The following is a 57,671-nucleotide window of genomic DNA, read 5'->3' on the forward strand; positions in this document are numbered from 1 at the left end:
GCCGTGCTTAGAAAGTATTGATGATGCTATTGCATTTCTTAAACAGCTGCATAGCCTTGTTACCTACCTAGGCATTTGTGATGGCAATATGCAAGAAGGATCCTTCCGCTGTGATGTAAACATCTCGGTCAAACCATCAAAAGATGCACCACTTGGAAACCGTGTCGAAATCAAGAACATGAATTCCTTTAAGTTTATTCAACGCGCTCTTCAATATGAGATTGAGAGACAAGTTGAACAAATTAATGACGGACAAAAAGTTCACCAAGAAACCCGATTATATAATGAGAAAAAACAGTCTACTGAATCAATGCGCAGCAAGGAAAACGCTAATGATTACCGATATTTCAGCGAACCGGACATCCCAACCATTTGGATTGATGAGCAGTTCATTGCAGATGCAATATCTAGACTTCCTGAAATTCCTGAAGACCGTGTAGCACGATATGAAGCAGCTGGCATGCAACCGACAGATGCCCGTATCATAGCCTATCAAAGACCTATGGCTGATTTTGCAGACCAACTGATTGATTACGGACACGAGATTAAAACGATCGCTAACTGGATTTTAGGGCCTATTTCAGCACTAGCAAACAAAGCTCAAATTGATTTTGCAAGCCTCCCCATTAGCAGCAATGATATACATGATATCTTAACCAAGCTAGTTAACGGCGCTCTTTCTTCCAAAATGGCAAAGGAAGTACTTGAACATATTTGGAACGAGCAGAAATCCGTTGATGAAATTATTGAAAAGTATGGCCTCAAGCAACTGGACTCAGAAGAAGAGATTGCCAAAATAATACAAGATATTTTAGAGAAAAATCCTAACCAGCTTGCTGCCTATCGCTCTGGAAAGGACAAGCTATTTGGTTATTTTGTGGGTCAAGCTATGAAGGCTACTCAAGGGCAAGCTAACCCAGGAAAGCTTAATAAAATCCTTAAAGAAATGCTGTCTGGTTAACGTCAGGTGACATTTCAGTAAGAATACGCTATAATACTCAGGATTATAAATTGAGGCTCAAGTTAATGTCTTCCAATTCCAAGACCCCTAGCTTATTTATCACATTAATGGCATGGCTGACATGTTCATTATTTTATGGATATAGCTCAAGTGTCATTTCAGCGATTACAACAGCATCTTCAGATATGCAAGAAACGCTTAGTATCAGTAAATTTGACTTTGGCATCATCACTTCTACTTTTCTACTCTCTTATGCACTGATGCATATACCGGTTGGTATTATTTTAGATCACTACTCTGTACGCAAGTCAATGTACTATGCTATCGGCGGCTTCACATTGGGTTGCGCAGTCATTAGCGTCAGTCAATCATACCACTTGGTACTCTTTTCACGATTAATGATGGGTATATGTAGCGCATTTGGTGTATTGGGCGCATTCAAAGTTGCTACTGATTTTTTACCCAGAAACTTATTTGCTACTTTAGCAGGTCTAACCGTTTCAGCAGGCATGCTAGGTGCTATCCTTGGAACCAGCTTTATCACAAAATTAAATGGCTTGGGTAGTTATCAGCAAGCATTTTCATATTATACCTATTTTGGAGCTTTATTAACGCTATCAGCATTTATTTTCATTAAAGACTCACCCAAGCGTAAATCCAGCCCATCTTTGAATAATATTTCGCAAGAGATACAATCTGTATTATGCAATAAGATGAGTATGCAAATTATTCTGTATGCAATGATTTTGTATACACCCTACTTAATGTTAAAAGATACTTATGGCATTGAGTTTTTTGAGCAATACTACAACACAACCAAAGAACAAGCATCAGAATATATGAATCTAATTTTAATAGCGAGTGTATTTGCTGCGCCCTCACTAGGCATCATTAGTGATTACCTAGGAAAAAGGCTACCACTGTTAAAAATTACAGGCGTATTACTATTCTTCTTGAGTGCGATTATTTTCACCAAAACAATTCCTGCATACTTGAGTATCAATGTGTTTCTTTTTGGTTTTTGCTCTTGGGGTTTTTTGATTGCTTTTTCCATCTTCAAAGAAACACACTCCGAGCATATTGTTTCAACCGGGCTGGGTGTGATGAACAGCATTAACATGCTGGGAGGAATTATACTCGCACCATTATTTGGAAAAGCATTAGAAACCATACCTAATTTATTTGAAGTCACAGAGATGCAGGCCTGGAAAATAACGTTCTGCATTTTGCCATTATTAATTTTATGCGCCCTCCCAATGCTAAGAAGTATTCCAGAAACACACTGTAAACAGGTACGCACATGAAGTCATTTGCAGATCCTGAAAACAACACCCCTTTATTTTTAGCGTGGCTTGTTACACTAACAGTAGCTAGTTTCTACATGTATGAGTATTTTTTACGTGTACTGCCCTCCGTCATGATCTCATATTTCGTAGGAACATTTGGTGCAACCATCGACCAGATTAGCCAAATAGAGACATCTTACTATTGGACTTATGTGCCACTACAAATATTTGTAGGAACTATATTAGACATCTATGGTGTACGCAGACCGTTATTTATAGCGCTTTCTTCGTGCATCATTGGGAATACACTTTTTTCATTTAATCATGGCCTAGAATGGTTGATACTCGGCAGAGCTCTGATCGGGTTTGGCTCTGCATTTGGGTTTGTTGCTGTTCTTAAAACAGCCAACCTATGGCTCCCTAAAAAGCATTTTCCTATAGCAATAGGTATAGCAACAGCTATGGGGAGTTTTGGCGCAATTATGGGGAAGGCTGCAACGGCTAAAATGATTACTTCATTCGGTGTTACCCCTAGTATGGATATTATTACTACTGTAGGGATAGCACTGACAGCTATTACGTTTATGCTAGTCTATGACCGAGAAACAAAATTTAAAACCCGTCCAAAAAATAAAAAAGTAAAATCATTTTTCAAGACACTCTCGACGGTACTATCCAACTCACAAATATGGATTATCGGTTTTGTTGGTATGCTTTTATATCTCCCCACTCAAATACTCGGTTTATGGGATATTTCATTTTTAACATCTGCATACAAAATACCACCCAGCCAAGCTGCCATGATTGCCACCTCTATTTATTGGGGCTGGATCATAGGATCGCCTTTAGTAGGTTATATTTCTGAGTATATTCAAAACAAAATAAACATTATCATATTTGGATCCATAGGGGCTGCAATATCACTCTATCTTCTCATCTATCACCCTGTGCACAATGTAAATACTCTATCCGTATTGCTCTTCTTATTAGGTTTATTTAGTTCTGTAGAAATCCTTGTTTTTGACTTAGCAGCCAACATCTGCCGAAGAAGCCAAACAGGAACTGCAGTCGCGATTACCAATATGCTTATTATGCTTGGCGGATATCTGCAATACCTCATAGCCTATGTGTTGAAGTCTAGCCAATCCGATATTGGAAGCTATTCAGTTCAAGCTTTCCAATCTGCATTTTCAATCCTTCCTTTAGGCGTTATAACAGCCCTATTATTATCGCTCTTTATCAAGCAGCCTGATAAGCGCGGCAAGATTGATGATTAGCACAATACTGGAGTATAAGCGCAACTCGATCTAAAAGCATAGAATGATTCATACAAGACCTTTGAGCATTTAGCCGATAAACACTGAGAAGCTCATCATAATACTTCCAGAGCAACTTATCATGACTCCCAGATACAATCATTCTATTAATCAACTCCATCAGTGCACTTATCGCATCATGCCCATCCTCTATCTCGGCATGCACACTACAAAAAATATTTTCTGAATGCATAATTGAAACCAACTTACTGATCAACTCCTCTCTTTGCGAGGATAATGACACACCTGCTCTATTTATATATAACTTTTGTACTCTGGATCGGATTGTATTTAACACTCTATTTTCACTTGCTGAAAATAAAATAAAATGCGTTTTACCAGGAGGCTCTTCTAATATTTTCAATAGAGCATTTGCTGCGGATACGTGCATATAGTCTACCCCAGAGATAATCACCCAGTGACAACCACTTACAGCAACTCGTGATAATCGGTCAACAAGAACACGAACCTGATCAATAGCAATTGAGCGATTATCTTCTGATGCAAATACATAAAGGTCTTGATGCCCTTTTGCAAGCAAAGCTGTTCTTATTTTATTAATCAGTTGGTTTTGATCACTATACTGTAACCCACTACATAAAACGCCTGTCGGCAACTCATCTATGTTATCAGTTAAAACACGATCCAATAATGATTGCTCAGAAATACGACTCATAGTATATAAGCATCTAAATGTGCCACTGCTTTTTCAAAAACTAAATCAGAACCGATCTCAGAATTAATAATTAGACTATTTTCTCGTGATTGCACCCTTTCTAAGTAAACCTGCTGCGCTCGCTCAAAAAAGGATAATTCTTCATGCTCTATACGATCCAAGGCCTCAGCTCTTTTCTTCACCCGCTGCATGGCTATATCAGGTTTACACGTTAGCAGAATTACAATGTTAGGCTGATACTGCCCACAGACTAGATTATCGAGCCATGCTATTTTGTCAATATCAATTTGTCGTCCTCCTGACTGATAGGCATAACTTGCATCAACATAGCGATCAACCAATACTACTTCACCAGCTTGTAGCTTGGGCTTAATAAAATCATCCAAATGCAGTGACCTAGAAGCGAACATGAGTAACAGCTCGCTTATAGCACTCATTTGAGAATGGTTGCTTTTCAGGATATTACGAACCAATTCGGCATGAGGCGTCCCGCCTGGCTCCCTTGTTGTTAACAGCTGTACATTACGCTCTGCATAGTGTGCCTTTAGTCGAGCAACGAGTGTAGTCTTTCCAGTACCCTCAATCCCTTCTACAGAAATCAAAATCCCCTTATGCAAGCCCATAGGAGTCCCCAGAATATAAAATCTTTACGAGATCTGCATAATCCATGCCGGGCTCTAGCACATACATACCTGGTAACAGACGTTCAGAAGGACATGAACTTGAAACCATGTAAACAAGCATCAGAAAATATGGGTGATGAATACAGTTATGCGCATACAAATGATTTGCAATACCTGAAATCTCATCATCCTCTATAACATGAACCTTAAACTGATCATTTAACGGCAACATGGTATGAGCAGCTTTTTGGGAAGCTGCTAGTAAGAACAGACAAGACAAGCCTAATACAATCGATATATAAAATAAAAATACGATTGCAGAACGTGAATTCATTAGGCTGGCTCATCATTGATTTCTTTGATTTCATTGACACAGTCAATTATATCTTGTACGGAACGCACTCGCTCCGCCCGTTCATCTGAAATATCAATCCCAAACTCATCTTCAACCGCAATCACAACCTCAACCACATCAATTGAGTCCGCCCCAAGGTCCTCTTGAAACGATGCATCAAGAGATACTTGATTTAAATCTAAACCTAAAATTTTTGCTGTAATTTCACAAACTTTATCTTGCACTTGAGTCATAACTATACCCATTATTAACGTTGCTATTGTAATCAATTCTTATAATGATGCCAAGCAATAATCACCTGCTTTGAAAAACATTCGAGTTAACAACTGGTACTAATTTTAGAATGCTCTAAAATTGCACGCAGCCCACTAGAAATTCCTTCTGATTGCAAACGACCGTGTAACTTATAAACCGGCTTGGAGATCCCTAGAAAAACAGCATAAGGAGCAATAACAGGCTTATTAACCGTATCTTTACCCCATAATGCTGTAACAGACTCCAATAATTTAGTCATTGCATTACCTTCAAAGCCATTACATACAATAATATCAGACTTACCTACTAGGACTTCATGACCTTCAACAAACCCCATGTAGTTTATCAAAGGATCTTTCTCTAGCAGCTCATGAGCCTTTTGTATTACTGGAGGACCTTTATCTGGCTCGGACCCTATATTCAACAACCTAACACTTAAATCGCTATCACCTAGGTAATCTAATGCAGCTTTAGCATTCTCATATAAATCAACTTCTGTACTTTGAATATTGGCACCCAAATCGAGTATCCAAACCTTCTTCCCTTGAGTAACAATATTGGACATAATGCAAGGCCTACGTTTCCCTTGCTTATCCCTCAACCCCATATAGCCTAAGGCCATCAGAGCGGCTGTATTACCTGCAGATACAAATGCATCAACTGTACCTGACTTCAGTAGCGCCATACCCCTTCCTAAGGTTGATCTAGCTCCGGACTTCACCGCTAACATTGCATCAGCATCCATTGCGATCACTTGCTCAGCAATATGAAACACAACATTTTCATCACTGAATAAATGCTTTAAATGCTCTGGACCTGTAACATGAAAAACGACCTGAGGATATTCACCCACCAGGGAGTTAACAGCTTGAACAACAGCATCAGGGGCATGATCTCCCCCCATTAAGTCTATCGCTAGCGTTGACAATGTTAGCTCTCTTGCTGATCTACAGCAGATTGCTCCAACACCGCTTTGCCCTTGTAAAATCCTTTACCCGTAACATGGTGTCTACGCACAAGCTCACCTGTAGTTGGATCAACTACAAGAGGATGTACAGCGATTTGATTATGCGCCCTTCTCGTCTTCGCTCTAGCTTTTGACTTTTTACTTTTTTGTACGGCCATTTAATGCTCCAAATTAATTCAGTAAAGCAATTATAACCAGCATAAAAAAAGCTGTCAAGCTGATACTTATTAATACATGAATATTAATGAATTAAACTAATAGTTTTATTACCTTAACTAGAAACCTTTAGTAACGGAAGTATCTCCTGAATATCACTAACTTGAAGAACATGATCTACCCATGTAGGAAGATCGGCATGACTGACAATAATAATTTTACTACACTCAGCGCGCTGTCCTGCATACAAATCAGGCAATGCATCCCCAACCATCCAGGTGTTCTCAGGCAAAACATGATGTGCAGATTGTGCATTTCTAATCATAACCGGAGAAGGTTTTGCAATATTTTCTTCAGCAACCCATTTCGACTGAATATATTGCTCAATTGGATGTGCTGCTAACTCCATCTCAAGAGAGTGTCTTGATTTATTAGTTACTATTGATACCTGAATATTAAGTGATGCAAGCTTCTTTAACAAAGCCTCTACACCTGGGAATAATGGAGCAATTGGCAATTTATCATAATGCATATGGTAAGTTTTCATGAATGAGTCGAAATCAATATCATGACCAAATACTGCAGGAAAAAACTCTTCTGCATGCATGCCAACAAGGCTTGAGAGTTTATCTTGCGAAGCAGGTTTGTAACCCAAATCAATTCCGGCTGCAATACAAGCTTTTGATATGTTATCCTGTGTATCTATTAATGTGCCGTCCCAGTCAAAACAGACCAATTCTGGTGCGCCCATATTACCATCCTATCTTTGTTAAATAATTCAAACTGAATACGCATATTTTACTACATATAGACCCAGTGCTTAGCCGCTAAAGCTTTTTCAATGATACACAAGCTATCTCATAAAGACAAGACACGGGGGATTAAAGGCAGCAATAAAGCGCACACTGTAAGCTGCGCACCCAATGTCAAGGTTACTTCGGCAAGCTTTCAACCAGCGTTCCTGCTGCTGGCAGCATGCCATTCGCATAGAGCTCACTTCTGATAGCTTGATACGCCACGACACCATGCTTTTGTTCCTGATTCAATTGATCACATTTCAAAAATAAATCCCAAGACCTACCCTCTCCCTCTATGCCTGGGCGTCTAACAACAGGTGCGCTAACTCCGTCCTTTAAATACACACCAACAAGTTTAGGACTCCCTGTACTAAATAGCTTTTTTGCGTCCGCTATATTTTGTGAAAAAGGTCCTTCAAAAGTACTGTCTAAAGGCCTGAGTACATCAGAAAAAACATTGAGTGCTTCCAGGCTAAATTGGGACCAATCTCTAACAGATAGTTTACCAAGCATTCCCCGAAAGTCCTCCATAGCTTTTGACTCTGTTTGCCCATGAACAGACTTGGGTGAGCACGGACACTCACCACACTTACTTTGAACACTGGAACTACCTTGATTTAAAAATTTAGACCACGCATCTAAAGCAACACGCCAATTGCTTACCTCAAGACCTCTCGTCTTAGCAGACTCAGCCACTGCACCACTCATGCGCTGAGCAAGGATTCTCTGATTTACAGCCAACTCTTTTTCATCATCTGCAACTGGCTTAATTGCCTCTAAATTAGCTAACATTTTGGCACCAAATAATTTATTAACTGGTGCGCTAACGATGCTTTTAAAAACTGATGAACTAGAACCAGTTCTTTCCGGAACAATGTTTGTCTTGGACAAAACTTTAGGACTTTCTTTTCTTTTAGCAATTAGGGCATAAAGACCTACACCAACTCCTGCTAGCATAAGTAATGCATATGTAGCCATGATAGTAGATGCAGATACTGATGCAAACCCCACAAACGCGCACACCCCTGTCAAAAGAGCATCAACAATTGAATATGAACGATTAGCCCTACCTTTTAAATAATTATTCCAGTTGAAAGTATTTGAACGAACAACAAGCATCCCGATTACAGTACAAACTAATATCGCTGGTAAAGGAAATGCAAGATGCACAACACTCGTAAGATTATATAGCGCTCTATAAAAACTCCCTAATAACGCTAGTATAACCAGCCATCTTGAAAAAGCCAAAGACTTATATGTCTGATCACCTCTACTATTAGAAAAATAAGTCATCCTAAACACTCCATATCCATATTGAGTCTATAATATAGAATTGACCAATTTAATACAAGTGCTCTCTTGTAAACAAACGTGACATAGATATCATTAATCAGGATCATATACTGACTAAGATCAGTAGCTAAAGTTAAAAAAAACAGCTATATTAAAGTAGTGAATACGGAGTTGATTATGAAAAAGCTATTATGGGTATTATTATTCAGTACAACATTGAATTTTGCTAACAACCACTTGAGCAAGTGGGCTGAGTTTCGAATTGCTGAAATGTTTCACCACCCTCAAGAATCATCGCTTCAAAGCTTCTTTACATCAGATGCTTGGAACTTATATCAAACTAAGTTTTTAGATACAATCATTAGCCCTGTAACTGAAGGGACTCAAGTGACGGTTACCTTACAAAAATTCATCAGCCCTGTCAAAATAACACCCTCCCAAAATGGTCAGTACGTTCAATCAACATTTTTGATTAAATGCAGTGACGATATAGGCAGCTGGGAAACGCCTGTTGAGATGATCCTCAATGTTGTGTCTGACAACGGAAATTATCAAATTGAAAGTTTTGAGGGAATTTCTCAAAGCCCAATCAACGTCAAACATTTTCAACAAGACCGCCAAGCTGCTTGCAATAACTAAACTGAAGTATCATCAGGCAAAAGCTTTTTACGCTTAGCACTAGCATGTCTTTGCTCATCCAAAACATCAATATACAGGCTGGTTGTAGAAATGTTAGCATGGCCGGCATCATCACGAACATGTTCTCCTGGCCTATTTTGCACATCATCTGAGATAGAAGTATGACGCAACCAATGCACTGTAGCACTTTTCAAATGATCCGCATCATCTACCCTGCCTTTAACTCTAAGTGAGTGCTCCGCTAACTCAAAACTTTCAGCAATCACTGAACGAATCTGTCTTTGGCCAAGTCCTCCTATTCCTCTTAGCTTAGGGAATAAGTACACCGTCTCACTGGGCGTTGGGTAACCCACTATACCTAAATGTTTTCTGTAAACCAGCAATGCATCCAGTAAAGCATCAGGAACCGCTATGGAACGTATCTTATTCCCTTTTCCATGCGCTTCATACCACCAGCAATTATTGCGATCTTTATAAAATGAAGACATCATCACTATACGTTTATCTGAGCAGGACACTTCTGAAATACGTACGCCGAGTAAATAAAAGATAGTCAACATAAACAAATGACGCTGATAGCTTGGATTTAACCCTGCCTTTTTTTGAATCACATCAATGACGTGTCTCCACTGACTCGGCGTCAAGCGCCTTTTAATCTGCATAGAAACTTGAGTTCCTACAATTTGTTTTTTTTGCTTTAAGCACTGCACAGGATTAATAGATAGATACACCTCCTGTATTAAGAAAGTAAAGAAGGTAGATAAACAAGCCAGCATGGCTTTAAGGCCAGATGCACTGGGCTGATACTGCCCCAGCTTGGCTACAAACGGTCGCCAATCTTGATTAAAAGCAAGCACAGACTCATCCTCAAAGCGCGGATAGTTTTTATCTGCAATCCAATGTAAAGGAGGCGCCTTAAAAAAAGCAATATATTCCAGACATGTTTCACGATTGACCTCGGTCAATTGCTGCCCTTTTATATACCATAGCCATTGCAAAAATCGCTCTACATCACGACGATAAGCATTATAAGTATCCTTTGAATTAGCATAACTGAGTAAAAACAGCCTCAAATAATAAACATCTTGCTCATAAGGCCCAGAAAGGTTGACTCGTGCCAGTATATGAGCACTAGGAACAATAGACTTAGGTATGTATTTTTGTTTCATTTAACAATCCTTTAAATATAGGCTTGACTTGTATTGTATTTTTGATACAATTTTTGAGACTTAAAAGAAATTACCAACAGAGATTTAATATGGCGCAAAATATTCACCCAAAACGCAATGCTGTCCAAGTAAAATGTAGTGGATGCGGTGCAGAATTTCAAGTTAAAATTGCAAGTGACCAAAATGGCATTGATGTTGAATCATGCAACAACTGTCATGTTGCGTATACTGGAATTATGACCGTGAGTCAGACTGGTAAAGTTGAAGCCTTCAAACAAAAGTATGGCGAGATCAACTGGGACAACTTGGCATAAGCTAACCCACTTAATAGAAAGGCACTCAATAGAGTGCCTTTTTTATTGCGGTAAAGATAAATTATCTAATACCATACGAACCTCGGAAGGTTTGCGACACATCGCTAAGCGCGCACGATCTGACTTAGCTCCATGATAGCCCATAAGAGCGATCACTAGCGGCGCAATTAACCGTCTAAGTTGTAAATCATTTAGGTTCTCATGAATGTATTGAATATAGGTGTGTAACAGTGACTCATAACTTTCATTCAGCCCACCCAGCTCATGAATTAAGCGAGGATTCTGATAAGCAGCACGACCTAACATCACAGCATCTACCTTTTCAAGGCTTCCCTCAATGGTTTCCTTGTCCACTAAACCCCCGTTCAATGAGACATGCAAATGCGGCAGCTCTTGCTTTAAACGATAAGGATACTCATAGCGAAGTGGTGGAATAGACCTATTTTGTCTAGGACTTAATCCCTTTAACCAAGCATCACGCGCATGAACAATCCATGTATGACAACCTGACTCTAATACTTCATCAACAAATGATCTAAAGTAGTCATAAGAGTCTACGCCATCAATACCTACTCTGGTTTTAATCGATACAGGTTTATCTGTATGATCCTGCATAACCGATAGAATTTTAGCAACTAGTTTACCCTCTGCCATCAAGCATGCACCAATTTTAGCATTCTGAACACGGTCACTCGGACAACCTACGTTGAGATTATAGCCACAATAATTATATGCTTCAGCTTGTTTTATAGACTCCGCTACTCGCTGAAGATTACTCCCACCAATCTGCAACACGACATCCCCTTCAATATCAGATTTTTCTAAATATCGATGTGCATCACCATAAGCAATTGCATTAACAGTGACCATCTCAGAAAAAAGCAAAAATTGATCACCGCCTAAAACCCGCATCAGGTAACGAAAATGTTTATCGGTCCAGCCCATCATAGGCGCAATTTGATATGGATACATAATGTTATTGTAAATAAAAGGAATATAATACAAATAGCAATAAAATTCAACAAATTATATCATGAAACAATGGGGAGAGACTCAACAACCTGAGCATGCTGGACCATTAATTGCACTGACCTTTTCCCATTAAAGTCATTAATACTTAGCGCATATATAAGCCTAACTTGCTTTGCTCTAACCGCAAACCAAGACTCCGGACAAAAGAACCAAATCGCATCATACTGCTGCTCACTATCACGTACAGAAAGCTTTAAATGAGCCTGCCCAACTTTACGCACTGATTCTAATGTAAACACATCATCAAAGACTGGCTTCTCAAAACATTGCCCCCAAGGGCCTTTGGTTAAGAGCAATCTAGCAAAGGGTAAATTTCTGTGTGATTGAGGTAACGGTCCATCAACTAAAATACATTTTTGCAGCATATCATCAGTTACTTTTTCTTGAATCAATGCGCGCATGCCTTCAGTAAAGTCTGTCAATCTACTCGCATTCAAACTAAGACCCGCAGCCATTGCGTGGCCACCAAACTTAATTAAAACACCTGGGTGCTGTAGATCAAAATCAACTAAAACATCTCTAATATTCAATCCAGGGATCGATCGGCATGATCCTTTAAGTATTGTGTTATCAGAATCGTTAGCCATAGCAATTGCAGGAATATTATGGGTCTCTTTTAACATTGAGGCAACGAGCCCAATAATCCCTTCGTGCCATTTCTCCCCATAGACAATTGCAATTTTTTCATTCTTTACATCAACCGTTTCTAATGATTTTTGAGCTTCATCAAGCATATTTGCTTGAATCTCTCGACGAGTCAGATTAATACTATCTAAAGTCTGTGCGTAACTATGCGCCTCTTGAGCACTATCCGACATCAAGCACTGAACGCCGATACTCATATCATCAAGCCTGCCCGCTGCATTGAGCCGTGGTGCTACCGCAAAACCCAGATCATCTGATGCTAGTAACTTAGGATTACGCTTAGCAATACTCAATAGCGCTGCGATACCATGACTCACTTGCCCTGATCGCATCCGCTTTAATCCATGATGTACCAATAAACGATTATTTTTATCCAACGGCACACAATCAGCAACCGTACCCAAGGCAACAATATCGATCAGCTCCAACAGATTAAACCTAAGGTCATGCCCTTGATCTCGTAAATACGCTCTAAATGCAATCAACACATAGTAAGCTACACCCACCCCTGCAAGCGTTTTACTTGGGAACGTACAATCTAGCTGATTAGGATTGACGACAACCGCCTCAGGTAGCTTTTCAGCTGCCATATGATGATCTGTTATTAACACAGAAACACCATTCGCATTCGCATAATCAACCCCCTGATAACTCACAATGCCATTGTCTACTGTAATGATACGCTGAGCCTGCATCGAAATCGCACGATCAACCAGTGCAGGAGTTAGTCCATAGCCATCTTTGATTCGATTCGGGATCATATAACAAACATCTGTAAAACCGAGGCCCGCCAATCCCTTAAGCATCACTGTTGTAGAGGTTGCTCCATCAACATCATAATCACCAATAATACAAATACGATCTTGTGCTTTAAACGCGTCATACAACCATGAACAGCATGCATCTATACCTTTAAGTAAATGATAAGGTAACAACTGAGCTAAGGCATAATCAAACTCATCTTTTGACTGTGCATTTCTACCTTTATAGATTCGATCAATCACAGGATCTGAGTCGAGCACCTGATCCGTACTTGAGTTGACTGTGCGACGCTGTATTTTCATACCCTAAAGCCTATTTAAACTAATTATCATTCACAATTTTAAAAGGGTTGCAGATGAATTGATAGGAAAGAATGATAAAGCTAGTATATCAGATAAAAATCATAACCTTACCAGCAAAGTCCTCTGTAATTCGTAACGTCATCATCCATCCCGATACTATCAATCAAAGAACTTAAGCAGCAGGAACAGGTTGTTTTATATCGGCTTCTGATTGATTATCAAACGAATGACCCACTATTTTATCAGTAACTTTAGAAAAGAAGGTTGATGGCTCTTTTGCCACAATTTTGGTTTTCACTGGTGCAGACTGGAAATATAAAACAACCATCCTGTTTAATAAGGTTGCGATAGAGCATAGATGAAGCACCATTAACGGTAATGAAAAACCCAAAGCTAATTTAAATATTGCACTAATCGCCTGATAGCTAAATATATTATTTAATACATCTAGTCCTGCAAGAATTAGCTCTCTCACATATGAAAGTACCCTACGTACAGAAAAACGACTGTAGAAAAATTGAGTGAAACGTGGGTATTGCTCATCAACTTTAGGTCCTTTATCTCCACCAGACTCAAATAAAAAGAGCAATGTATTAAACCCCCAAATGACAAATACTTGAGCAAAAGAGATCAACCCCAGTGTGACCCCTGCCCCTAAACTTGCCCAGAGACCGACATTCAAAGCCTGCATAACTTTAAATGCATTAAAAAAATCTACCAATGTATATAAACTCGCACCGACAGGCAACATAACCGACGCAAACAACACAAAAAATATTCGACTCTTAGGCTTAGCAGCAGTCTTTTCTTCAACTACTTTACCTTTACTTTTAGGCGCCTTCACTTGAGCATAAACAATATACATTAAAGCACTAAATATATACGTTGAAGCCAGTATGAGTAGCGCATGATACCAGCCTATAAATGGAGCAAAAGCAAATACTGCTAGCCCCGACCACACCAGTTTAGGAAGAAATATCTGAAGGACATAATAATAACCATAAGAACGGGTATTACTCGCAACATCATGTACTTTATCCCATCCAATATAAGATACCAGAAAATGTGTTACTGATCCCAATACACCACCTATAATATAACTTTTACTAACAACCTGCTCAAAAACCACAGCTGCTTTGCTAGCAATCAAACCAAACAGTTTTGATGCAACTGTTGTCGATGAAAAATTAACCATCAGCACATACTGACGGATAAAGAACTGAACAGCACCCATTACAGAAAACAACATCCCAAAAATATGGAGTAAAGTCGGATAACGTTTTAACCACTTGGGAAGATGCTTCCGCTCAACATTAGCAGGTTTATTGTGTGTAAAGGTATCCATCAACTCAAATGGTGCTGCACAGAGTAATAAACCTGTAGCAATAGAAGTAGCAAGAACTACGGATATACCAGCAAATACACCAAACAGTATATGAGAGATATAAGCAACAGCAATCACAGAGTAAATAATATTTGTGAGATTAGCACCAATGATATTGATTAATTTTGCTATAGCGCTTCTACTGCCAAACGTATATGAGAAGAATCCATTTTTTAACATTTTTTAACTTACCTAATCCTTAGTTTCAGCTACATGTTAACAATAATTGGATTTATGTACAACATGCCTGTACTTTGATACTTTCTATATACAATGATGGGATAGCTCAAGCGCTTAAGGATGCCGTTTAGGATGCCGTTTAGGACGCCGTTTAGGACGCCTGACAGAAAAGGCATTACTTCTAGCCCTCATGTTTGTATTTTGATCCTCACCAGCCTGTTGGGCAGTTTTTAATGCTTGTTTAGCAGTCATCGTTGGATTGGCAACAATTCCTTTAGGGGCTGGCCCTCTATTTTTTGCTTGCTTAATCATTATAGCCAGTGGATCTGGACCAGGGGCTGGCCCTCTATTTTTTGCTTGCTTAATCATTATAGCCAGTGGATCTGGACCAGGGGCTGGCCCTCTATTTTTTGCTTGCTTAATCATTATAGCCAGTGGATCTGGACTAGGGGCTGGCCCTCTATTTGCTGCCTTCTCATAAAGTGACTGCATAGCCTGTGGAGGTGAATTTGATGGACTAGAGGCTGAACCTCCTCTCGTTACAGGCTGTGTGGTGGCATCCTCAGTACCTGGTGTTTGAGAGCGCTCCGAAATTTTAGACGCACTCTTTAAATATTTTTGAGACTCATCATCCGTTAATATCCCCTTTTCTTTAAAATGGTTAATATCATCTACCACACCTGCACCATCCCAACCATGGGCAATGCGATAATCAAGATCAGCTTTTAGAACTTTTTTAACGTCTTCCGGAAAATCTAACTCCGACAGCTCCTCTACTTTATCACATAGTGAATCATACGCCGCGGAATATTTATCATCATCTTTATTACCTGACTCCTTGAAATATTCCTTCTGAACCATTGTAAGATTATATGCAAGAGGATAAAGCGAGTTTCGACCCTCCACGTCTGTCTCAATACTGCTAAGCCAGTCAGTGAAAGATTTAAACGCATCACTACTACCAGAGAGTTTAGCTTCTACCTTTGTAAATAAGGGGTTTGTTGCCTCTTCTACTTGATAAGGTAACTCTGACTCAAGAACCTCTCCAGATAAACGAACAGCATTGTGAACCGTATTATCGAGCTCACCTTCTATAAAATTTGTACGTGGGCGCTTCTCCATAACTTGTATATTAGCAATCATTTGCTGACGATACTTAGTGAAATCATCTAGAGACATCATACCCGTCAAATACTCATTTAATAGTTTTTCATAAACTGCTTGAAATAATGCCCCCATCTCTCTAGGAAAGTACTGTATCTTATTCTCATTAAAAACAAGACTTTCTCCGCCACCATTTACAAAACTAGACGCTCTACAAGGATTAACATAATAGGTCTGCCCACCATGTTCATACTTAAGTATACGATGGTTAGATTCCTTCTCTTTTACAGTCCCATCTTCTTCCGTTATCGAAAACTTAAACATTAAATCACTAATTTTAGGCATAGACTTTATCGTCTTTTCACTAATAGCAGGCGCTTTAGCCTGGGGCACTATATCTAATTGTGTAGTTATAACTAGCTTGCTTTTATCAAATTCAATTTCTCCCTCAGAACCAGTATATTGGTACATATTTGGCTCCGCTAGTTTAGTTACAGTGGTAGGATCAATCACAACATTACCCACCTTCCATACCTCAGTTTCAAGCTGAACTTTCCTTTCATGAAGCGGCGTATATCCAATACCACCTTCACCTCTAAGTTCAGCAATAAAAGAAGATACTGGATTAGCTTGCTCAACATTGTTTAAAGACGATAGCTCTGCACCCTTAATATCAAGCGCATCTATTGTGTCCGCTGTAAACAAATTACCAAAATCAATGGTTTTCAAATATGGAGCCCTTAAATAATCTACTGACGTAGAAATAGGGCATTCTTGTGCTACAGATGTTTGAGCAAACGCAACAATATTATCTAACTTTTCTAGTATATCGAAAGACTCACTAGCAAGAAATTTCGCAAATTTAAGCTGCCCAGCGATGCCATCTTGTGTAACAAAATTTGCTTTAGACACCATGCCAAATCCATCCTTAACGTTATTATAACGCTTTATATATTTAGGATCAAATGGACTGATATCCCTAAAATCAGCACCTTCAGTCAGTTTTTTAACAATAGGTGCTAGAGATTCTAATACCGACTCAAAGTTCATGCTATCATTCTTTACTAGAGGATTGGTCTTTTGTATCATTTTTTTAAGGAGACCAACCCTTAGAGTAACATCTTCACTCACATCCACTAGCTTTTTATACGCTTCAAGTCTGTCGGCAAGGACCGTAGTAGAAGAATCAGCCTTAGACTTATCATTTATATGATTGATATTTTCTGCCAGCGACGCTAAATTTAATCTCAATAATCTAGGAGAGCCTGCGTAAGCTCTAACCGCTTTCATGGTCGTAGATGGATAAATCTTACCCTTACTACATTCTTCTCCCATAGCTTTAAATTTTTTAGCTATTTTCTTAAACAACTTTTTCTCTTCATCACTGGCTTTGAGTTGTTTTTTTGAGTTAAACTTATCTTCCAATTTTTCAAATATAGCTTGCTGCTGCTTGTGTGGCATTAGCTCTATTATTATTTCAGGATATTGTTTTTTTTTGATCTCGATATCTTCATCTATGATCTTGATATCTTTTTTTACAAACAAAGCTGTAACCTGACCCCTAAGCTCATCTGAATTAAAACCTCTATCATCTGAATTAAAACCTCTATTATTCTTCTTTTCTATTTTTTTAATCTCTTTAATTATCTTAATTGGTATACTCATTATCATACTCTTTGTTCACTTATAACTCGTTGTAACAAGCATAAAATAAAAATCAGATTTAATTAAAAACACCCCCATTGCTCGTGTGCCTCCATACCCTGAAGCATTAATACATCACAATCTTAAGCCTTTATTCATAGTATGAATTGCTAAAATGAGTTTCTTCTTGATCTATCCCGCTAATTTTGCGATACTTAGCCAGTAAATTGTTGAGAAAATACATATGGCAAACGATAAAAATCATATCTTTGCAGAAGGTCAAGTCATAGAAACACTACCTAATGCAACTTTCCGAGTTAAACTTGAGAATGGGCATACCATTATCGCAAGAGTCTCTGGAAAAATACGTAAAAACTATATTCGTATACTCATTGATGATCGTGTAACTGTTGAGCTAACCCCATATGATTTAACCAAGGGTCGTATTACAGTTAGACATAAACCTGGCAAGAATAAGTCTTAATTCTCTTTAGTAGCCTGCTTTTGCTCAAATCTTATATCCAGACTCGTCTTATCCGAGCTTATTGATACCGAAACTCGTCCAGACTGCTTGAGTTTAAATAAGATATAATCGGCCAATGGCTGCTTTAATTCCTTTTCAATTAACCGGATTAAAGGCCTTGCACCCAGTTCTGGATCTTTACCGTTTTGTACCAACCATGAGCGTGCTGCATCTGAAACGGTTAGCTTGATCGACATACTCAATAATTTCTGTGTTAGCTCCGCAATTGCAGAGTCCACAATTTTTTCCATCATCTCAACACTTAACTGTGAAAATGGAATAACGCCATCTAAACGATTCCTAAACTCTGGTGTCATAAAGTGTCTTACAGCTTGCTTTAAGTCACTCTGATGAGCTTGCTGTGTAAACCCTAAATCAACTTGCTTGAAGGTCTCTGCGCCTAAGTTAGAGGTCATAATAATGATACAATCCCTAAAGTCTGCCTTTCTGCCTGAGTTATCAGTTAACACCCCATAGTCCATTACCTGAAGTAGCAAGTTAAGCACATCTGGGTGTGCCTTCTCAATTTCATCCAGTAAAATGATACTGTGTGGATCCTTAAGTACTGTCTCAGTCAGCATCCCACCCTGTTCAAAACCAACATACCCAGGAGATGCACCGACTAATTGTGATGAATCATGCCGCTCCATATATTCTGACATATCAAATCGTGCTAAATTTACACCCAATGTTTTAGAGAGCTGAATGGCAAGCTCTGTCTTACCTACGCCTGTTGGACCTGTGAATAAAAAACTACCGATTGGCTTATTCTCTTCTTTTAATCCTGAGCGAGACATTTTAATGGCTTGTGCTAATGACTCAATCGCTAAATCTTGACCGAAGATGTTTTTCCTCAGTTTGAGTGATAAGCTTTTAAGTAATAGCTTGTCACTGGTAGTGATATGGTGCGCTGGAACTTGTGCCATTTTAGCAACTGCAGTTTGTACGTCCAAGGGTTTAATGTTTATTGAATGAGCACCATCAGAATGTGATGAGCGCATCGCACAGGACTCATCTAATAAATCAATCGCTTTATCTGGCTGAAAACGGTTGTGTAAATAACGATTAGAGAGGGTCATAACCACATCTAAAACCTCATCTGATATTTTCACATTGTGATGTGTTTCTAAATTAGGTTTTAACCCCTGTAAAATCTCTTTGGTCTGCGCATCATTTGATTGTTTGATATCAATTTTTTCAAACCGTCTGGCTAGTGCTGCATCACTTTCAAATACATTTCTATATTCTTTATACGTCGTTGCTCCAATAATACGAATACATCCTCTGTTGAGCTCTGGTTTGATTAAATTTGCTGCATCAATGGCCCCTCCTGATGCTGCCCCAGCACCTACAAGCGTGTGAATCTCATCGATGAAGATAATAGCGTCAGGCCTTTTCTTAAACTCAGAAACAATCGCTTTAAAGCGTTTTTCAAAATCACCTCTATACTTGGTACCTGCTAACATTGCACCCATGTCTAACGCATAAATCTGAGTATCCTTTAACTTTTTAGGTGCCTTATTGTTCTCTATCCAGAAAGCCAACCCTTCAGCAATCGCTGTTTTACCTACTCCAGGCTCCCCAATTAACAAAGCATTTTTCTTAACCTTTTTACATAAGGTAACAGCCAATAATGAAATCTCATCCTCTCTACTGACAATTGGATCAATTGACCCTTCTTGAACTTTCTTATTTAAATGGATGGTATATTTTTCAATTAACCCACCTGAACTACTTTCTTGTTCAGTTGGCATTAATACCGCTGGGAAATCAGTTGAAACCTGACTCATCCCACCATTTATTTGCAAACTATCCATATATCCAATTAAATCATACAGTGAGATACCATTTTCTTTGAATATTTCAGAAGCAATACAGTTCTCACTCATCATTGCAACAATAAGCATTAACCCGTCTACTTCCATAGAACCATTTGTTGTTGCTAAATATACAGACTGTTGCATCACACGATCAAAATCAGGTGTTAATTGAAAGTCCCTATTTGATCTCTCTGGCACGACAATTTGACTCTTCTTTAAATGTGAATTAACTCGCTTTTTAACAGCTCGCACATCTAATTTAAATACTGACAAACACTCTTTGACTGCAAGCTCAGATAATAGACCATAAAACAGGTGATCTACAGAAATAAACTCTAATCTTTTCTTGCGTGCATCTAAATATACTTTATCAATAACTGACTGAACATCTTTTGAGAACATCGTGTAACTCCATTTAACTACACTTGTTCTATACCCAAAAAATGACTTGTCAGATATTTTTTACATTCTTTTACAAATTGCTTGTCCATAAGCTGATGTAGAGATCGGATCCACCCCTTCATAAAACCGTGCGAAGTCATAGGTTAACTGCTTATCATTAATTGCATTTTCAACACCTTGCAAGACATAATCAGCAGCCTCAGTCCAGCCCATATGCCGTAACATCATCTCAGCAGATAGAATCAATGAGCTAGGATTGGCTTTATTTTTACCTGCATGTTTGGGCGCTGTTCCATGTGTTGCCTCAAACAATGCGCAGGTATCACCGATATTTGCACCAGGTGCAATACCAATCCCTCCGACTTGAGCTGCTAATGCATCTGAAAGATAATCACCATTTAAATTCATGGTTGCAATAACATCAAATGATTCAGGTCTTAAGAGCACATGCTGGAAACATGCATCTGCAATAATATCCTCTACTTGGATGATCTCTTGTGTGTGGGGGTTCTCAATTTCATAAAAACCACCTACTTTTTCACCCCCAAATTCATCCACTACGACTTCGTATCCCCAATGACAAAAAGCACCTTCTGTATACTTCATAATATTGCCCTTATGCACTAAAGCTACTTTCTTTCTATTTTGATCAATTGCAAACTGAATGGCTCTTCTCACCAAGGCTTTAGATGCTGGCTCTGATATCACCTTTACCCCAAGCCCGGATTGTTTTGGATAATGAATATTAGAGACTGAATAAACGGTTTTTAAATCACTAATTAGCTTTTCACATAATGCATCACCTGCTTTAAACTCAATCCCAGAGTAAATATCTTCTGAGTTTTCTCTAAATACAACAATATCTACACTTTCTGGCTTTTTAAGTGGAGAGGGAACACCATCAAAATAACGCACAGGTCGCATACAGGTATTTAATTTAAGTTGATGTCTCAAAGCGACATTAAGAGAACGGATACCACCACCAATCGGTGTAGCCAGTGGGCCTTTAATTGCAATATGGGCTCTTTGGATAGCATCGAGTGTATCTTTAGGCAACCACTCCCCTGTAAGATCGAAGGCTTTTTGTCCCGCATAGACCTCTTGCCAATCAATTTTTCGCTGCTCACCATAGGCTTTTTTACAGGCAGCATTAACCACTTCAATCATTACCGGCGTAATGTCTGAACCGATGCCATCGCCGGTAATATAGGCCACAACTGGTTCACTTGGCACTGCTAAACTAGATTGTACATTAATATACTGGCTATTTGACGAGCTCCTTTCATTCATAATCTTATTCCCATTGGTTAATTAGGATACTACCCCAATCTAAGCGTGCACGCAAACTACTGATTTACAACCCCACCTATATCTTGTATAGTATTGAAAAATGTAACTTTATATATGTCTAAGCCAACCGTACTTTTAGGTTTATCTGGCGGCGTTGATTCTGCCGCAGCTGCAACCATACTTTTAGAAAAGGGTTATGATGTCCAGCCTATACTGATGCACAATTGGCAAGAAGATGCTCATTGTACAATAAAAGATGACATTAAAGATTGCCAAGCCATTTGCGATCATCTGGGCTTAACGCTCGATATCATCAATTTTCAAGCGGAGTACCGTAATCGAGTATTTGATCATTGTTTAAAATTATTCAAGCAAGGATTAACACCCAACCCAGATATTTTATGCAACAGTCAAATTAAATTTGATGTCCTCAAGAAACATTGCTTACAAAAAGATTGTCAGTATTTTGCAACTGGACACTATGCTCAGACTGAAAAAAGAGAGGGTGCTATTGCTTTAATGTGTGCACCTGATCTGATTAAAGACCAAACCTACTTTTTAGCGCAGCTAACCCAATCCCAATTAGATAAAACCTATTTTCCAATCGGTAACCTAACTAAAAATGCAGTACGCGATATAGCATTGCGCCAATCACTTCCCAATGCACACAAAAAAGACTCAACCGGCATCTGCTTTATTGGAGAAAGACGATTTGACCATTTCTTAAAAGAGCACTTACTCACACGCCCAGGCAAAGCAATTGACTGTACAGGCAAGGTTGTTGGAACCCATGACGGACTCTTTTTTTATACGATTGGACAACGCAGGCGTCTTGGAATTGGCGGCGTTAAACATGCAAATCCAGCCCCTTGGTATGTAATTGAAAAAAATTTAACCGATAATACCTTAGTTGTTAGCCAAAACAAGTCGTTACTCTATAAAAAAGTAGTTAAAACGGAGACCCCTCATTGGATTAGAGCCCAAATTTCAACACATCAACCTATTCAGTGTAAACTAAGACATGGTCCTAACTTTGTTGATGCCCACATTATATCTCAAGACCCTGAGCATGCAGTCATAGAATTTAAAGAGGCTCAAGAAGCGCCTACCCCTGGTCAATATCTCGTGTTTTACAAAGATAATGAGTGCCTTGGCAGCGCGATGATTACTGAACAGTTATGATTTATCACTACGCCTACGAGCTCTCTAACCTTCTATTCAAGACCAACCAACCTATTGTCGTTATTTTAGATAATGAGCAACAATGTGAGCTTTGTCATCAGCAAATAAAATTTTATACTGCAGGTTTAAAAAAGAAGATTGTTCGTTTTAATTCATATGAGTTAAACGAAGAAGACTTATTTAACCCATCAGATACCATTGTTGCACAAAGGATGGAAGCGCTAAAACATTTAATCGATGGAACCTTTGATCTTTTATTAACCAGTATTGATGCCGTTAGTCATTTACTCCCTCCTCAATCCTTTGTAGCTGCAGCCACATTAAGGTTTTCTATTGGACAAAACTATCCACTATCTAAATTGGTAAAAACACTTACTGCATATGGGTATGAGCGTGTATCAGAGGTAAATAAACCTTTAACTTATGCAATCAAAGGCGAGATTCTTGATATTTTTGCCCCGCAGTCAAATCAGCCTATACGGGTTAACTTTGATGATCTAGAAATTGAAACCCTACACTATTTTGATCCAAATACACAACGCTCAACACAGTCGTTAACTGAAGTTGTTATTACACCACTCATTGAGTATGACCCTTTAATTGCAAAAGAGCATACTGCTTATAAGCAAATATCCGAGACGGTTTTAAAAGCCCTGCAACAAGGACACACCGTACCAACCTGGCACCATCACCTGCACGCACTTCACTCTGAGATTGTGCCTATCAGTGCCTATGTTCCATCTGAGATCCAGGTCTATACTACACCTGACTTCTTCAACCATTTCAATGCCTTTATTAAGCGTAGTTCAAAGCGATTAGAAGCCATCAATATCGACCCTAAGTTACTACTATTAAACCCCAACCAGATTGATCAATTAAATAAACGAACCAGTCACTTAGCCAGTCAAACTAAAATAAAAAATATTGAGCTCAATAAAAAAACACTACAACAGCAAATAAGTGACTTATCACAACATTATGATATTTTATTTGTTTGCCAGAATTACTACCGACTCAATGAATTAGAGCAGCAACTGCTGCAAGCAGGTATAACAACCACTCAATGTGATTCATGGGTTGCATTTGCTTCCAAGCGTGTGTCTATAGGCATAACTATAGGGCAAGTAAATGGTATCACCTTAGTTCCTGAGCTTAAAAAGCTAATTATACCCGAGCAATACATTACCCAAAAAGTATCAGTAACTCCCAGAAAAAAAGAAGTGAATACTGCGCTACCAGCCAGTCAGTTAAAAATAGGTGATCTATTGATTCATGAGGACCATGGTATTGGGCAATTCACGGGTATTGAGACACGAACCATAAATGGGCAGCAACAAGACTTTATTGTTATTAATTATGTAAATGATGATAAGTTACTATTTCCTCCTACACTACTGCATAAAATCCACCCCTACCATGGCCAACAATCCTCTATTGATGCACTAAAATCAACACAATGGTCAAAACGAAAAAAGAAAGCTTTAGAGAACATTGATGCCTATGCTGCAAAACTGCTTCAAAGTGAAGCCAGTCGTAATCAGTCTAACCACCAACCACTGGTAATCCCTGATGAATATGAGAACTTTATTAGTCACTTTCCATTTACAGAAACACCTGATCAACAATCAATCATGCAAGCCATTATCCAAGATATGCAACAAACCGTACTATTTGACCGTTTAATTTGTGGTGATGTTGGATTTGGAAAAACAGAAGTTGCACTTCGATCTGCTTTTATTACTGCGATGAACGGCCGGCAAGTTGTACTGGTTGCACCCACAACAATTTTAGCCAACCAACACTATGAAACCTTTAAAAAAAGGTGCAATCATACGGTTTTAAATATTGCACTAGTCACTCGAGCTACTAAAATTTCCCAAGAGCAAATTGCTAATGGTAAAATTGATATTGTGATTGGCACGCACAAAGCCATTAAACTAAAATACCATAAACTAGGATTGGTTATTGTTGATGAAGAGCATCGATTTGGTGTGAAACAAAAAGACAGTATTCAAGCCTTTGAAAAGTCTAATCGACTATCATTGACTGCAACACCTATCCCTCGAAGTCTTAATATGGCGCTCTCTAAGTTCCGATCAATCTCAATTATGCATGAGCCTCCTAAAAAGCGCTTACCCATACACACTGAGATAGTAGAGGCTGATCAGATGATCATTAACCGTGCTATTGAACGTGAAATCCGTAGAGGGGGTCAAGTGTTTATCTTAATGAATGAGATTACTCAGATACCTAAAATATTAGAAACACTCAAAAAAGAGTGCCCGTTTGCTACATTCGGGACATTACACGGTCAAATGCCAACGGATGTCATTGAGCGTCAAATGGCTAATTTTTACACACAAGCATTCAATGTTTTAATTGCAAGTACCATCATAGAATCCGGAATTGACATACCCAACGCCAATACCTTAATTGTTTATAGAGCTGACAAGCTTGGTCTATCACAACTGCATCAACTACGTGGCCGTGTAGGACGCTCCCACCATCAAGGATTTGCTTACTTCCTAACCCCACAGCACAAAACTATTACTAAAGACGCGCAGATGCGCTTGGAAGCGATTACAACCCATACAACCCTAGGCTCTGGGTTTCAACTTGCACTTGCAGACTTAGAAATTAGAGGTGCAGGTAACTTACTGGGTGAAGAGCAAAGTGGTCATGTCAATGCTATAGGGCTGTCTCTATATACCCACCTATTAAACAAAGCCTTACCTAATCAACAGCATTTAATGATTACTGAAGTGAACAGTACGCGTGACAAACGCATTCCACAGCAGTATATAGATAATACTGAAACAAGGTATCAAACTTATCATCGATTAGCCAACATGGATACCTTAGAGTGTGTTAATCAGCTCGCTGATGAGCTTATTGATCGGTTTGGTCATATTCCCTCAGAAACACTCAACCTTATTGACGAACAAAAAATGCAAATCATTGCTAACAAGTATCAACTTAAATCAGTTCGTATTGATTCAAAAATTATGAAGGTTAATGTAGGATCCGACTCCTCACTCCCGGTGAGTGAAATTATTAAGCTATTACAAAAAAATCAAACCTACATACTTTCAGGACCTACACATATTGATATCCAGCACAACGGAAGTCCCTATACAGCATTAAACCAGTTTATTTCTCTCTTACATTCTCAATAGATAAGTTAACATCAAACTTATTCTTCGCGGTTGCCTTTTCCAACTTAATATTAAGCGCAGACTTTTCTTTCTCAGACATTGCACCTGCTTCAGCTACAGGAAGTAAACTAACTTGCTCGACTATTTGAAGAACTTCTTCATAGTACTCATGCATCAAGTCATAAACTGCCAGCGGTAAATCAGTTTGACTTCCGCACACTGGTAAACTACTTTTCATACTTTGGCAGACATCAAGGATTTTAGTCTCTACTGGTGTGGAAAACATTGATTTGCTCTGATCACTATTTTTCGCATAATAGGCAACTGATGCCTCGAGCAATACGACTGCCTGTATGAATGACGCATAATCTTCTACTTCATTTTGAGATTGCTCACCCATAGATTTAATCATAGCGCTACACTCTCCTCCAACAGAGCATGTATCTAACCATTCATACAAATCTTGCCAGCTATAAACAGACTTACCTTTAGTCCATTCAATCTCAACGTCAATCTTCTTGCTTACAGCCACTAATAACTCATCCAAATAAAGGTCAACTGCAGCCATAAAGTTTTTATTTTCATTATCCTGTGCAACCAACTTCTCTGCTAAATCTTTTTGTAATTTCTGTAAATCAGGAACTACTGTAACCCGAATATACTGATTAATTTCATCAAGACGAGCTGCAACTTCAGGAAGCTCTCTTTGCTGAGTATCATCTAACATAGAATAATCAACATGTTGTATACGATCGACAACTTTATTGATTTTAGCCAAACAAATATTCAAGTAGCTTATGTCTTTTACAAACTCATCAGCTAAAATATATAAATTATGTAATGGAAAATACATAATTGGCTCATCGACTAAATAGCCCAGACGCTCAGAAGTTAGCTCACCCCTACATAAGGTTAATACCCCTGATTTCAAATTTGGGTATGTGTTAATGACCAAATACATATCAGTCGTTGATAAGTGTTTCATAATAACTCCTAAATTACTAAACAGGTTATAATACTAATTTTTACTCTGTCAGAATTAAAAAAAAGTTATTAAAAAACACTCTACTATTGATAGTTATAAATAAAAAAAGTATACTTATTGAAAATTTGAGATAAAAACATGACCTTACTACCTGCAATCACAACATCTTTCATAGCCTCAATCCTTGGTGGCGCACTACCTATTTGGCAACAGCGAAGCAGAAGCCATGGACAATGGATGCATATAGTGCACTCAATCTGTGATGGCATGTTCATTTCTATTGCCTTGACACACTTCTTGCCAGAGCTCTATGAACACAATACATTTCCTCAATTCTTAGGCTATGCCAGCATTATTGCTTTGATGTGTTTTGGGCTCACCCACTTATCTAAAGATAAAAAAGGCATTAATACCGATAAAATTGTTTTAGGGCTATTATTCTCCCATTGCTTTTTTGAAGGGATGGCGCTTCCACTAGCAAGTAACCAACATATTCAAGAATCACTTACTGCTGCAATACTCGCACACAAAGGCGTTGAAGCATTTGTCTTTTTCAATCTTATTATCAAGAAAAACTCATCCAACTTCTCATTAATCAGTTTATTGTTAATTTTTTCATCGCTAACACCGATTGGCATTATCACCGGCGACTTTATCAAAGGTGCGCCTGAGCATCTCTTCCACTTCTTTAATGCGTTAACGTGTGGTGCATTCTTAAGCCATGGAGCACACTGTATGCTACTTAAGGACTGTAATGACCACAATCACACCTCAAAAGCGTGGATGGTCGTTGGATTTATGCTTATTGTTCTAGTTTTAGGCGGCGGTGGACACGAAGGTTGCTCACACGCACATTAAGGGCCAAACTAAATAGCATCATAAACAGACATAATAGTGCACCGGTACTGATAAATGATAGCCATTCATAAGTGGGTGCTCTAAAGTTTATCTCGATTAGCAGCCTAATCCCACCATAAGCAAACATAGAGACACATGCCAGCTGGCCTGGCTTTAGTTTAAGCTTAGAGTAGCAAAACCAGATAATACACCCTAGTAAAAGTCCCTCAGAAAATGCTTCGTATAGCTGAGATGGATGCCTTAGTAGGCTATCCACCCTTGGAAACACAACACCCCATGCTTGGTTTGTAGGTCTACCCCATAACTCACCGTTAACATAATTAGCAATCCTAACAATGCCCAAACAAGGCGTGATCCATAGTGCTAAATTATCCATAATTTGATAAGGGTCGATCTTATGATTCCTAGCAAACTGGATGGTATACAAAATGCCTGCAATTAATGCACCATGAAATGATAACCCTCCATTCCATATTGCAATAGCCTTCATTGGATAAGCCAGTAAATCAGGACGATAAAACATCACCCAACCCAGTCGACCACCCAATATTATTGTGATTAACCCTAAATCGATATAATCATACCAAATGTCTTTTAACCCGTCTGAGATACAATTGAAAAATATGGGTGCATAGCGTAACCACAATACAGCGACTGCCCAGGCAATACCATACCAATGAACAGCGAGTGGGCCAATCTGTAAGGCAACTGCATTACTCATCTAAAAAACCAAGTGCAATAACAGCCTCGCGTTCCTGCAATAACTCTTGATAGGACTTTTCTATCATCGCTTTAGCAGTAGCATCATGATCAAACCGATCATAAACCCTGCCTTTTCCATCTTTGAAATAATATGGCGCCGATACCACAATGCCATCAGGGGCATCATAACACCCACTTGAGACAACTGCCACAGAGAACGGGGTAGACGATTGAGACCATATTTTATGTGCAGTCTCTGCAGCAGATCGAGCAGCTGATGCTGCTGATGAGGAACCTCTTGCTTTAATAACTGCAGCACCACGTTGTTGAATCATTGGTACAAATGTTGTTTCTAACCCGCTTTGATCTAAAACACTGATAATCGGCTGGTCTTTTACCCTAGCATTGGTAAAATCTGGGAACTGAGTTGCTGAATGATTGCCATAAATATACAAATCAGTAATATCCACTACTGGAACCTGGCACATTTTAGCAAGCTGATAGGAAGCTCTAAACTCATCTAATAATGTCATTGCATAAAACTGATTGCTTGGAATGTTTTTTGCATGGCTAAGCGCAATCAAACAATTGGTATTACAGGGATTACCAACTACTAATGTCTGTACGGATGGCTTTGCATAAGCCCCCAGTGCTTCACCTTGAGTTTTAAAGATCAAACCATTTTTTTCTAATAAATCTTTACGCTCCATACCCGCTAACCGAGGAAACGCACCCACTAAAAATGCAAAATCAATTGATTGAAATGCTTGATCGAGTTGCTGGTCCGAATGTATGCTCACTGAAGATAACAAGGTTAAACGTGAATCTTCAAGCTCCATTACCAAGCCCTCGATCTTAGGTAAAACTTCGGGAATGTCTACTAATCGCAAATCCACTTGCGTATCAAACCCAAATACTTCTCCTTTTGAGATTGAATAAATCAAGTGGTAGGCAATCTGCCCACCAGCACCTGTGAGTGCTACTGATACTTTTTTCATTCATCGTCACCTTTGTCCATGTACACAGTTCTTGATGGAAAAGCAAAATCAGCACCGTGCTTTTTAACCACATCATTCACTTTAAAGACTAATTCCTCATTAAACTGATACCATTCTTTAGTATTAATAGAGCTTTTTAAATAGGCCCTAACACGCATCACGATTGAGGAGTCTCCTAAATGGTAAACACGAGCAAAATGGGCACGCCTTTTATTAGCCAATTTATGATTAATTACCCACGCCTCTAACTCTTCAGAAATTGACTTTGCCACACTAATATCCTGATACCTAATACCCACTTCTTTTTGTACAAACCAGTGAGCTTTTTCAGAGTAATTAGTCACAATTGTGGTTGCTAATAACCCATTGGGTACATGTAAAATACGACCATTTTGTAATTGAATCTCCGTGACACGCCACCCAACGTATCGCACTGTACCTTCTTCACCAGGTCGGATACTCACATAGTCCCCCACCACAAAAGGTCGATCACACATAACCATGATTCCACCAAATACATTTGAGAGCACATCCTTAGAAGCAAACGATAAAGCCAAGGCACCGACTGCTGTAGGTGCTAGAATCTGACCCATAGGAATTTCAAATGCATATAATACGACGATTAGAAATACCAAGCCTGATACCAGTCGTCCCAGCTTACAGGCTGTAATTAATGCAGCTGAATTCGGGAAAGGTTGGTTTTTCTCTATCCTAACAATTTGAGCCTGAATATTTGAGAGAAATTTATTGAATATAATAAAAATCAATAATGAGAAAGAGACTGGAAGCATGAGCTTAAGTATTGATCCAAACTGATCAAATAATTTTAATAGCGGCTCTGAGAAAATATGAAGAACCTGATACAACCAAACGACAATAATCGTTAGATACCCTGGAAATCTAAGCGCATACATAAACGAAGAAAACCATATGGTTTGAAATTCAGAAGCATGACTAAAAGCACGCCTCCATGCTACGGTGTAGGCCAACATTAAAATCACAAATGAAGCAGTGACGGATAGCAATCCAGGGCTTAATAATGACTGTAACTCAAATATATTGATATTCATGATTTCTCCTATTCATCACTAATAACTTCCAATCCATTCATATAAGGTTTTAACACTTCAGGAACAATGATTGTACCCTCTTTGGTTTGATAATTCTCAATCACAGCCAATAACGTACGTCCTACTGCAAGACCACTGCCATTTAAAGTATGTAAATAGTTAACCTTTTTTTGATCATCTCGATATCTCGCCTTCATGCGTCTTGCCTGAAAATCAGCAAAGTAGCTGCATGAGGATATTTCCCTATATCTATTTTCACTCGGAACCCATACCTCTAAATCATACGTAATATGTGAGGAAAAACCGGTATCACCCGCACATAAGAGCACTTTGCGGAATGGTAGCTTTAATAGCGTCAAGATAGATGCTGCATCATTAACTAAAGCGTCCAGCGCTTGATGCGCATTTTGAGCATCAACAAGCTGCACTAGCTCAACCTTTTCAAATTGATGTAGCCGCATTAAGCCCGCTGTATCTTTACCATAGGATCCTGCCTCACTTCTAAAGCATGGGGTTAATGCCGTTAACTTAATAGGAAGCTTATCTTGTGCGACGATCTGATCCCGGTATATATTTGTGAGTGGCACTTCTGCTGTAGGAATCAATGCATGTGACTCAGATTGTGTGAAAAACTGATCTTCTTTAAATTTAGGTAACTGGCCGGTACCAAATAGCGCTTTAGGCTCTACCAATAGTGGTGGATTCACCTCTTGATAACCTGCTTCTGTATGTACGTCTAACATCCACTGGCCCAAAGCTCGATGTAGCTTTGCAATTTTACCCTTCATCATGACATACCTTGAACCCGATATTTGAGCAGCACAAGCAAAGTCTAAACTACGTGGGAATAAATCGATATGTGAGCGCACCTGGAAGTCAAAGCTAGGAATTTCTCCATAGGTCTCTACAATTACATTATCTACCTCTGATAGGCCCTCAGGGACCTGCTCACTCAGCAAATTCGGGATGGCTGCAATCGTATTTTGTATTTCATCTTGAACTGATTTCAAAGCAGCTTCTTTATTTTTCTTGTCCTTAGCTAATATACCCAGCTCCTTAAAAAGGCCTGACATATCCTGTCCAGACTGTTTGCCTAATGCAACTTCTTTAGACAGCTGGTTTGACTTTGCTTGCAACCCTTCTGTTTCTACTTGCAGCGACTTTCGCTGCTCTTCTAGTTCTTTAAAACTTGAAAGATCAATTTCCATACCACGCTTTTTCAACATGGCTTCTATTTGATTTAGATGGTTTCTAAAATATTGAGCAGGAATCATAATACGTCCTAATTTATGACCTTATTGAACAACATCTTATAGGAAAAAGCAAGTCCATCAAGCATCGATACCAACAACCTTTCGTTGACCATTGGACTCAGGTGGTGTTACAACACCACAGCGCTCCATTTCTTCCACTAAATTTGCAGCTCTATTATAACCGATTCTAAACTTTCGTTGCACCGATGAAATTGAAACTTTTTTAACTTCTCGCACAAACTCAACCGCTTCTTGATAAAGTGCATCCCCGTTTTCTGAACCACCTTCAGAAGATATTGATTGCTCAGTAGCTTGAGTAATGGACTCTAAATACTTAGGCTTTCCTAGTTTTTTAACTTCTTTAACAACCTGGTGTACCTCATTATCACTGACATAAGCACCATGAACTCGGGTAGGAACACCTGCACCTGATGGCAAATACAGCATATCACCTAGCCCTAAGAGCTGTTCTGCACCTTGCTGATCTAATATTGTTCTTGAATCAATACGTGTAGAAACCTGGAATGAAATCCGACAAGGGATATTAGATTTAATCAACCCCGTGATCACGTCTACTGAAGGTCTCTGAGTTGCTAAAATAATATGAATACCTGCAGCCCTTGATTTTTGTGCCAAGCGAGCAATTAATTGCTCAACCTTTTTACCTACTACCATAAACATATCAGCAAACTCATCAACAACTACGACGATATAGGGTAGTGTCTCGTAACCACTGTCACCCTCGCCCATAGATTGTTCAATAGCCTCATCTAAAAGCCCCTTGCTCTTACTCTGTTTCTTCACTTTATCATTATAACCAGAGATATTTCTCACGCCAAGTGCTGCCATTAATTGATAGCGCCGCTCCATCTCTGCCACACACCAGCGCAGTACGCCAGCAGCATCTTCCATATCTGTTACTACAGGAGTCAATAAATGGGGGATGTCCTCATAAACAGACAATTCAAGCATCTTAGGATCAATCATAATCAACCTTAAGTCCTCTGGCGTTGATTTATATAGTAAACTCAGTAGCAATGCATTTAAAAAGACTGACTTACCCGCACCCGTAGTACCCGCAACCAGCAAATGAGGCATCTTCCCTATATCAGCACAAACCGCTTCACCACCGATGCCTTTACCTAAAGCAACGGTCAATGGCGATTTACTCTGTTTAAATAAATTGGTAGAAATAATTTCTTTTAAATATACAGACTGCCTATTTTTATTAGGAAACTCCAATCCAATGACTGATTTACCAGGAATGACATCAACTACGCGCACTCGTGACACAGACAATGATCGCGCCAAGTCTTTTGCTAAAGTAATAATTTTACTGACCTTGGTTCCATCGGCTAATGCAATTTCATAACGGACAATTACAGGCCCTACCAGAACGTTGACAACCTGCCCCTTAATTCCAAAGTTTGCTAACTGTTCTTCTATTTTTAATGAAAATTGATGCTGTTCTTGCTTATCACCAGAAAAATCAACCGGTTTTACATCATTAAGCAAATCTGAACTAATCTCCTTCTTAACTGGCTGAGACTTTAACTTTGCCGTTAGGGGTCGCTTTTTTTGTACCGGCTTTGACTCGATAACTGGTTCTTCTTTGACGACAAATGGTTCATCATATTCTTTAGAGCGACTAAAGAGTTCTGTCCATTGTATCGCTAACCATAATGTCATCCCTAATAAGAAACAACCCGACAGCAAAATAGTTGATCCAACAACATCAACCCATAAAGCCAACTTCCATGCTGTTAAATCACCTATAAATCCTCCAGCGCCTTGCGGGAAAAAGTTATTTTGAGGAACATGCATACTAACAAGTGCCAGTAGACTCCATAGAGAGAGTAAAAAACCACTCAGCGACTCTCCACACCAAGAATAACTCGGAAACAATGCCCGATACGCAGCAAATAATGAGCATATAGGGATTAAGTACGCCCCGTAGCCTAATAAATAAATCAATGTAGCAGACAAATGCGCACCCAACAATCCTTCCCAATTATGGATATATGTAGCACTAGAATAATGATAAAAAGATGGATCTGAAGCATCGAATGACATAAGTGCTACTGCAGCAAATATTGCCATTAGAAGATTAACTACAAACAGTTTATCCTGCCTTGAAGAATTTTTATACGTGTCGACCATACAGAGCTCTCTTTATCACTCTGTAACTGTACTCCATCCAGAGCAAACATTCAATCCTGAGCTAAATACTCAGTTAAATATCGGTCTGCATCGAGAGCTGCCATACAACCAGTGCCTGCTGATGTAATCGCCTGTCTATATACAGAGTCCATAACGTCACCAGCTGCAAAAACACCTGGGACACTAGTTGCTGTTAAATTCGTAGTCCCATCCCGATTAGGAACCAAGTATCCGTTCACCATATCTAACTGATCCTTGAATATCCCTGTGTTGGGTGTATGACCAATGGCTATAAAAACAGCCGATAACTGAATATCAACATCCGGACCATCCTGGGTATCTGTTAACCTTACCCCTGTGACCTGTGCCTCATCACCCAGTATTTCTTTCACTGTTTTATTCCAAGAAAAGACAAGCTTACCCTCTTTCTCAAGTGCAAATAAGCGTGACTGAAGTGTTTTATCAGCTCTCAAAGCATCACGACGATGAACCAAAGTTACTTTGCTGGCAATTTTACTTAAATAAATAGCTTCCTCAGCAGCGGTATCACCTCCACCGACTACTGCAACTTCTTTATCCTTAAAGAAAAAACCATCACAAGTAGCACAAGCCGAAACACCTTTTCCGCTATACGCCATCTCTGACTCTAAACCTAACCAGTTAGCTGATGCACCCGTTGAGATAATTAATGAGTCGCAACTGTAATTTCCAGTTTCACCCTTTAACTTAAAAGGCTTATCACTCAAATCAACCGCTACAATATGATCTCGAACAATGGAACACGAGAGATGTTTTGCATGCTCCATCATTCTATCCATTAACTCAGGGCCCTGCAAACCAGTTGCATCCCCTGGCCAATTTTCAACATCGGTAGTCCCCATGAGCTGTCCACCTTCTTCAGCCCCTGTAATTACAACTGGGTTTAAGCTAGCCCGAGCTGCATATATAGCTGCTGTTAAACCTGCTGGACCTGAGCCTAAAATAATCAACTTATGATGTTCCACAACCTACCTCTTAATTTGCTAACGAGATTGTAACGAGATCATCCTCAGACATCAAGTGAATTAAAAGCGGAATAAGCGTGCTAAAAACTCAATCAACTGAGCAAACCAACCTAAAGGTGCTTCCTCTTCTACTAGCTCAGCATCCATTAAGTCTAGATAATCAGGAACATCACTCATTTCATCAATATCATATTGAGAATCTACCTCTTCTACTTCAGACACATAGATAGATGATAGTTCCATAGGTTCTTGAACAACAAACTCCTCAGAGATAAGCTCATCCCAAGATAAAGGCCACAATGCTACAGAAACCCCGATACTTAGCGACGACTGCCTATCATATGAGTATAGTGAATCATCGTTAATAGCCGCTGTTAAATCTGTAGACAGCAATGGCAGGCGGTATTCTGCATAGGCATTGAGTGATTCAGCAATTGTGAATGAAAATTTACTATATAATTCTGAATGCAATCCCTGCAAATCAACGTCTGCAGACCACGCGTGGTATACATCCAATCCGAAAGTACAGGACACTTTGTTGTTATAAAGGGGTAAATACGTATAAAGTAAAGCACCAGTCTTCACATGATTACGTAACACCTCAACTTGCACATACGGGTTAATTACGCCATATTGCTCGTGTGAAAACTGCACGCCCGCTGTCAATTGATTGAATTCAGCCGTGGACGCCCCCAAAGCTTCAAAAAGCACTTTATTGTCCCAATAAAACTGCTGTAAATCATAACCTGTACGGTTACCAGAATAAGTTTCTAGAGCGACTGCTTTTGTTCTAAATCCTGAGGAAACATCCAGTGTTTGTTTAATATCAGCATGCGCGAAGCCAGATAGACACAGTGTTGCCATTACACCCATTTTCAATTTTATTTCCATATCTATATTCCTTTAGTTAATGTTGACGCAATCATACTGTAACTTAAGCGGGAACACAATCCTAAATTTAACTAGACAGCAAAATCCATAATTTATCCAACATAGGGTATTGCTGGGCAACATCTTGCTTTGCCAGTAATTTGATCAACATCAGACCTTCTACTGTTTTCCCTTTCATAGGGCCGTTTAAGATATCATTAGGCTTCATGCCCTGCTGTAGATACCCACCGAACTGGCCATTGCGTCCGCCTGCAAGAGTAACCATCAAATCACCAATACCCGAAAGCTCTGTAACCATAGAAGCCTCTCCAGAACGATCAGATAAGAACGTCTGCATTTCCTTTAATGCGCAAGTCACCCAATATGCACGTGCGTTTTCAGAGCTAGAAAATGCGGCAATTGCCAACGCATAACAATTTTTCAATGCACCCAACCAACAGGCACTTTCCATATCTTTCACAATTGATACATCATAACAATCATTTTGGATCATTTGACACACTGATTCAGACATCTCTCCCGCTAGAGCAACATATGAGCGGCCGCCATTTGCAAGATCTTGTGCTATACAAGGGCCAGAGATTGCACTAACCGGGTTTGGTATTTGCGATGCGACATATGAGGCTATAGGAATAAGATCCTCTGCAATAATTACAATGCCCTTAGTCAACAACAATACAGGAACTGATTTAGAGTAGCGAGCCACCTCAGACAATGCCCAATCAATGCCTGCGGAACTAACACCAATCACCAGCAAGTCTGGATCGATCAAACGCTCTGAGCTAACAACTAAACGACTGGGCCAGCTGACACTAAAGCGAACATCCTTACCCTTTGACTCAATCGATTTTATCACACTATGATCATATTCCGTTGGGAAAATATGAACATTATGATAATTAGCTTGATTGTGTGCAAACGCTGACGACATAACGCCAGCGCCTAACACCTGAATATTCAGCATGATTACTTAGAGGAGTCTAAATGTCCTTTCATTAGATCACCAAATGTAGAAGCACTTCCGCTACCAGAGTTATCAAATTCACTTTGATTCATACGGCTCAACAGCACCATCTGATTTCTTCTTTCATCAGAAACCACATACAAAGCTAACTCATCACCCTCTTGTAACGCCTCAGATTCGTCAAACTCACTACGTTTCACACTTCCAGAAATACCAGCATCTAATGCAACAACTACTTTTCTCGCATCAAGTGACAATACCTTACCAGAAACTGAAGACCCTACAGGGTTACTGGATATGAATTGATCAAATGGATCAACATCAAGCTGTTTTAATCCAAGAGAAATACGCTCACGGTCAGAATCAATAGCTAAGATAATAGCTTCAACTTCCTGGCCTTTCTTATATGAATGCAAAGCCTTTTCACCAGGCAACACCCATGAAAGATCAGTAAGGTGTACTAAACCATCAATACTACCTTCCAAACCAATAAAGATACCAAAGTCAGTAATTGATCGAATCGCACCTTTAACACGTGAACCAATTTCGTGATTTTGTCTAAACTCATCCCAAGGATTCAGCATACATTGCTTAATACCTAAAGAAATTCGTCTTCTTGACTCATCAATGTCTAAGACCATGACCTCAATTTCTTGGTCAATTTCTACAACTTTACTTGGATGGATGTTTTTATTGGTCCAATCCATTTCAGACATGTGAACCAGCCCTTCAATACCGTCTTCAATCTCAACAAAGCAACCGTACTCGGTTATATTCGTTACACGACCAAATAATCTTGATTTCACAGGGTTGCGCTCAAGTAAATCTTTCCAGGGGTCTCCCTGAAGCTGCTTCAAGCCAAGTGACACACGCTTCTTCTCGCGGTCAAATGACAACACCTTTACGACCACATCATCATGCACTTTGAGCATTTCAGATGGGTGTTTAATTCTTTTCCATGACATATCTAGAATATGTAGCAAACCATCAATACCGCCTAGGTCAATAAATGCACCATAGTCAGTTAAGTTCTTAACAACCCCTTTAACTTCTTGACCTTCAGTTAGGTTATTTAGTAACTCTGCACGCTCACCACTGGTCTCTTCTTCGATTACTGCGCGCCTTGAAACAACCACGTTGTTACGCTTCTTGTCCATCTTAACGACTTTGAACTCGAATTCTTGTTGCGAAGCAACCATATCTAAATCTTTAATCGGTCTTAAATCAACCTGGGAACCTGGCAAGAATGCGCGAACACCATCAATGTTAACAGTGAACCCACCCTTAACGCGATCAATAATTTGACCCACAACATTTTCTTCACTTTTCAGTGCATTTTCTAAACGATTCCAAACTGCTAAGCGAATTGCTTTTTCTAGAGATACACACGTCTCACCAAAACCGTTATCAATGGTTTCAAGTAAGAAGTCTAACTCTGTACCTTCTGAAACGTCTTCATTACTAGACTGTACAAATTCAGAAAAAGGAACTAAAGCCTCTGATTTTAGGCCGACATCTACTGTAACATAGTCGTTACTCATAGACACAACTCTACCTTTTACTAATGATCCGGAACGAACGCCATAGGATGGCAGGGAAGCAACTAATTGCTCAAATGATTTATCTGACATATTTCTTAAGTTTTACACTTATTTAGTTAGTTTAACAAAACATGGATATACCATGTCACCAAATTCAAGAGAGTTTAACTGAAATAAATAGATAATTCAACATTATCAGCAAAAAACCCACTATATTTTTCTTCGACTAATTGCTGCCTGTCATTTTTAATTATACAGAGCCCTTTTAAAGCATCCTGTCTAGCATGGCGCTCCCTATTAAAGGCAACTGACGTTAATATTGTTTTATAATTCATTTTTCTCACCCATCATTTTATTCTACTTTTTAGCAAGGTTTATCAGATTTATTTTTTAACCCCTCTTCTTACTAAGGCTTATTCTCATTAATATCAGACTTTGAATTCATTTTAATGATTCCCTTATTGGTGATTAACGTACTATCTTTGGGCTCTCTAGATTGTAATGAATTACTAGCGGCCACTAGGTGAATAAAGGACCCCCGTATATTTTACAAAACTATTGTCTCATATTTTAGAACTTAAACCGGCTTTAGCACTTTCTAAAAAATTAGGAACAGAAACCTTTACAAGCCGATCTTTTCCTTGCAAAGCTTGATTAAACTTAGGGCTAAAAACACCGACTAACTCTGGGGCTTGTCTAAATAAGTTTTCTTCAAAAGCCTTGTTAGCACGATCACCTAAACCGCCATTTCCAACACAGCCTAACGCCTCGCCCATGACACTCTCTGCACACCGAAAATCAACTTTTAAATGCTGTGCTGCACGAGAAAGCGCACTTGAATCCTGGTAATTGACAATCACTGGAAAACACAACTTAGCATCCTTTAGTTTACTTTCCAAATACCCTGCTAGCGGATCACCCTTCTTAACAACTGGAGGGTTAACTGATAAGCCTTTAAAATTGGTACTAGACACGCTAGGATCCGTTGCAACAGCAACCACTGCATCTAAAAATATACTTTTAGCTAATGATTGATGCTCAGGAGTTAACCCATACAGAAAAGCACCCGGTGTAACCATACTAAATGCTTCTCCATTCTCAGCTGCAACTGTAATGGCCTGTGCTAGAATTTGCTTATATTTTATAAGCAAGCCCTCTTCTCCTTCTTTCGTTAACCGTTTATCATTACAAAAAGACTGATAGTCTTTTGATTTCTTCGCACTATCATTCAGTTTTGGCGTGTTTACATAGTAGAGCGTTCTAATGAAATCTTCCCCTCTAATATCACAGTCTTTACTCTCCTTGTTCATATCATACCATTGATGAACAGCACCTCGGGCTATTTGATAGGAAGCTAAACTCTCTAGAGCATGCGCATCCTTTATACGCTCGCCTCTCTTAGCACGCTGTATTTCCATTACTAGATCAGGGCTTATATGCGACCCATCATAATAAATAGCAACCTCTGCTTGACGCCCTTGAACCGCAGTATTAGTTTTTAAATATTTTAAGTAACCACTTTCTGCGCTTGGATCACCTATTCCTTCTCCATCAAATAAACTTCTACACTGCTGTCGCAAATATTGCCTAGTATCACGACGTTGCGCATACAGATACTCAGGTCTACCAGCCTCAGCAACAACAGCGCTTATCATATCCGCTTGCTCCTTGCTAAAATCATTTGGGAAAAAAGCCGTGATACCTTTCCCAGGCTCAGTCACGGCTCGCCTAGATACAGGTGCACCAGCAGGTGACGAATCAGAGCGTTTTACACCGCCTCCAGACGGTACTGGATTAACACGCCAAAATTGCTTGTGCCGCTCAGCCATCTTCCCCCACCTAAACGTAATAAAAAACGCAAACTGCTGGAATATATATTTAACTATATTTAAAAACCCTTTTTTTCTCTCACAATTTCTACCTTCTTAAATTGGTTATTGATATATTATATACTAATGTATTAAAAAATCGGATTTTTTTAGATTTAAAAACAATATACTAAAACTGGCTGCTAACCTACTATATCCTGTAAAGCCAGTAGTCGATTAGATAACACCGCATACTGCCCACACAATGCAGCCACATAAAATAATCGCTCATATGAGGGTTTTGTAGCTATAAAGACCGATAGCATTGCTTGTTCTACAGCACTGGTATTTTGCAAAATAGAAAGATGTGCATTAATTGGATCTGGTATAAAGTCTCTTACATAGATAGGACACAACCATGAAGCACCTATTATCTCTCCTTGGAACTTTTTAGATGAGGCTTCACTGCAGCCCTTCCACCAGCGCTCATAATCAGAGACATTGCCTAATTGAGCATAGCGCATACTGTCTTGCCTAACCTGATCAAATATTTGAACAACCTCTTTTGGCATAACCTGTTTCGGTAAAACCATAAGCACCTGCTGATACATTTGCTCTAAATTTTCATCCCAGTGTGCTGCTGTATCTACAAACACCGCATCTTTAGCAGGAACCAGCGGAGAGATAGCCCGAGTTTCATCTTGATGATCTCTAGCCTTGAGCTCCATCACCAATTGATCATAATCTGGACTTAAACCCATTTGCTCTAGCTGAACCTTTCTTCGTTTCGCTCTTACCGCAACATCTGCGGTTAGAAACAGCTTTAAGGTTGCTCTGGGAAAAATAACAGTACCCATGTCTCGACCTTCTGCTACCAACCCCAATCCAGACTGAAAGCCCTTTTGCAAATCAGCCAGCTGAGTTCTTACCGCGACATCCTTAGCAATATCTGAAGCCATCTTCGTTACTTGCGCATCATTAATCTTTGCAGTTAAATCCTCACCTTGTACCCAAACCGACATATCACCCTGTGTAGACTTAAACGCGAGTGACTCTGTTAGCAATTCTTTAATCGCTTCTAGGTCTTTACCCCTTAACATGAAATACGCACATAATCGATATATAGAACCACTACCTAAAAAGTTCATGCCTAAACGATTAGCAAGTGCACAAGCCAATGAGCTTTTACCTGTTGATGACTGCCCATCAACTGTAACCACAATTGATCGTCTATCCTTACTCATCAGTCTCTGTTATCTCTGACTCAGCACCATCTTCAGCTTCATCATCTTCACTCGTAAATACTTGCGCTGCCACTAAACTCTCATTGTTCTTAAGACGGATCAATCGAACACCCTTAGTACTTCTACCGATAATAGAAACACTGCTTGCTCCAATTCTAACCAAGGTTCCACCATCAGTAATTAAGAAGATATCTTCATCATCACTAACCTTTGCAGCAGAGATGACTCTAGCATTTTCAGATAGATTAATCGCAATCACACCCTGACCGCCTCGACCCGTCTTTCTAAAGTCTGATAGTTTGGTTCGTTTACCCATTCCATCTGTTGCAACTGTAAGAACTGGATAATCTTCATTGGCAATAATCGCTGATACAACAAAGTCATTTTCTTTTAAGCGCATGGACCTAACACCTCGTGCGCCACGACCCATAACTCTAACATCTGATAATGAGAATCGAATCACTTTACCGAGGCTTGAGAAAATCATGACATCTTCTGAAGGCTTAGCGAGTAATACGTTCATCAGTGAATCACCTTCATCGAGATTAACAGCTATAATTCCGCCTTGTCTTGGTCTTGAGAAGCTAGCTAAATCAACCTGTTTGATCACTCCTAGTTTGGTTACCATCACAACAGACCTGCCATCTTCAAACTCAGTAACAGGCATTAATGCAGTCACCTCTTCATCATCCTGAAGGGGTAAGTAATTTACAATCGGCCTTCCCTTAGAGGTTCTGTTCGCTAGTGGTAACTGATACAGCTTCAACCAATACAACCGACCCTTATTTGAAAAGCATAATAAGCTATCGTGTCGGTTAGCAATATAAAGTTGTTTTGCATAATCTTCTTGTCTAACTGCTGTTGATGATTTACCTACACCACCTCGTCGCTGTGCTTTATAGCTATCAAGCTCCTGAATCTTCAAGTAACCTAAGTGAGAGAGTGTTAATACAACTGGATCATTAGGTATGAGATCCATATCATCGATATCAACCTGACTATCAACTATTTCAGTTCTACGCTCGTCTTTAAATGCCTCTGCTACCGCTACAGACTCTTCACGAATCACAGCCATCAATTTTGGATAATGGTTTAAGATTTCCATTAATGCTTTAATACGCTCAATTAACTCTTTAAATTCAGCTAAGATTTTATCACGCTCTAAACCGGTTAATCGATGTAGACGCATATCCAATATAGCCTGGGCTTGCGCTTCTGTTAGCTGATAGTGCTTATGATCCGCATCCAAACCTGCACTTTCAGTTACTTTAAGTAAGGTTGCAATACCTTGATCAATCGACCATGACTGAGCAATCAAATTAGCTTTAGCTTCTGCAGGACTTGCTGCTTTTTTAATGAGCTCAACGACCGCATCAATATTTGCTAGCGCAACTGCGAGTCCCTCTAAAATATGGGCTCTTGCTTTAGCCTTAGCTAATTCAAACTGAGTTCTACGTCTAACAACATCTCTTCTATGATCAACAAATAGATTTAATAATGATTTAAGCCCTAAACATCTAGGCTGCCCTTTATCCAACACCACCATGTTGATCCCAAAGACAGATTGGAGCTGAGTCATAGCATAGAGCTTATTTAACAGAACCTCTGGTGAGGCCCCTCTCTTAACTTCAACAACAACGCGCATTCCTTCACGGTCAGACTCATCTCTGAAGGTACTGATACCCTCAATTCTTTTTTCTCGAACCAACCAACCGATTTTATCCAATAGTCTGGATTTATTGAGCATATAAGGAATTTCAGTGATTACGATAATATCCTGCTTACCGTTTTGTTCAATTTCAGCTTTGGCTTTGATATAAATCTTACCACGCCCTGTTTTATAAGCTTGTACAATACCTGCCCGACCGTTAATAATTGCACCCGTTGGGAAATCAGGGCCTTTTACGATCTCAATCAGTTCATCAATATCTGTTTCAGGATTATCAATCAACTGGATAACAGCCTGCATCATATCGTATAAATTATGAGGTGGCACATTGGTTGCCATACCCACTGCAATCCCGGTTGAACCGTTGACTAATAAATTAGGGAACTGAGTTGGCATCACACTCGGACAAAACTCTGTATTATCATAGTTAGGAACAAAATCCACAGTATCCTTAGCAATATCCTTAAGTACAGCGTTGGTCACCTTAGACATTCTAACTTCGGTATAACGCATTGCAGCTGCAGAATCACCATCCACCGAACCAAAGTTACCTTGACCATCTACTATTGGATAGCGTAATGAAAAGGGTTGTGCCATTCTAACTAAGGCTTCATAAGCAGCAGAATCACCATGTGGGTGGTATTTACCAATCACATCACCAACAACCCTTGCTGATTTTTTATGTTGTTTATCGTAGGTGTTACCCAGGTGGTGCATTGCAAAAATGATTCTTCTTTGTACTAACTTAAAACCATCTCTCCCATCGGGAAGGGTTCTACCTATTGCACTCACTGCATAATCTAAATATGACTTTTGTATTTCATCCTCTAGTGAAGAGTGGAGTATATTTCCCAACTTTGATTCTGACATGCATTCACCTATTCTTTGTCATTAATAGAATTGATTTAGCCATATACTACTCGATTTCATACCATAAAGCTATGGCTCTGTTGCACATACTGTAGGTGCCTCTAATCCCTTCCATCAATCCATCAATATAGCCTAATAGCAACATAAACTAAATATAACATAGCTAACACTTAGAAAAGATAATCTACACACCCACTCATAATTAGATCAGAGTCTTTATCTTCCTACATAGAGAAAAACACTTAATGATGAGCACGCCCTTGACTAGTTCTTCGTAAAGCAAAATCAGTTTTGACGGTCCCTGTAAGAAGGTTCTTCCTTCTCGCTTTCTTAAGCACATTTGTGGCTTGCGCATATTTGTTAGCGCTGTCTTTTGGCTCTCCTTGTTTTCGTCGCCCTTGCCAATTAACGGTATCATGATCACAAAGCAGCTTTCCTTGTTTAAATAATGGGCTCATTTCATTACCCATTTTATACTTGTCTGCGAGCTTTAGAAGAAAACCTTTGATAACTTCAGGGTCTGAACCATGAGAGGCAACCGCAGCAACCCCATTTTTTGCTGAATTGATATATAAATCAAGTACAGCTTTTTGCCGACCCTCATCCCCAAAAAGCAAGTTTAAATTATCTTTAGATTGATAATCCTTTGTAGGCTTCCCTTTTGCTGCACTAACCATATTCACTAAATCTTTATAATTATCAATGATAAACTCCACCTGATCAGGAGTGACCGCTTTTCCTTCATAGCCAAGGTTTTCACTTGTACCAAACGTTTTCTTTGCTTCTGCATATAGTGCCCGATATCCCTCAAATGCGGCTTGATAGCCTTCATCAGGACCGCTTCTAATGAGATTTCCTAGCAATACAAGATCATTCCCTAAATGTCTTAAAATGGTTGTCTTATCCATATCGAACAAGGTGACGCATGTATCACCGTTCGCATGAATTTTCTGCTGCATATCAGAAATCTCCTGTATGTTATCTAATGTCATTCCTGTTTTTGAAGTGACCTCAATTCCAGTACCTTTACCGTATTTACGAATATGCGCTTCAATATTAGCCGTTTTATCATCTACCAATAGCACAACAGCATCTCCTTGGTTTGATGGCTTTTTAGCAGCAACTTGCAATTTAGAAACAACTTGTGAAGCTCTAGGAGCAGCCATTGGGATGGTTGGCCCAACCTTTAAGAAAGATTCCTTCATAATGTTCAATAACTTATCTGCTTTTACAAGTTCACCATTCTGAGCAATCATAGTACCCTCTTCACTATTATTAGATGGAGTTAGGCCAGGGAAAAGAAGATTAAACCGTCTAATTTTACCAGGATCCCAAGGCACCTTATTAATTAATGAAAGCAAATAGTCATAATTAACATCGTTTACTTGGTCTTTAGAAAATTGAGGCATGTTGAAGTCATCGCCTTGTATATATCTAGCTAGTATATTTGACAATGCCATAGACTTTAAATATTTTTTCGTATCATCTGTTGAATAAATTACAACTTTCCGCATTGATTGTTGTTCCGGTATCGCCAAACGATGAAGTTTATCTTTATGCTTTTTTTGTGCAAAAACCGATCCAGCCCCAAAAACTTCTTGCATCTTTTTATCCCAAGGGCCTGTCCTATTCATAGACTTATCTTGAGTCTTAAAGAGTCTGACAAGGCCTTTAATCACCCCATCAATATTAGCAATAGATGCCTTCCCTTGTTGCATTTGTAAAAGCTTTTCTATTGTAGTATTAAACTGGGCTTGCGCAACCAAAATATTTATCGTACGCATTTGAGCAAAATTGTAGAATTTACTATAACACACTTTATCTTCATCTTCTTGCTGGTCATCAAACACAAAATGAGTGTAAATGTCAGTATTACGTAGTTTATCATAACCAGGAAGAAATACCGCTACTCTTTCCGGTATAAACCCCTCATGGTTTAGCCTATGCAAATCAGCGCCGAAAGCTATAATTTCTTGTTTGGTAATGCTGGAAGGTAACTCATCAGTCTCACCCTTAGCATAACGAACAAGAGCAGACGCTACACTCATAGTTCCTTGCTTAGCAAACGCAACAGCAGCTTGAGCAGAACCCGGAATGTCAGGGATGACTACACCAGCCTCATTGCCAACAGACTGCGGGCCTGGACCAGTTACAGACCTAGAGGCCGCCGTTACCACTCCCTGGCGCAAGCCACTCTGAGTCTGTGGTTTTGCTACAGTGTTATTATTCTGAGCCTTCAGCATTGCTGCAACCACATTCTTAGGTTTCTTTCGGCCACCAAATAGATTAATCAGCCCAGCCAATCTACCTGTTGCTTTAACTTTTTTTAGATAACGTTCACCATCCTTATCTTTTTCCGTAATAACTCTATCATACATTGTCTTGATTTTTTGTACATTGGATTGTATCTTAGGATCTTCACTAGCCGCGCACTGTGAATAATTAGCTACGAAAAGTTCAAAATCAGCTTTTTTAGCCGTCTTATTTACTATTTTATCCAATAGTACAGAGGTATAGAACTCTAGTGAGCGATCTGTGACACCCTTTTTATCCGACAGTACGACCGCAGACGTCGGTTCTTTATTGAAATGTATGCCTAGACGAAGAACAGCTGTCTGATTACCTATATTATTATAGAGTTCCTGGCTAATATAATTATCACGAAACATCTCTAACTTATTCAGCTTTTTTAAACTAGCATCAGTAGCTTTACCTGTGGCAAAAAGTTCTACAATAGATTTAAATAAATCCTTGTTTACATTGTCACCCCTACTTAATTGATCAATTAAACCATCTAGTTTTTTTTGCTGGTCACTGCTTAATTTTTTATATTCTTCAGGTGCCATAACTAAGTCTCCTTAAACTTTCTCTGAGACTCGTTATAATTATAAAAAACAGATTGTCAGATTAATTTTATAATAAGTCTTAATTAATGTAAGAAAACCTGTTACAGACATACTCCATTCTTGGAACACTACTCCATATCTAGGTAGCTGTGGTTAAACATCGCTTAGCAATTGCTAGTTCCAGGTTTTCGTACCTTAGCAGCTGGCGCAGCTTGAAACGAATCTACTGTTTTCAGGATCTGATCTGTTTTTCCTTCATAGCCATATTTGTTAGTAGTCCCATGCCGACCAACCGTGCTCACTGATTTAGCATCACATTTGATCAACCCATTGTGTAACATTGCACGAATTTTCTCTACATCCTTTCTTCTTCCATTTTTTCTTGCTAGCTCAACTAAGAGCATTCTCATAATTTTAGGCTCTGTCCCATGAGATGCAATACATATTCGGTGGTTATTATCTGCACTCAAGTACATTTTAAGCAACGCCTTTTGCCTTTTAGCAGGTCCAAATATTAACTCAAGCGTATTGTTTGGCGCTGATAACAATGACTGCAAACTATTGCTTTGTAGATATTTTCTAGCATGCTCAGACAGCTTGGCTCCACTCTGTTTTTTATGCATTAGATGCAATACCGATAAGATCTTCAACTCTTTATAATGTGCTACAACAAATTTAGCTGTCTCATCTCTCGTATCTTGATCCCCACAAACACTTGGGTGCCGACTTAGTCTAATATTAAATAGACCTTCCCTTTCACTGTAAATTTGGGGGTTATTACTCGTGAGATAAGAACTGACGGAGGCAATTGCATTGTCACAAGCCTCATACTCATCAGAGCCCTTCTTAAAGTTGATTGGAGGTGCAAACATACATTTCTTATCATACTGTACGTAATTTTCACTAGTGCATAAACTATAAAAATATTCAGCCATATACTGGATATCATTTGTCATATGTATTGCACCTAAAGAATTAGTACCATCCCAATCAATAGCTCTTAATGAGAGTTCGCCCTTATACTTTCCACGCCAACCAGTAACCGTCTGTATCTGCTGTATTGTCATCCCGCCCTGGCCTTCGCGGCTAACGTTCATACCTTCAAAACCCAATTCTATTGCAGTGCTAATATTACGTGTATCATCATCTACTAGTAGAATATTAGGCAACGCGCTTTGGCCTCTTCACACTTTCCAGCCTGAAAGCCTTGCGCAACAGCGGCTGTAGCTGAAGATGAATTAGGGTGCATAATACCAAGACTATGAGCTGCATCTCCCCTAGCCGCATTCTCTCGTGGAAATGCTTTTTCATGCTCTGAATTAAGTTTCGTAAACGCTTGAATAAACCTCATCACGTCCTCAGTATTACTGAAACAGTGCTCTTTTGTACACACGTTGTGATCTTTGTCCATAGTATCAGCATAGCAGTTGAGTGTAACGACATAACCTGCATCTGTAAAAGTGACATTGACCCTCTCTTGCTCATTCTTTTGCTGATCTATAACCATTATAGAACTCGCGAAAGGATATTGGTTCAAAAAATCTTGATATGGTGTCTGTACCTCTTCTTTTTGTGCAACAACCAGAGCTTCAGCAAAGCCTGAATCCTTAGCATTATTAAAAAGATCAGTCAATTGCTCTTGCATTACCTGAGCATTTTTAGCACCAATAACATTCTGAAAATTGAGCATTGCCTTAGCTACACCTTGAGGGGTTTTTCTTGGTTTTTTACCTATTGGTAAACCACTCATTATTGATGTTGAGCGAACTTTTAGGTCATCACTAGAATTCCTTTTCTCAATAACAGAATTATACTTATCCATAACCTTCTTTAATTTAGCTGCAAGATCATCACTTGCATTATCCCTAAATGCTGAGTAATTTTCTGCAAAGAATAAGAAATCCTCCTCTTTGGCGTTATTTTTTTGTATGCGTTCAACTATTTCTGTAAACCGTTTAAACTGGCTTACATTTGCACTCAACATAGCTAAATACTCTAACGATGGGATCACTATAGCGCTCTTAAAAGGAACTACAAAAGGGTCATCAACAGCTACTGCATAGGTTTGACCATTAGCATTAATATTAGTCTCGAAAAGCCGTATTGTTGTTTTTTCAGGAGATTCAATTACCCCTTGCCCTTCAAGCACATGGAAGTCTAATTGTTCTATAGGCGTATCGTTCAAGAATTCTTTATCCCCTTGAAACTTATACCCAGACTTTTTAGCATCAGCTACCAGAGCTTTTAACGCTTCTATATCATTGAATTCTGTAATTGTTTTACTCAATAAACTCGATACAGTTATAATGAAAAAACATAGCGTGTCAGAATAATTATACATACACACTAAACGATTAACTGTTCGTACACCCTTCACTTAATTTAGACAATTAATCTCAGTGATCACGATTAAACATCGCATCCACATCTAATAGTGTTAGCTCCTTTTTAGGTAGGGTATCCATGGCTAAAATGACCCGAATGTAATTCCTGACTCATTTCGTAGAGCAAGACATTCATCTTATTGCTTCTTAGATATCACTACCTTAATTTATAGTGGTCATTCCTATGTTTTGCTTACTATGAACTTAAGTAGCTAAACATGACTAGCGCCTCCTATGGAAAATGTGGTACTTTGGCCCAAGATTTCAGTTGCTCTCTCAGTAACTTTGCCGGCTTGATCATGCTTGTTTTTATCAATCCCCGCCGTATTAACACTGCGCTCATCACAAATTAGCTTTCCTTCTTTAAATAATGCGCTCATGGCTTTACCCCTGCCATGCTTGTCTGCGAGCTTTATAAGAAAACCTTTCATAATCTCAGGGTCTGATCCATGAGAGGCAACCGCAGCAACACCTTTTTTAGCAGACTCGATGTAAAAATTAACTAATGCTTTTTGCCGATCCTCATTCCCAAAAAGCAACTCACAAGTATCTGTTGATTCATATAACTTTGTAATTCTATCTACTTTTTGTTTTTTTACCGCTACATCAAACCCCCTCATAAACGTGCCTACCTCAGCTACTAGCGAAAGATCTCTGTAATTATCCCATATAAAGTCAATTTGGGCTTGACTAATTTTCCCCGTCTTATTTTCACCTAAAACTTTATGAATATTCTGAAATTTTAGATCTGGATGCTTGTCTATACACCATTCCTTTATCTCTTCACGCACATCTTTACCAGTTTTACCATCCTTCTCTTTAAACAGAGTTCCGGCTTCATTATTTAGCATACCCATGATAGTAGTACTATACTTATGGTTAGGTTCAGCCATATTCTTTATCTGTTCAAGACTGTGGGTCAAATGATGTCCAGCCAACGTAGTTTTATCCATATCTAGCAACGTGATGCATTGTTTGCCTTCTTCTTTTGCCTGATCTTGCATTATTTTTATATCTTCCATATCCTTAACGGTCATTCCTATTTTTTCATCTACTTTAACGACAGTACTAGCACCATACCTCTCTGCATGGGCGTCACAATTTGTTTTACTATCATCTACCAGAATCACGCGTTGACTGGTTTGAGAGCTTGATTGTGAACCACTACTCGATTTCGGCATGATAGAATCGAGTGCAGCTTTGGCACCCATACCCTCAGGGGGTACAAGTATAGCAGATTGAGTCTTACCCTTATAAGCCTCATACAATTTACTCGCTACCGCATCAGTTCTATAAACGTCGCTCGATAATGCAAGCCGATATCTACCCTCAAGAAATGGCTTGATATGTAGACCCTGTAGACCCTCAACACCCTCAACATTAGTACCTAGCACACCCTTCAATTTGTCTAAGGCAGTCGCTTCATATGTGCCTAAACCCAATTTAAATAAATTACATAAATCTGTAAAGTCACTCTCTTTCAATTCAGCACCATTCCTAATTTGTTCTATTTTTTCATTAATTTGTTCAAATTTAACTTTATAAACAGCATCGTTTCGAGCCCTTGATTCTTCTGCGTACAGAGCATCTGCCTTACTAACTTGAGCAGGCTGAGGTAAATCATTCAATACGGCTAAAATTTGAGCTGTTTTTCCTACATAACCTTCTGCATTGGAGGTTCCTTTGCGCCCCTTTTTGTTCACAGAATTGTTATTACAGATGATATGCTGATCCTTAAGTTTTTTCTTCATATCATCTACTGCACCTGGTCTTATAGTTTCTACTAACTTAACTAATAGCGCCCTCATAACTGAAGGTTCGGTTCCATGAGAGGTAATAGCAATAGGGTTATCTTTGTCAGCAGACAAATACAGATTGAGCAGTGCCTCTTGCCTATTTTTGTCCCCGAACATTAAATTAAGTGTGTCAGTTGCATCTGTGAATCTTTGAAAATCCAGAGGCCTTGTTGCATAGTCATAATGGCTATTCCCCGGATCTGTATGCTCAAGCATATGTAAGGCTAAGGCTCTCATATCTTTATAATTATCTACAATGAATTCAGCTGTAATACCACGCGTCTCTAAATTGCTATCACTTAGATCTTTACCCAATCTCGTTTGATTTGATCTGTTCAAGAGATGTACATCCGTCTCCATACCTTCTAATTTTTTATTAATTGAACTCAGTGCTCGCTCAGCCATGCCTCTTAGTTTAGGATTGCGGCTATTGCGACTAATACTGTCTTCTCTAATTCTATAAGAGACTTTACTACCTTGCACTTTACGCTCTACGTAATTAAAAATAAATTCCGACATATAGTTAATATCATTTGCCATATGAATAGAGTTCAAAGTACATGTGCCATCCCAATCTAACGCCCTCAGAGAGCATTGTGTACTTGCACTACTAGTACCCCATGCTGCAATGCTATTCATCGTTTCAACACTCATACCATCCTCTCCTGCAAACATCGGATCTATACCCATGGTTTGAGCTACTTCTAAGTTGTAACTATCATCATCTACCAGCAAAACAGCCCTTTTTTGAAAGCTCATAGCACTTTCAACGCTACGCTGTTTTCCAAGTTTAGCAGCATCATATCTTCTATCTTTATTCCGATTAAACTGTTGCTGTATTGCTACCAATCTTTGCAAATTGTCTACAAAAACATGATAACTTGACGAATCCTCAAATGTTTGATGTGCACCCAAGACTTCGAAAGCGCTATCCAACTCAACCTCAAAACCATCCTCTGTCTTTTTAACAATGACTGGATCATCATCATCAAACACCTTATGAACAGGTACGTTGTTTATTTCTCGGAGGCCAGAGATAGATGCTACGAAAGGAAATTCTGTCTTAAAAAGCATACAATCTTTATAAAAACCTTGATCAACACCCCCCTCCAAGGGATCAAAGCCATTCTCGAAAACACGCGACAACCCTAAATTTTGAACTTCATTAAACAAGGAGGTTAATTCAAGGGTTTTGCCTTGATCTATCTCATCACTAGAAGAACTCTGACCAAAACTCGCAAGAGTTCCCGCAATCCTCTTCATCACGCTGGATTTCTCTGGCCGTGGGGGCGCTTCTTGAGATAGCATTGCTGCAGCAACGTTCTTAGGATCACTTCGACTGACAAATGGTTTAGTCATCATATTTTTCAAAAACCCGATGACACCTCTCTCTTTAACTTTTTTTAGGTACCAATTACCATTTTTATCTTTTTTAGCCTTAATAACACCTTTATATTGTAACAAAATGCCAGCTAATTTAGATGGTATATCAGTATCATCATTAATGCTCACATACTGTGAGTAATTAGCTGCGAAATTTTCAAAATCAGCTTGATCAGCCAGATTGTTTAATATTTTGTCTAGTTTTGATCGTACTGAATTATAATAGTAGACAGCACGCATTTCTCCAAATGTTCGTAGCACATCCTGACTATCTACAGCTATGCTAGCGGATTCTGGCAATTTAAAGGCATGTACCTTTAGACCAATGCCCTTTTTAGTCGTGACCTGGCTAATATAATTATATCCTGGCTAATATAATTATATCTAGTGATCTCTAACCCATTCAGTCTGTCTATACTTTCAGGACTAGCTCTACCTGATGCACAAAGGCTTACAATAGAAGCAAAAACATCCTCACCAACATTTGTATTAGTCTCTAACTGTTCAATTAAACCATCTAGAATTTTTTGCTGTTGATCACTTAAATTTTGAACATCTAAAGCTGCCATAGCTAAACCTCCTTAAACTTTCTCTGTGACTAGTTATAATTATAAAAAATAGATTGTCAGATTTATTATCTAAATCATTAAGAAAGAAGCTACGCATCAATAATACTACATACAGTTAATGCAGGGTATCTATTACCCTTACCTCACACTTATTATTGCTTCTTAGATATCATAACCTTAATTTATAGTGGCTACTCCTGTCTTTCGCTTACTATGGACATTAGTAGCTAAACACTAATTTTTTCCAGGTCCAGATGAAGAGGCTTGATCATAGACTGGGCCATCATCATTAGAAGAGGCTTGATCATAGACTGGGCCATCATCATTAGGAGAGGCTTGATCATAGGCTGGGCTACCATCATTAGCAGCCAAACCTTGTTCTACTGCATCAGTAGCAGTAATAGTCGCCTCATTCAGCACTGATAAACTTGATTTATCGTAGTCCAGTAATTTATTAGAGACTCTAAAATCACCAATGAATTTGTCAAATTTAGATTGGTTCTCAAAAGTATGTGATCCCAGCGCCTCGTTTGTTTTACTTACCACGCTTACCTTAATACTAGCACCATCACACTCCACCTTTATGAAATCACCCATGTTTAAACCTTCCGGATCAAAATCATTGCCACCTTGCTCTATAACTGTATCAATGGCCCCCAAGAAAGGATAATTATTTGCAAATTTGTCACTTGTAGAGGAGAGTTTAACTCCTTTTTTAACATCCTTGAAAAAATTAACATTGTCCTCAAGCCTGTCCCCTATAACCTCAGATAGCCGCGTTTTAATATTCTGAATATTCTGAGCCAAAATTCTTGAGGGGATTTTGCTTGCATGATCAATGGCTAACTTATATGGAAACTCATTATACTTGTAATATTTAACCTCTTCCTGTGCATCCGGACCTACAATTGACATATAAGAACTAGTATTAGTGTAATTTGGAAGGAATAACTGGACTTGCTCAACATCTAACTCATCTCGAACGTTAGGAGCTGCTAAGATAGATGCAAATGCTTGTACATCCTCAGCAGTAATATCTTGCGGCATCTGATCTGTTATACCCTTAGCATAATTGAGCATCTCTCCTGCTACCCTCTTAGCCTTAGCCAAATTAAATAACTTTTCAGTTATGTCCTTTGTTGAATAAGTGGCTCCATACTGATCAAAACCATCCGTAGCTATCTGCAAGCGGCACCTTATCGAGCCGTCTTCCAACAAGATCGACTTCGTTCCAAAAATCACATTGCTCCCAAAAACTTCTTGCAGATTATTGTCCATATCATCTGAAATATCCACAGGGTTATAGAATAGTTGCACGAGCTGCTCAACCTGATCTCTTTTTATGCTATCAGCCGTCTGAATACCTTTAATGGCGTCCATTATTTTTTCAGCGTTTAAATTCCGAAGCTTCGCAAGATCCGGTGCAGCTTCATTATTAGATTGTTTAGCTTGTGCATCCTCTAGATTAGCTTCTGCTTTATATGCATTAAACATAGTCTTAGCTACATTAGCAGGTTTATCCCTCCCAATGCTTAAAGCCCTAAAGATTGTTGAACTGCTTGACTTGACTTTTAGGAAAGCTTTACCATCCTTACCAGCTTTTACTTTAATAACGCTGGCGAATTTATCTGTGATACTAGTTACAACAGGGTCTTCTCTTAGTGATTTGTCGAATAATTTATAAGCATTAACGAATGTTGTAAGGTCACTCTCATTTAACTCCTTTTCTTCCATTTTACCAGCTAGTGTTTGCGCCACAGCTAGTTTTTGCTCCCTGTACAATGCTTTCAATTCATCGGTTACTAGAGAACTCTTATAAAATTCTATACGTCCTAGTTTTGTACGTGCTAGTTTTATACGCAGTCGTGTGCCTTTTGTGCTCTTCATAGTGTTTATAACTACCTCAGGAAAAATTTCTCCAAGTCTTTGTACTGCTTTAGATACTCGTTCATCACTTAGAGAAGTGACTGGTAATTTGGCAAATTCATTTACAAGACCCTCAAACGTTTTGTCACTTGCCCTACCCTTTTCTATATCAGTAATTAAACGCTTAATAAGCTTAATATTATCTGGTGTAGGCATCTTACTTCTCCCTTACTTAATTTAACTTAAAACAGTTATAATCAGGAAAAATAGATTGTCAGATTTATTTTCTAAATCATTAAGAAAAAAGGCTACGCATCAATAATACTACATACAGTTAAAGTAAGCTTTCGTCACTACATCATCGGCCACGATTAAACATCGCATCCACATCTGATAGTGTTAACTCCTTCCAGGTAGGGCGCCCATGGTTACAATGCCCCGAATGCAACCCCTGCTCCATCTCCCTAAGTAAGGCATTCATCTCCATAATACTCAAATGCCTATTGGCCCGTATGGCACGATGACAAGCCATGGTAGACAACACCTCATGTACCGAATCCTCTACCGGATTATGATCATTAGCAACACTCATTACTTCTAGTACACTTTGAAGTAATATCGGCGCTTGATCCTTACTCAGCTGTGCTGGTATGGCTTTGATGACACACTGGTCCTTACCCGTAATCGCAATTAAAAATCCTAGCTGTTCAATAACCGCTTGCTTTTCTTGCAGGGTATCCCACTGAGTGGCATTCAAAGAACAGGTCTCTGGAACCAATAATTGTTGTGATTGAATCCCTTCTTGCGCATATTGCTGTTTAAAACGCTCATATAATATTCGCTCATGAGCTGCATGCATATCAACAACAATCAAACCTGACTGTGACTGTGCTAAAATATAAATACCATGCAACTGAGCAATTGCCTGACCTAAAACCTCTGTATGCTCACTTGGAGCCTCACATACCGCTACCTCCTCTGAATGAGTATTATCTGATACCAGGAGTGCTGGCTGCTTAGGCAAATGAGGTGTAACCTCTGATACCCTAGGCTCCAGTACTGGACTTGACACCCTTGGCTCAGCTACTGGACTTGATCGTACTGTCTTTGAGACTTGCTGAGTATCATGAAGCTGAGGCGGTGTAATGACCGGAGCTGCAGCGGCAAAATAATCTTTAGGCTTAATATCAGCTAACCGATTTTTAGCTGTATGAAATAATAAGCTGGTAATTGGTTTAACATCCTGGAACCTAACTTGCTCCTTAGTTGGGTGCACATTCACATCTACTAAGGTAGCATCAACCTCTATCCATAGCACAAAACCAGGCTGGTTTCTTTGATACATCACATCCTGATACGCTTGCTTTACACTCATTGATAAAGACTGATCCTTAACCGGTCGTCCATTCAATATCAAATACTGCATATCTGCTTTTGCTCTTTGAAACTGAGGGTCCGTAATAAAACCATACACCCTAATCCAATCTTTAGCACCAGATACGGGTAATGCATGCTGCGCAAACCCCTGCCCCAGTACCGTCTTAATACGCTCTAAATCCTGCCAATCTTTTGCTTGAGGAATGGAGTAATTCTTACGCTCTGAGTTAAAATCCAAACGTAGATGTGGATTAGCAAGCGCAACCTTGCGAACGACCTCCTCAATATGCCGCTGCTCAATGTTAGGCTTGGATAAAAATGACCTTCTAGCCTTGGTATTGTAAAAGAGATCCTGGATCTTAATGATGGTTCCTGTTTGCATAGCAGCCGGTTTAATCTCATCACCCTCTGTAACAGCCCCGGTCACATTTAATACCCAACCATGTGACTCATCCTGACGTTTAGATGAAAGTGAAACATGGGCAACCGAAACAATACTGGCTAACGCTTCACCTCTAAACCCCATCGTCTCAATCGCATCTAAATCTTGAACCGATCTAATTTTGCTGGTTGCATGTGCGGTCAGTGCCAAGGGTAATTGCTCCTTGCTCATACCACTACCATTATCTTGAACCTCCATCGCTACCATACCACCGCCTTGTATAGACAGCTGGATATGATCAGCTCCTGCATCCACCGAGTTCTCAAGAACCTCTTTCACCGCATCCTTAGGCCGAGTAACAACCTCACCCGCTGCAATCTGATTCTTCAAAATTTCTGATAACTTTTTAATATCAGCTCTAGGTCCACTCACGATTGAAACCCCCGTCTAAACAAAAACTGACGCAATGCTAAACCTGTTCTTTTGCCCGCTTTACGTAACGCAACTGAGCGAGCATACGCCCAATCATAATCACTCAGATCTGCTGTAATATTATGTCCAGACAGCACTTGCTTCACATAGTATAACCCATACCCCCTCTGGATCAGGGAAGTAACCTTTGCTTCTACAAAACGTAAATCACACAGCCAACCCTTTGCCTTGAAGTCAGCAACTGCAGCTAAACTCATCTGTGCATCCACACCCTTTGATTTCAGTACAGAAACCGCTTCATACGCACTATACTCTCTACGCTCAAGCATAGCGCGTAATAAATCAGATGCTTTACTCTGCATCAACCACCTTCTTTTCTGGTAACAT

At 39.2% G+C, this 57,671-nt stretch carries 47 protein-coding genes (2 of these 47 running past the window's edge); 9 read left to right on the plus strand and 38 right to left on the minus strand.

Annotated features, from left to right (window positions below; all coding sequences use genetic code 11):
* From gatB to MMH89_RS02790, 3 genes are all read left to right on the plus strand, one after another.
* On the plus strand, nucleotides 1-961 hold the 3' portion of the coding sequence (gene gatB / locus MMH89_RS02780; protein ID WP_258567928.1) for an Asp-tRNA(Asn)/Glu-tRNA(Gln) amidotransferase subunit GatB. Its footprint begins 482 nt before the window's first position; only the last 961 of its 1,443 coding nucleotides appear in the window; its start codon lies off the left edge, out of view; the stop codon is at nucleotides 959-961.
* 65 nt (nucleotides 962-1,026) lie between these two features.
* Nucleotides 1,027-2,265, plus strand: a complete 1,239-nt coding sequence (locus MMH89_RS02785; RefSeq protein WP_258567929.1) for an MFS transporter — start codon at nucleotides 1,027-1,029, stop codon at nucleotides 2,263-2,265.
* A complete protein-coding gene (locus tag MMH89_RS02790; protein WP_258567930.1) occupies nucleotides 2,262-3,524 on the plus strand; it encodes an MFS transporter in 1,263 nt (420 codons plus the stop codon). Before MMH89_RS02785 ends, MMH89_RS02790 begins: the two co-directional genes overlap by 4 nt.
* On the opposite strand, the gene MMH89_RS02795 is transcribed toward MMH89_RS02790, so the two are convergent.
* The 8 genes from MMH89_RS02795 to MMH89_RS02830 form a co-directional block, all read right to left on the minus strand.
* Entirely contained in the window at nucleotides 3,487-4,239 is a 753-nt protein-coding gene (locus MMH89_RS02795; RefSeq protein WP_258567931.1) for a hypothetical protein, read from the minus strand. The two genes, MMH89_RS02790 and MMH89_RS02795, sit on opposite strands and share 38 nt — an antisense overlap.
* Entirely contained in the window at nucleotides 4,236-4,862 is a 627-nt protein-coding gene (gene tmk, locus MMH89_RS02800; RefSeq protein WP_258567932.1) for a dTMP kinase, read from the minus strand. Before tmk ends, MMH89_RS02795 begins: the two co-directional genes overlap by 4 nt.
* A complete protein-coding gene (locus MMH89_RS02805; protein WP_258567933.1) occupies nucleotides 4,849-5,196 on the minus strand; it encodes an MltG/YceG/YrrL family protein in 348 nt (115 codons plus the stop codon). Before MMH89_RS02805 ends, tmk begins: the two co-directional genes overlap by 14 nt.
* The gene (gene acpP, locus MMH89_RS02810; protein ID WP_258567934.1) at nucleotides 5,196-5,450 is read right to left on the minus strand and encodes an acyl carrier protein; all 255 of its coding nucleotides are present in this window, start codon (nucleotides 5,448-5,450) and stop codon (nucleotides 5,196-5,198) included. The genes MMH89_RS02805 and acpP overlap by 1 nt, the downstream gene beginning before the upstream one ends.
* An 86-nt stretch (nucleotides 5,451-5,536) precedes the next feature.
* On the minus strand, nucleotides 5,537-6,400 hold the full coding sequence (locus MMH89_RS02815) for a phosphate acetyl/acyltransferase (RefSeq protein ID WP_258567935.1): 864 nt from the start codon (nucleotides 6,398-6,400) through the stop codon (nucleotides 5,537-5,539).
* A gap of 2 nt (nucleotides 6,401-6,402) precedes the next feature.
* A complete protein-coding gene (rpmF, locus tag MMH89_RS02820) occupies nucleotides 6,403-6,597 on the minus strand; it encodes a 50S ribosomal protein L32 (protein WP_258567936.1) in 195 nt (64 codons plus the stop codon).
* 113 nt (nucleotides 6,598-6,710) lie between these two features.
* The gene (locus MMH89_RS02825; protein ID WP_258567937.1) at nucleotides 6,711-7,346 is read right to left on the minus strand and encodes an HAD family hydrolase; all 636 of its coding nucleotides are present in this window, start codon (nucleotides 7,344-7,346) and stop codon (nucleotides 6,711-6,713) included.
* 181 nt (nucleotides 7,347-7,527) lie between these two features.
* The gene (locus tag MMH89_RS02830) at nucleotides 7,528-8,685 is read right to left on the minus strand and encodes a hypothetical protein (RefSeq protein ID WP_258567938.1); all 1,158 of its coding nucleotides are present in this window, start codon (nucleotides 8,683-8,685) and stop codon (nucleotides 7,528-7,530) included.
* Between the two features lie 177 nt (nucleotides 8,686-8,862).
* On the opposite strand from MMH89_RS02830, the gene MMH89_RS02835 reads away from it, so the two are divergent.
* Nucleotides 8,863-9,324, plus strand: coding sequence for a hypothetical protein (locus MMH89_RS02835; protein ID WP_258567939.1), 462 nt, complete (start codon nucleotides 8,863-8,865; stop codon nucleotides 9,322-9,324).
* Here MMH89_RS02835 and MMH89_RS02840 read toward each other — a convergent pair.
* Nucleotides 9,321-10,493 (minus strand): tyrosine-type recombinase/integrase, encoded by a 1,173-nt coding sequence (locus tag MMH89_RS02840; RefSeq protein ID WP_258567940.1) that lies wholly within the window; start codon nucleotides 10,491-10,493, stop codon nucleotides 9,321-9,323. The genes MMH89_RS02835 and MMH89_RS02840 overlap by 4 nt on opposite strands.
* Nucleotides 10,494-10,582: 89 nt before the next feature.
* Between MMH89_RS02840 and rpmE the strand changes: the two genes are divergently transcribed.
* Entirely contained in the window at nucleotides 10,583-10,807 is a 225-nt protein-coding gene (gene rpmE, locus MMH89_RS02845; RefSeq protein WP_258567941.1) for a 50S ribosomal protein L31, read from the plus strand.
* A gap of 42 nt (nucleotides 10,808-10,849) precedes the next feature.
* Here rpmE and dusA read toward each other — a convergent pair whose 3' ends face one another.
* The 4 genes from dusA to MMH89_RS02865 form a co-directional block, all read right to left on the minus strand.
* Entirely contained in the window at nucleotides 10,850-11,779 is a 930-nt protein-coding gene (gene dusA, locus MMH89_RS02850) for a tRNA dihydrouridine(20/20a) synthase DusA (RefSeq protein WP_258567942.1), read from the minus strand.
* Between the two features lie 59 nt (nucleotides 11,780-11,838).
* Entirely contained in the window at nucleotides 11,839-13,548 is a 1,710-nt protein-coding gene (gene recJ / locus MMH89_RS02855) for a single-stranded-DNA-specific exonuclease RecJ (RefSeq protein WP_258567943.1), read from the minus strand.
* 172 nt (nucleotides 13,549-13,720) lie between these two features.
* Complete coding sequence (locus MMH89_RS02860; protein ID WP_258567944.1) at nucleotides 13,721-15,112, minus strand: hypothetical protein; 1,392 nt, start codon at nucleotides 15,110-15,112, stop codon at nucleotides 13,721-13,723.
* Nucleotides 15,113-15,226: 114 nt separating this feature from the next.
* Nucleotides 15,227-17,881 carry a hypothetical protein gene (locus MMH89_RS02865; protein WP_258567945.1) on the minus strand — a complete coding sequence of 885 codons (2,655 nt, stop codon included), beginning with the start codon at nucleotides 17,879-17,881 and terminating at the stop codon, nucleotides 15,227-15,229.
* A gap of 223 nt (nucleotides 17,882-18,104) precedes the next feature.
* Here MMH89_RS02865 and infA point away from each other — a divergent pair, with 223 nt between their 5' ends.
* Nucleotides 18,105-18,344, plus strand: a complete 240-nt coding sequence (gene infA, locus MMH89_RS02870; protein WP_258567946.1) for a translation initiation factor IF-1 — start codon at nucleotides 18,105-18,107, stop codon at nucleotides 18,342-18,344.
* On the opposite strand, the gene MMH89_RS02875 is transcribed toward infA, so the two are convergent.
* Nucleotides 18,341-20,605, minus strand: coding sequence for an ATP-dependent Clp protease ATP-binding subunit (locus tag MMH89_RS02875; RefSeq protein ID WP_258567947.1), 2,265 nt, complete (start codon nucleotides 20,603-20,605; stop codon nucleotides 18,341-18,343). The two genes, infA and MMH89_RS02875, sit on opposite strands and share 4 nt — an antisense overlap.
* Nucleotides 20,606-20,665: 60 nt before the next feature.
* Nucleotides 20,666-21,895 (minus strand): NADP-dependent isocitrate dehydrogenase, encoded by a 1,230-nt coding sequence (gene icd, locus MMH89_RS02880; RefSeq protein ID WP_258567948.1) that lies wholly within the window; start codon nucleotides 21,893-21,895, stop codon nucleotides 20,666-20,668.
* A 114-nt stretch (nucleotides 21,896-22,009) separates the two neighbouring features.
* On the opposite strand from icd, the gene mnmA reads away from it, so the two are divergent.
* On the plus strand, nucleotides 22,010-23,077 hold the full coding sequence (gene mnmA, locus MMH89_RS02885; protein ID WP_258567949.1) for a tRNA 2-thiouridine(34) synthase MnmA: 1,068 nt from the start codon (nucleotides 22,010-22,012) through the stop codon (nucleotides 23,075-23,077).
* On the plus strand, nucleotides 23,074-26,253 hold the full coding sequence (gene mfd, locus MMH89_RS02890) for a transcription-repair coupling factor (protein WP_258567950.1): 3,180 nt from the start codon (nucleotides 23,074-23,076) through the stop codon (nucleotides 26,251-26,253). Before mnmA ends, mfd begins: the two co-directional genes overlap by 4 nt.
* On the opposite strand, the gene MMH89_RS02895 is transcribed toward mfd, so the two are convergent.
* A complete protein-coding gene (locus MMH89_RS02895; RefSeq protein WP_258567951.1) occupies nucleotides 26,228-27,217 on the minus strand; it encodes a hypothetical protein in 990 nt (329 codons plus the stop codon). The genes mfd and MMH89_RS02895 overlap by 26 nt on opposite strands.
* A gap of 138 nt (nucleotides 27,218-27,355) precedes the next feature.
* Here MMH89_RS02895 and MMH89_RS02900 point away from each other — a divergent pair, with 138 nt between their 5' ends.
* On the plus strand, nucleotides 27,356-28,075 hold the full coding sequence (locus MMH89_RS02900) for a ZIP family metal transporter (RefSeq protein ID WP_258567952.1): 720 nt from the start codon (nucleotides 27,356-27,358) through the stop codon (nucleotides 28,073-28,075).
* On the opposite strand, the gene lgt is transcribed toward MMH89_RS02900, so the two are convergent.
* The 22 genes from lgt to recA all read right to left on the minus strand — a co-directional run.
* Complete coding sequence (gene lgt / locus MMH89_RS02905) at nucleotides 28,020-28,796, minus strand: prolipoprotein diacylglyceryl transferase (RefSeq protein WP_258567953.1); 777 nt, start codon at nucleotides 28,794-28,796, stop codon at nucleotides 28,020-28,022. The genes MMH89_RS02900 and lgt overlap by 56 nt on opposite strands.
* Complete coding sequence (locus tag MMH89_RS02910; protein WP_258567954.1) at nucleotides 28,789-29,775, minus strand: malate dehydrogenase; 987 nt, start codon at nucleotides 29,773-29,775, stop codon at nucleotides 28,789-28,791. Before MMH89_RS02910 ends, lgt begins: the two co-directional genes overlap by 8 nt.
* Nucleotides 29,772-30,845, minus strand: a complete 1,074-nt coding sequence (locus MMH89_RS02915; RefSeq protein WP_258567955.1) for a mechanosensitive ion channel family protein — start codon at nucleotides 30,843-30,845, stop codon at nucleotides 29,772-29,774. Before MMH89_RS02915 ends, MMH89_RS02910 begins: the two co-directional genes overlap by 4 nt.
* A gap of 8 nt (nucleotides 30,846-30,853) precedes the next feature.
* Entirely contained in the window at nucleotides 30,854-32,119 is a 1,266-nt protein-coding gene (serS, locus tag MMH89_RS02920; protein ID WP_258567956.1) for a serine--tRNA ligase, read from the minus strand.
* Nucleotides 32,120-32,176: 57 nt separating this feature from the next.
* A complete protein-coding gene (locus MMH89_RS02925) occupies nucleotides 32,177-34,258 on the minus strand; it encodes a DNA translocase FtsK (protein WP_309477191.1) in 2,082 nt (693 codons plus the stop codon).
* 50 nt (nucleotides 34,259-34,308) lie between these two features.
* Nucleotides 34,309-35,262, minus strand: a complete 954-nt coding sequence (trxB, locus tag MMH89_RS02935; protein WP_258567957.1) for a thioredoxin-disulfide reductase — start codon at nucleotides 35,260-35,262, stop codon at nucleotides 34,309-34,311.
* A 60-nt stretch (nucleotides 35,263-35,322) separates the two neighbouring features.
* Complete coding sequence (locus MMH89_RS02940; RefSeq protein WP_258567958.1) at nucleotides 35,323-36,153, minus strand: hypothetical protein; 831 nt, start codon at nucleotides 36,151-36,153, stop codon at nucleotides 35,323-35,325.
* Nucleotides 36,154-36,220: 67 nt separating this feature from the next.
* On the minus strand, nucleotides 36,221-37,117 hold the full coding sequence (locus tag MMH89_RS02945; RefSeq protein ID WP_258567959.1) for a hypothetical protein: 897 nt from the start codon (nucleotides 37,115-37,117) through the stop codon (nucleotides 36,221-36,223).
* A 2-nt stretch (nucleotides 37,118-37,119) separates the two neighbouring features.
* Entirely contained in the window at nucleotides 37,120-38,748 is a 1,629-nt protein-coding gene (gene rpsA / locus MMH89_RS02950) for a 30S ribosomal protein S1 (RefSeq protein ID WP_258567960.1), read from the minus strand.
* Between the two features lie 74 nt (nucleotides 38,749-38,822).
* A complete protein-coding gene (locus tag MMH89_RS02955; protein WP_258567961.1) occupies nucleotides 38,823-38,993 on the minus strand; it encodes a hypothetical protein in 171 nt (56 codons plus the stop codon).
* A gap of 228 nt (nucleotides 38,994-39,221) precedes the next feature.
* On the minus strand, nucleotides 39,222-40,487 hold the full coding sequence (locus MMH89_RS02960; RefSeq protein ID WP_258567962.1) for a hypothetical protein: 1,266 nt from the start codon (nucleotides 40,485-40,487) through the stop codon (nucleotides 39,222-39,224).
* 182 nt (nucleotides 40,488-40,669) lie between these two features.
* A complete protein-coding gene (gene cmk / locus MMH89_RS02965; protein ID WP_258567963.1) occupies nucleotides 40,670-41,710 on the minus strand; it encodes a (d)CMP kinase in 1,041 nt (346 codons plus the stop codon).
* Entirely contained in the window at nucleotides 41,703-44,249 is a 2,547-nt protein-coding gene (gene gyrA, locus MMH89_RS02970; RefSeq protein WP_258567964.1) for a DNA gyrase subunit A, read from the minus strand. The genes cmk and gyrA overlap by 8 nt, the downstream gene beginning before the upstream one ends.
* Nucleotides 44,250-44,491: 242 nt before the next feature.
* Nucleotides 44,492-47,095: a hypothetical protein gene (locus MMH89_RS02975; RefSeq protein WP_258567965.1), complete on the minus strand. Its 2,604-nt coding sequence runs from the start codon at nucleotides 47,093-47,095 to the stop codon at nucleotides 44,492-44,494.
* Nucleotides 47,096-47,259: 164 nt separating this feature from the next.
* Nucleotides 47,260-48,264: a hypothetical protein gene (locus MMH89_RS02980; protein WP_258567966.1), complete on the minus strand. Its 1,005-nt coding sequence runs from the start codon at nucleotides 48,262-48,264 to the stop codon at nucleotides 47,260-47,262.
* The gene (locus tag MMH89_RS02985) at nucleotides 48,246-49,382 is read right to left on the minus strand and encodes a hypothetical protein (protein ID WP_258567967.1); all 1,137 of its coding nucleotides are present in this window, start codon (nucleotides 49,380-49,382) and stop codon (nucleotides 48,246-48,248) included. The genes MMH89_RS02980 and MMH89_RS02985 overlap by 19 nt, the downstream gene beginning before the upstream one ends.
* A 309-nt stretch (nucleotides 49,383-49,691) precedes the next feature.
* A complete protein-coding gene (locus tag MMH89_RS02990; protein WP_258567968.1) occupies nucleotides 49,692-52,958 on the minus strand; it encodes a hypothetical protein in 3,267 nt (1,088 codons plus the stop codon).
* Nucleotides 52,959-52,975: 17 nt separating this feature from the next.
* Entirely contained in the window at nucleotides 52,976-53,227 is a 252-nt protein-coding gene (locus MMH89_RS02995) for a hypothetical protein (RefSeq protein ID WP_258567969.1), read from the minus strand.
* 234 nt (nucleotides 53,228-53,461) lie between these two features.
* Nucleotides 53,462-55,309: a hypothetical protein gene (locus MMH89_RS03000; protein WP_258567970.1), complete on the minus strand. Its 1,848-nt coding sequence runs from the start codon at nucleotides 55,307-55,309 to the stop codon at nucleotides 53,462-53,464.
* A gap of 142 nt (nucleotides 55,310-55,451) precedes the next feature.
* Entirely contained in the window at nucleotides 55,452-57,284 is a 1,833-nt protein-coding gene (gene mutL, locus MMH89_RS03005; protein ID WP_258567971.1) for a DNA mismatch repair endonuclease MutL, read from the minus strand.
* Nucleotides 57,281-57,646, minus strand: a complete 366-nt coding sequence (locus MMH89_RS03010; protein WP_258567972.1) for a regulatory protein RecX — start codon at nucleotides 57,644-57,646, stop codon at nucleotides 57,281-57,283. The genes mutL and MMH89_RS03010 overlap by 4 nt, the downstream gene beginning before the upstream one ends.
* Nucleotides 57,636-57,671, minus strand: partial view of a recombinase RecA gene (gene recA, locus MMH89_RS03015; protein ID WP_258567973.1) — the final stretch only. It continues 984 nt past the right edge of the window; 36 of the gene's 1,020 nt are visible here — the last part of the coding sequence; the start codon falls outside the window, past its right edge — the gene reads right to left on this strand; its stop codon occupies nucleotides 57,636-57,638. The genes MMH89_RS03010 and recA overlap by 11 nt, the downstream gene beginning before the upstream one ends.

This window comes from Candidatus Comchoanobacter bicostacola (assembly GCF_024172705.1).
In the GTDB taxonomy this organism is placed as follows: Bacteria; Pseudomonadota; Gammaproteobacteria; order Comchoanobacterales; family Comchoanobacteraceae; genus Comchoanobacter; species Comchoanobacter bicostacola.

What these genes read in the sequence shown, in the direction of transcription:
- serS (WP_258567956.1), bottom strand. Translation starts at nt 32,119, where the DNA reads ATGATTCCTGCTCAATATTTTAGAAACCATCTAAATCAAATAGAAGCC.
- MMH89_RS03010 (WP_258567972.1), bottom strand. Translation starts at nt 57,646, where the DNA reads ATGCAGAGTAAAGCATCTGATTTATTACGCGCTATGCTTGAGCGTAGA.
- MMH89_RS02975 (WP_258567965.1), bottom strand. Translation starts at nt 47,095, where the DNA reads ATGGCACCTGAAGAATATAAAAAATTAAGCAGTGACCAGCAAAAAAAA.
- MMH89_RS02835 (WP_258567939.1), top strand. Translation starts at nt 8,863, where the DNA reads ATGAAAAAGCTATTATGGGTATTATTATTCAGTACAACATTGAATTTT.
- infA (WP_258567946.1), top strand. Translation starts at nt 18,105, where the DNA reads ATGGCAAACGATAAAAATCATATCTTTGCAGAAGGTCAAGTCATAGAA.
- MMH89_RS02945 (WP_258567959.1), bottom strand. Translation starts at nt 37,117, where the DNA reads ATGCTGAATATTCAGGTGTTAGGCGCTGGCGTTATGTCGTCAGCGTTT.
- icd (WP_258567948.1), bottom strand. Translation starts at nt 21,895, where the DNA reads ATGAATGAAAGGAGCTCGTCAAATAGCCAGTATATTAATGTACAATCT.
- MMH89_RS02940 (WP_258567958.1), bottom strand. Translation starts at nt 36,153, where the DNA reads ATGGAAATAAAATTGAAAATGGGTGTAATGGCAACACTGTGTCTATCT.
- MMH89_RS02915 (WP_258567955.1), bottom strand. Translation starts at nt 30,845, where the DNA reads ATGAATATCAATATATTTGAGTTACAGTCATTATTAAGCCCTGGATTG.
- cmk (WP_258567963.1), bottom strand. Translation starts at nt 41,710, where the DNA reads ATGAGTAAGGATAGACGATCAATTGTGGTTACAGTTGATGGGCAGTCA.
- MMH89_RS02925 (WP_309477191.1), bottom strand. Translation starts at nt 34,258, where the DNA reads ATGGTCGACACGTATAAAAATTCTTCAAGGCAGGATAAACTGTTTGTA.
- MMH89_RS02840 (WP_258567940.1), bottom strand. Translation starts at nt 10,493, where the DNA reads ATGAAACAAAAATACATACCTAAGTCTATTGTTCCTAGTGCTCATATA.
- acpP (WP_258567934.1), bottom strand. Translation starts at nt 5,450, where the DNA reads ATGACTCAAGTGCAAGATAAAGTTTGTGAAATTACAGCAAAAATTTTA.
- MMH89_RS02825 (WP_258567937.1), bottom strand. Translation starts at nt 7,346, where the DNA reads ATGGGCGCACCAGAATTGGTCTGTTTTGACTGGGACGGCACATTAATA.
- MMH89_RS02995 (WP_258567969.1), bottom strand. Translation starts at nt 53,227, where the DNA reads ATGGCAGCTTTAGATGTTCAAAATTTAAGTGATCAACAGCAAAAAATT.
- MMH89_RS02900 (WP_258567952.1), top strand. Translation starts at nt 27,356, where the DNA reads ATGACCTTACTACCTGCAATCACAACATCTTTCATAGCCTCAATCCTT.
- MMH89_RS02795 (WP_258567931.1), bottom strand. Translation starts at nt 4,239, where the DNA reads ATGAGTCGTATTTCTGAGCAATCATTATTGGATCGTGTTTTAACTGAT.
- MMH89_RS02830 (WP_258567938.1), bottom strand. Translation starts at nt 8,685, where the DNA reads ATGACTTATTTTTCTAATAGTAGAGGTGATCAGACATATAAGTCTTTG.
- rpmF (WP_258567936.1), bottom strand. Translation starts at nt 6,597, where the DNA reads ATGGCCGTACAAAAAAGTAAAAAGTCAAAAGCTAGAGCGAAGACGAGA.
- tmk (WP_258567932.1), bottom strand. Translation starts at nt 4,862, where the DNA reads ATGGGCTTGCATAAGGGGATTTTGATTTCTGTAGAAGGGATTGAGGGT.
- MMH89_RS02785 (WP_258567929.1), top strand. Translation starts at nt 1,027, where the DNA reads ATGTCTTCCAATTCCAAGACCCCTAGCTTATTTATCACATTAATGGCA.
- gyrA (WP_258567964.1), bottom strand. Translation starts at nt 44,249, where the DNA reads ATGTCAGAATCAAAGTTGGGAAATATACTCCACTCTTCACTAGAGGAT.
- MMH89_RS02875 (WP_258567947.1), bottom strand. Translation starts at nt 20,605, where the DNA reads ATGTTCTCAAAAGATGTTCAGTCAGTTATTGATAAAGTATATTTAGAT.
- lgt (WP_258567953.1), bottom strand. Translation starts at nt 28,796, where the DNA reads ATGAGTAATGCAGTTGCCTTACAGATTGGCCCACTCGCTGTTCATTGG.
- MMH89_RS03000 (WP_258567970.1), bottom strand. Translation starts at nt 55,309, where the DNA reads ATGCCTACACCAGATAATATTAAGCTTATTAAGCGTTTAATTACTGAT.
- MMH89_RS02865 (WP_258567945.1), bottom strand. Translation starts at nt 17,881, where the DNA reads ATGAGTATACCAATTAAGATAATTAAAGAGATTAAAAAAATAGAAAAG.
- mfd (WP_258567950.1), top strand. Translation starts at nt 23,074, where the DNA reads ATGATTTATCACTACGCCTACGAGCTCTCTAACCTTCTATTCAAGACC.
- mnmA (WP_258567949.1), top strand. Translation starts at nt 22,010, where the DNA reads ATGTCTAAGCCAACCGTACTTTTAGGTTTATCTGGCGGCGTTGATTCT.
- MMH89_RS02960 (WP_258567962.1), bottom strand. Translation starts at nt 40,487, where the DNA reads ATGGCTGAGCGGCACAAGCAATTTTGGCGTGTTAATCCAGTACCGTCT.
- MMH89_RS02895 (WP_258567951.1), bottom strand. Translation starts at nt 27,217, where the DNA reads ATGAAACACTTATCAACGACTGATATGTATTTGGTCATTAACACATAC.
- MMH89_RS02860 (WP_258567944.1), bottom strand. Translation starts at nt 15,112, where the DNA reads ATGTTAAAAAATGGATTCTTCTCATATACGTTTGGCAGTAGAAGCGCT.
- dusA (WP_258567942.1), bottom strand. Translation starts at nt 11,779, where the DNA reads ATGTATCCATATCAAATTGCGCCTATGATGGGCTGGACCGATAAACAT.
- MMH89_RS02790 (WP_258567930.1), top strand. Translation starts at nt 2,262, where the DNA reads ATGAAGTCATTTGCAGATCCTGAAAACAACACCCCTTTATTTTTAGCG.
- MMH89_RS02955 (WP_258567961.1), bottom strand. Translation starts at nt 38,993, where the DNA reads ATGAATTATAAAACAATATTAACGTCAGTTGCCTTTAATAGGGAGCGC.
- rpmE (WP_258567941.1), top strand. Translation starts at nt 10,583, where the DNA reads ATGGCGCAAAATATTCACCCAAAACGCAATGCTGTCCAAGTAAAATGT.
- recJ (WP_258567943.1), bottom strand. Translation starts at nt 13,548, where the DNA reads ATGAAAATACAGCGTCGCACAGTCAACTCAAGTACGGATCAGGTGCTC.
- MMH89_RS02910 (WP_258567954.1), bottom strand. Translation starts at nt 29,775, where the DNA reads ATGAAAAAAGTATCAGTAGCACTCACAGGTGCTGGTGGGCAGATTGCC.
- rpsA (WP_258567960.1), bottom strand. Translation starts at nt 38,748, where the DNA reads ATGTCAGATAAATCATTTGAGCAATTAGTTGCTTCCCTGCCATCCTAT.
- MMH89_RS02805 (WP_258567933.1), bottom strand. Translation starts at nt 5,196, where the DNA reads ATGAATTCACGTTCTGCAATCGTATTTTTATTTTATATATCGATTGTA.